General features: G+C 46.9%; 42 protein-coding genes, 3 tRNA genes, 2 rRNA genes and 1 pseudogene (2 of these 48 only partly in view). 9 read left to right on the forward strand and 39 right to left on the reverse strand.

Annotated elements, in window-relative coordinates; genetic code table 11:
- The 5 genes from K0036_RS14895 to K0036_RS14915 all read left to right on the forward strand — a co-directional run.
- Nucleotides 1-194 carry the end of a helix-turn-helix domain-containing protein gene (locus K0036_RS14895; RefSeq protein ID WP_220430090.1) on the forward strand. 1,885 nt of this gene lie to the left of the window's left edge, so 194 of the gene's 2,079 nt are visible here — the last part of the coding sequence; the start codon falls outside the window, past its left edge; it ends in the stop codon at nucleotides 192-194.
- A gap of 285 nt (nucleotides 195-479) precedes the next feature.
- Nucleotides 480-1,763 (forward strand): ABC transporter substrate-binding protein, encoded by a 1,284-nt coding sequence (locus tag K0036_RS14900; protein ID WP_025642459.1) that lies wholly within the window; start codon nucleotides 480-482, stop codon nucleotides 1,761-1,763.
- A 19-nt stretch (nucleotides 1,764-1,782) separates the two neighbouring features.
- Nucleotides 1,783-2,685: a carbohydrate ABC transporter permease gene (locus K0036_RS14905; RefSeq protein ID WP_025642457.1), complete on the forward strand. Its 903-nt coding sequence runs from the start codon at nucleotides 1,783-1,785 to the stop codon at nucleotides 2,683-2,685.
- Nucleotides 2,685-3,503: a carbohydrate ABC transporter permease gene (locus K0036_RS14910; protein ID WP_044955244.1), complete on the forward strand. Its 819-nt coding sequence runs from the start codon at nucleotides 2,685-2,687 to the stop codon at nucleotides 3,501-3,503. The genes K0036_RS14905 and K0036_RS14910 overlap by 1 nt, the downstream gene beginning before the upstream one ends.
- A 17-nt stretch (nucleotides 3,504-3,520) precedes the next feature.
- Entirely contained in the window at nucleotides 3,521-5,218 is a 1,698-nt protein-coding gene (locus K0036_RS14915; RefSeq protein WP_220430091.1) for a DUF4091 domain-containing protein, read from the forward strand.
- A gap of 113 nt (nucleotides 5,219-5,331) precedes the next feature.
- On the opposite strand, the gene K0036_RS14920 is transcribed toward K0036_RS14915, so the two are convergent.
- The 11 genes from K0036_RS14920 to K0036_RS14970 all read right to left on the reverse strand — a co-directional run bounded on the left by K0036_RS14920 (nucleotide 5,332) and on the right by K0036_RS14970 (nucleotide 15,272).
- On the reverse strand, nucleotides 5,332-5,541 hold the full coding sequence (locus K0036_RS14920; RefSeq protein WP_173694057.1) for a hypothetical protein: 210 nt from the start codon (nucleotides 5,539-5,541) through the stop codon (nucleotides 5,332-5,334).
- A 146-nt stretch (nucleotides 5,542-5,687) separates the two neighbouring features.
- Entirely contained in the window at nucleotides 5,688-6,299 is a 612-nt protein-coding gene (locus K0036_RS14925; RefSeq protein WP_259283318.1) for a YesL family protein, read from the reverse strand.
- Nucleotides 6,300-6,354: 55 nt separating this feature from the next.
- Nucleotides 6,355-7,335 (reverse strand): sugar isomerase, encoded by a 981-nt coding sequence (locus tag K0036_RS14930; protein ID WP_025642446.1) that lies wholly within the window; start codon nucleotides 7,333-7,335, stop codon nucleotides 6,355-6,357.
- A gap of 3 nt (nucleotides 7,336-7,338) precedes the next feature.
- Nucleotides 7,339-8,181 carry a sugar phosphate isomerase/epimerase family protein gene (locus K0036_RS14935; RefSeq protein ID WP_025642444.1) on the reverse strand — a complete coding sequence of 281 codons (843 nt, stop codon included), beginning with the start codon at nucleotides 8,179-8,181 and terminating at the stop codon, nucleotides 7,339-7,341.
- Nucleotides 8,182-8,190: 9 nt separating this feature from the next.
- Nucleotides 8,191-9,012, reverse strand: a complete 822-nt coding sequence (locus K0036_RS14940; protein WP_029466970.1) for a carbohydrate ABC transporter permease — start codon at nucleotides 9,010-9,012, stop codon at nucleotides 8,191-8,193.
- A 10-nt stretch (nucleotides 9,013-9,022) separates the two neighbouring features.
- Nucleotides 9,023-9,904, reverse strand: coding sequence for a carbohydrate ABC transporter permease (locus K0036_RS14945; protein WP_029466971.1), 882 nt, complete (start codon nucleotides 9,902-9,904; stop codon nucleotides 9,023-9,025).
- An 83-nt stretch (nucleotides 9,905-9,987) separates the two neighbouring features.
- A complete protein-coding gene (locus K0036_RS14950) occupies nucleotides 9,988-11,283 on the reverse strand; it encodes an ABC transporter substrate-binding protein (protein ID WP_025642442.1) in 1,296 nt (431 codons plus the stop codon).
- A 32-nt stretch (nucleotides 11,284-11,315) separates the two neighbouring features.
- Nucleotides 11,316-12,203: a PfkB family carbohydrate kinase gene (locus tag K0036_RS14955; RefSeq protein ID WP_220430093.1), complete on the reverse strand. Its 888-nt coding sequence runs from the start codon at nucleotides 12,201-12,203 to the stop codon at nucleotides 11,316-11,318.
- A 194-nt stretch (nucleotides 12,204-12,397) separates the two neighbouring features.
- Nucleotides 12,398-13,126: a GntR family transcriptional regulator gene (locus K0036_RS14960; protein WP_162148333.1), complete on the reverse strand. Its 729-nt coding sequence runs from the start codon at nucleotides 13,124-13,126 to the stop codon at nucleotides 12,398-12,400.
- 143 nt (nucleotides 13,127-13,269) lie between these two features.
- Nucleotides 13,270-14,271, reverse strand: a complete 1,002-nt coding sequence (locus tag K0036_RS14965) for a sugar isomerase (protein ID WP_259283319.1) — start codon at nucleotides 14,269-14,271, stop codon at nucleotides 13,270-13,272.
- A gap of 257 nt (nucleotides 14,272-14,528) precedes the next feature.
- Nucleotides 14,529-15,272, reverse strand: a complete 744-nt coding sequence (locus K0036_RS14970; RefSeq protein WP_081702143.1) for a GntR family transcriptional regulator — start codon at nucleotides 15,270-15,272, stop codon at nucleotides 14,529-14,531.
- Between the two features lie 152 nt (nucleotides 15,273-15,424).
- Here K0036_RS14970 and K0036_RS19685 point away from each other — a divergent pair.
- Both K0036_RS19685 and K0036_RS14980 read left to right on the forward strand, forming a co-directional pair.
- Nucleotides 15,425-16,216 (forward strand): annotated as a pseudogene (locus K0036_RS19685) (MFS transporter); the annotation flags it as partial.
- 52 nt (nucleotides 16,217-16,268) lie between these two features.
- Nucleotides 16,269-16,613: an MFS transporter gene (locus K0036_RS14980; RefSeq protein ID WP_259283320.1), complete on the forward strand. Its 345-nt coding sequence runs from the start codon at nucleotides 16,269-16,271 to the stop codon at nucleotides 16,611-16,613.
- Between the two features lie 7 nt (nucleotides 16,614-16,620).
- On the opposite strand, the gene K0036_RS14985 is transcribed toward K0036_RS14980, so the two are convergent.
- The 10 genes from K0036_RS14985 to K0036_RS15030 form a co-directional block, all read right to left on the reverse strand.
- Complete coding sequence (locus tag K0036_RS14985) at nucleotides 16,621-17,598, reverse strand: glycyl-radical enzyme activating protein (RefSeq protein WP_220430095.1); 978 nt, start codon at nucleotides 17,596-17,598, stop codon at nucleotides 16,621-16,623.
- 4 nt (nucleotides 17,599-17,602) lie between these two features.
- Complete coding sequence (locus tag K0036_RS14990) at nucleotides 17,603-19,867, reverse strand: pyruvate formate lyase family protein (RefSeq protein WP_220430096.1); 2,265 nt, start codon at nucleotides 19,865-19,867, stop codon at nucleotides 17,603-17,605.
- Nucleotides 19,868-19,879: 12 nt separating this feature from the next.
- The gene (locus K0036_RS14995; RefSeq protein ID WP_025642429.1) at nucleotides 19,880-20,893 is read right to left on the reverse strand and encodes a zinc-dependent alcohol dehydrogenase family protein; all 1,014 of its coding nucleotides are present in this window, start codon (nucleotides 20,891-20,893) and stop codon (nucleotides 19,880-19,882) included.
- A 39-nt stretch (nucleotides 20,894-20,932) separates the two neighbouring features.
- Entirely contained in the window at nucleotides 20,933-21,670 is a 738-nt protein-coding gene (locus tag K0036_RS15000) for a helix-turn-helix domain-containing protein (protein WP_220430097.1), read from the reverse strand.
- Between the two features lie 193 nt (nucleotides 21,671-21,863).
- Entirely contained in the window at nucleotides 21,864-23,546 is a 1,683-nt protein-coding gene (locus tag K0036_RS15005; RefSeq protein ID WP_025642427.1) for a [FeFe] hydrogenase, group A, read from the reverse strand.
- A gap of 12 nt (nucleotides 23,547-23,558) precedes the next feature.
- Nucleotides 23,559-25,439 (reverse strand): NADH-quinone oxidoreductase subunit NuoF, encoded by a 1,881-nt coding sequence (gene nuoF / locus K0036_RS15010; RefSeq protein WP_173694069.1) that lies wholly within the window; start codon nucleotides 25,437-25,439, stop codon nucleotides 23,559-23,561.
- Between the two features lie 2 nt (nucleotides 25,440-25,441).
- Complete coding sequence (locus K0036_RS15015; RefSeq protein ID WP_025642425.1) at nucleotides 25,442-25,915, reverse strand: complex I 24 kDa subunit family protein; 474 nt, start codon at nucleotides 25,913-25,915, stop codon at nucleotides 25,442-25,444.
- Between the two features lie 173 nt (nucleotides 25,916-26,088).
- Nucleotides 26,089-27,075, reverse strand: coding sequence for an ornithine cyclodeaminase family protein (locus K0036_RS15020; protein ID WP_220430098.1), 987 nt, complete (start codon nucleotides 27,073-27,075; stop codon nucleotides 26,089-26,091).
- A 17-nt stretch (nucleotides 27,076-27,092) separates the two neighbouring features.
- Nucleotides 27,093-27,506: an aconitase X swivel domain-containing protein gene (locus K0036_RS15025; protein ID WP_025642423.1), complete on the reverse strand. Its 414-nt coding sequence runs from the start codon at nucleotides 27,504-27,506 to the stop codon at nucleotides 27,093-27,095.
- A gap of 3 nt (nucleotides 27,507-27,509) precedes the next feature.
- A complete protein-coding gene (locus K0036_RS15030) occupies nucleotides 27,510-28,763 on the reverse strand; it encodes an aconitase X (RefSeq protein ID WP_220430099.1) in 1,254 nt (417 codons plus the stop codon).
- A gap of 117 nt (nucleotides 28,764-28,880) precedes the next feature.
- Between K0036_RS15030 and K0036_RS15035 the strand changes: the two genes are divergently transcribed.
- Nucleotides 28,881-29,759, forward strand: coding sequence for a LysR family transcriptional regulator (locus K0036_RS15035; RefSeq protein ID WP_025642421.1), 879 nt, complete (start codon nucleotides 28,881-28,883; stop codon nucleotides 29,757-29,759).
- A 54-nt stretch (nucleotides 29,760-29,813) separates the two neighbouring features.
- Here the strand turns inward: K0036_RS15035 and K0036_RS15040 are convergent, their stop codons facing one another.
- From K0036_RS15040 to K0036_RS15070, 7 genes are read right to left on the reverse strand one after another with little or no spacing between them, the layout of a single operon-like run.
- Complete coding sequence (locus K0036_RS15040) at nucleotides 29,814-30,800, reverse strand: ornithine cyclodeaminase family protein (protein WP_310593060.1); 987 nt, start codon at nucleotides 30,798-30,800, stop codon at nucleotides 29,814-29,816.
- A gap of 11 nt (nucleotides 30,801-30,811) precedes the next feature.
- Complete coding sequence (locus K0036_RS15045) at nucleotides 30,812-31,849, reverse strand: proline racemase family protein (RefSeq protein WP_155857617.1); 1,038 nt, start codon at nucleotides 31,847-31,849, stop codon at nucleotides 30,812-30,814.
- 18 nt (nucleotides 31,850-31,867) lie between these two features.
- On the reverse strand, nucleotides 31,868-33,562 hold the full coding sequence (ilvD, locus tag K0036_RS15050) for a dihydroxy-acid dehydratase (RefSeq protein WP_173694073.1): 1,695 nt from the start codon (nucleotides 33,560-33,562) through the stop codon (nucleotides 31,868-31,870).
- Between the two features lie 35 nt (nucleotides 33,563-33,597).
- The gene (locus K0036_RS15055; RefSeq protein ID WP_173694074.1) at nucleotides 33,598-34,485 is read right to left on the reverse strand and encodes a sulfite exporter TauE/SafE family protein; all 888 of its coding nucleotides are present in this window, start codon (nucleotides 34,483-34,485) and stop codon (nucleotides 33,598-33,600) included.
- 21 nt (nucleotides 34,486-34,506) lie between these two features.
- Nucleotides 34,507-35,238: a D-proline reductase (dithiol) protein PrdB gene (prdB, locus tag K0036_RS15060; RefSeq protein ID WP_081724518.1), complete on the reverse strand. Its 732-nt coding sequence runs from the start codon at nucleotides 35,236-35,238 to the stop codon at nucleotides 34,507-34,509.
- Entirely contained in the window at nucleotides 35,235-35,474 is a 240-nt protein-coding gene (locus K0036_RS15065; protein ID WP_025642408.1) for a CBO2463/CBO2479 domain-containing protein, read from the reverse strand. Before K0036_RS15065 ends, prdB begins: the two co-directional genes overlap by 4 nt.
- Nucleotides 35,471-36,916, reverse strand: coding sequence for a glycine/sarcosine/betaine reductase component B subunit (locus K0036_RS15070; protein WP_220430100.1), 1,446 nt, complete (start codon nucleotides 36,914-36,916; stop codon nucleotides 35,471-35,473). Before K0036_RS15070 ends, K0036_RS15065 begins: the two co-directional genes overlap by 4 nt.
- A 292-nt stretch (nucleotides 36,917-37,208) precedes the next feature.
- On the opposite strand from K0036_RS15070, the gene K0036_RS15075 reads away from it, so the two are divergent.
- Nucleotides 37,209-38,120, forward strand: a complete 912-nt coding sequence (locus K0036_RS15075) for a LysR family transcriptional regulator (RefSeq protein WP_025642404.1) — start codon at nucleotides 37,209-37,211, stop codon at nucleotides 38,118-38,120.
- Between the two features lie 9 nt (nucleotides 38,121-38,129).
- Here the strand turns inward: K0036_RS15075 and K0036_RS15080 are convergent, their stop codons facing one another.
- From K0036_RS15080 to rrf, 11 genes are all read right to left on the reverse strand, one after another.
- Nucleotides 38,130-38,930 carry a transglycosylase domain-containing protein gene (locus K0036_RS15080; RefSeq protein ID WP_220430101.1) on the reverse strand — a complete coding sequence of 267 codons (801 nt, stop codon included), beginning with the start codon at nucleotides 38,928-38,930 and terminating at the stop codon, nucleotides 38,130-38,132.
- Between the two features lie 55 nt (nucleotides 38,931-38,985).
- On the reverse strand, nucleotides 38,986-41,565 hold the full coding sequence (locus K0036_RS15085) for an ABC transporter permease (protein ID WP_220430102.1): 2,580 nt from the start codon (nucleotides 41,563-41,565) through the stop codon (nucleotides 38,986-38,988).
- Nucleotides 41,565-42,251, reverse strand: a complete 687-nt coding sequence (locus K0036_RS15090) for an ABC transporter ATP-binding protein (protein ID WP_025642382.1) — start codon at nucleotides 42,249-42,251, stop codon at nucleotides 41,565-41,567. Before K0036_RS15090 ends, K0036_RS15085 begins: the two co-directional genes overlap by 1 nt.
- A gap of 191 nt (nucleotides 42,252-42,442) precedes the next feature.
- Nucleotides 42,443-44,998, reverse strand: coding sequence for an ATP-binding protein (locus tag K0036_RS15095; protein ID WP_220430103.1), 2,556 nt, complete (start codon nucleotides 44,996-44,998; stop codon nucleotides 42,443-42,445).
- 15 nt (nucleotides 44,999-45,013) lie between these two features.
- Nucleotides 45,014-46,306: an ABC transporter substrate-binding protein gene (locus tag K0036_RS15100; protein ID WP_173694080.1), complete on the reverse strand. Its 1,293-nt coding sequence runs from the start codon at nucleotides 46,304-46,306 to the stop codon at nucleotides 45,014-45,016.
- A 157-nt stretch (nucleotides 46,307-46,463) separates the two neighbouring features.
- Nucleotides 46,464-47,831 carry an ABC transporter permease gene (locus K0036_RS15105; RefSeq protein ID WP_220430104.1) on the reverse strand — a complete coding sequence of 456 codons (1,368 nt, stop codon included), beginning with the start codon at nucleotides 47,829-47,831 and terminating at the stop codon, nucleotides 46,464-46,466.
- A gap of 282 nt (nucleotides 47,832-48,113) precedes the next feature.
- Nucleotides 48,114-48,185: transfer RNA gene (locus K0036_RS15110), tRNA-Asn, on the reverse strand.
- Between the two features lie 145 nt (nucleotides 48,186-48,330).
- Nucleotides 48,331-51,228, reverse strand: a 23S ribosomal RNA gene (locus K0036_RS15115).
- A gap of 228 nt (nucleotides 51,229-51,456) precedes the next feature.
- Nucleotides 51,457-51,529: transfer RNA gene (locus K0036_RS15120), tRNA-Ala, on the reverse strand.
- Between the two features lie 130 nt (nucleotides 51,530-51,659).
- Nucleotides 51,660-51,733, reverse strand: a tRNA-Ile gene (locus tag K0036_RS15125).
- Between the two features lie 40 nt (nucleotides 51,734-51,773).
- Nucleotides 51,774-51,840 (reverse strand): 5S ribosomal RNA (gene rrf / locus K0036_RS15130); it runs 51 nt beyond the window's last position.

The raw sequence follows: 51,840 nt of genomic DNA on the forward strand, positions 1-51,840 counted from the left end.
AATATGGCATGGGGGTCGTGGAATACATGAACCGACTCCGCATAGACGAGGCGAAGGAAATCATGAAAAGGGATGGCCTTACCGTGAAGGAAATCGCCGAAAAGGTTGGCTTCACAAGCGACATACATTTCATCCGGATCTTCAAGAAATATGAAAACACGACTCCAGGAGTTTATCAAAGGCAAAACAAATAACCAAATATGTTAACTTGGCAGATAATTATATTATTGTTAATTCACAAAAAACGTTAATTTTGAGCAAGTCTTTCCATCATATTATCTAAAATTTGCACAGAGGTTCTTTCAATAGAGTACCCTGTGCAATTTTTGTATATTTAAAAAGATTCCTTGTTTTTTTATAATAAATACAAGTTCAGACTTCGAAATTTCTGAATATTGCAAAAGGGCAGAATAATAGACGCGTCAAACACCGCCCCTTAAAAAGAAACGTAAAAAAGGAAAAGAAAGGTGAGTAAAGTTATGAAAAGAACACTTAAAAAAGCAGTATCCGCGCTCCTGTGCGTAACCATGGTCTCAGCGCTTGCCGTCGGTTGCGGCAGCAGCGGCAAGAAGTCCTCCGGCGGGGATGATAAAGAATCCCTGGAAGTATGGATGCCGCCTTTGAGCGAAAACCAGGATGATAAAGAAATATGGAATAAGATCTTAGAGCCTTTTGAGAAAGAGCACAATGTCAAGGTAAACGTAGAGATCATACCATGGGGCAATTATGAAGAGAAATATCTGACAGGCGTTACTTCCGGCGAAGGCCCGGACGTTGGATATATGTATATGGAAATGCTGGGCGACTTCATCGACATGGGTGCCGTAGAGAGCCTGGACGACTATCTGACAGATGAGGAAAAGGATAATTATCTCTATCTGGACAACGGAAAGATCGACGGAAAGCAGTATTGCCTGCCTATGATCGTCGGTAATGCCATCGTCATGTGCTATAACAAGGACATCCTGGCAGCAAACGGAATTACGGAAGTTCCTGACAATTGTTCCTGGGACCAGTTCATCGATATCTGCAAGCAGGTCAAAGTAGGCGCAGATGGCAGCAGCGAGGTATATCCTCTTGTACAGCGCTGGGGCAATCCGTCCATGAGCACGCTGAATGCCTCCTTCTATCCTTATCTGTGGCAAAGCGGCGGATCTATCTTTAATGAAGAAGGAACCGCGCTCGCTATTGACAGCGAGGCTGGAAAGAAAGCCGTACAGTTCCTTTATGACTTGCGTTTTACCCATAACATTCTTCCAGACGTGGTTACCAGCCTTACCAATGACGACTGCATCAGCTACTTCTGCGAAGGCAAGACCGCCTTTGTAGAAATGGAAAGTTCCAGCACGGTACAGTTTGATGAGGCCAACGTTAACTGGGGATTTATCACCAGCCTTACCAATCAGGAAAAAGGTACCTTCGTGGCATCAGATTCCCTGGTTCTTATGTCAAACGCTAAAAATAAAGATCTGGCATACAGCCTTATCCAGTACATGCTGGACGGCGAATCCATGACAGAATACCACCAGTCCGCACGATTTGCACCAGTTGCAAAAGATGAGGAATACCATGACAACCCGGCATTTAAATCTGTATATGAAGAGGACGGGGAGCAGCTTCACACCTTGTCTCCAGCCAAAGGCGCTTCTAAGATCGGAGATACGCTGTATAAGAACCTTCAGCTGATGATCATGGGCGAGATGAAGCCGGAAGAAGTCATCAGCGAATCCGTTTCCTATGCAGATACCATTCTGAATGAATAACAAGCGAAGGAGTATATAGATGAAACGTTCAAAATTGAAATGGAGTTCAGCCAGCGGCTATCTGTTCATACTACCAAGCCTTCTGCTCCTCATCCTGTTTCATGTGATTCCGATCTTCATGACCGCCGGATATAGTTTTACCCAATATAATGTTTTGCAGGCTCCTGAATTCATCGGTCTTGAAAATTACAGTAATATACTAAAAGACCCGTATATTACGTCATCGCTCTTTAATACAGCTATTTATACGGTGATCGTCGTACCAATCCAGACTATACTTTCCATGTTGATCGCCTATCTGCTGGCCCGGAAGTTCCAGACCCGTTTCGGCGGCTTTGTACGAAGCGCTTTATTCGTACCGGTCATTACCTCTATGGTTCTGACCGCCGCCGTATGGCGGCTGCTCCTTTCGGGAAATCCGGAAGGGGTAATGAATTCCATCATCGGATTATTCGGAATCGCGCCTATCAACTGGCTTGGAAGCCGATGGCCTGCCTTGATCGCCGTGTGCCTGATTGCCATCTGGAAGAACGTAGGATATTTTATGGTCATCTTTTACGCCGGCATGATGGATATTCCCACCTCGCTTTATGAGGCGGCAACCGTAGACGGGGCGGGGGAGATCCGACAGTTCTTCTCTGTCACCCTGCCGCTTCTTAAGCCGATCACTTACCTTGTGGTAACCTTGGGCACCATATGGTCCTTCCAGGTATTTGATCTTGTCTATACGCTGACAGGAGGAGGGCCTGGACGGGCGACCATGACGCTGGTCCTGACAATCTATAATTCTGCGTTTAAGGATTACAAGATGGGATATGCAAGCGCGGTATCGATGCTGCTGCTGGTAATCGCACTATTTATTTCCTTCCTGCAGAAGGTTGTATTCCGGGAAAAAGACGGGACGAAGAGGAGGAAGAGATAATGCATATTTTTAAAGGAAAGATAAGCAAATGGGTGATCGGCCTTATCCTGCTTATGCTGGTGGCAATCAGCCTGTACCCGTTTATATTCATGATATTGACATCATTTACGCAGAAAAGGATCATGTCGGCTTCCTTTGATTTCTCATCCATGGATTTGAGGAATTTTAAGAACCTGCTGTCCAACTTCCCTGTTCTGACGTATGTAAAAAACAGCTTAATCGTAGTATTTTGCGCCTGCTTCTTTAATGTAGTCACCGCTACAATGGCAGGATACGCATTTGCCAAGAAGAAATTCCCCATGAAAGAGGGTATCTTCTGGCTATATCTGGCAACTTTGATGCTGCCGGGACAGGTCATCCTGATTCCGGTATTTACAATTATGAAGCAGATGAACCTGCTTAATACATATCCGGCCCTGTTCCTGGTCATCCTGGATGCCTTCGGAGTCTTCCTGATGCGCCAGTTTATGGAAGGTATACCGGACGAATTGATTGAATCGGCCAAGATTGACGGCTGCGGAGAACTGCGGATCTTTCTTCAAATAATCGTACCGCTCTCCAAGCCGGTCATCGTTTCCCTGGTAGTGTTCACCTTCATTACCTCCTGGAATGATTTTATCTGGCCGCTGGTAATGGTCACCAAGGACGAAATGAAGACATTGACGCTGGGATTATCCATGCTGCAGAATAATTATGTGAGCAACTACGGACTCGTAATGGCCGGGGCCACAGTAGCATTTATATTCCCATTCATCTTATATTGCATTTTACAGAGAAAATTTGTTGAGGGCATTGCCCTTAGCGGAATAAAAGGTTAACAGGAGGAACATAGATTATGGATTATGACGTAAGAATTATCAGCACCCTGGAAAAGGTCCTTCCCAAAAGCGGGATGCTGGATTCAAGACCAATCCGAAAGCTTACAGGCTTCCGGAAGCAAAGAGTATCTTTCCAGATTGCCTATTGCTATCATGGGGATTATTATTTGAACCAGACGAAGGCACAGGCCTTCCGCAATCCTTACGCTACCGTGCGTGTAGAAGGGGATTTCAAAGAGAAAGTCAATATCAGAAAGGTAGAAAACGTACCGGTCCTGTTCCCGCATGAGAAACAGGTGAAAAAATATGATTCCGAATATCTGGGGGATGAGCCGGGACTCTATCCGGACATCCTGGCTCCCTTTGAAGGCGGCGTCCAGATGATTCTCGAGCAATGGCGCGCGCTGTGGGTGGACTGCGAGATTCCGGAAGATGCCGAAGGCGGCGATCATGACATAACCATCGTATTTGCCGGAACCGACGGCACCGAATATGTCCGCACGAGATTGACGCTCCACGTGGTTCCTGCCGTGCTGCCCAAACAAAAGGTTCTCCATACAGAATGGTTCTATCCGGACTGCCTGGCTGACTATTATGGCTGCGACGTATTTTCAGAGGAGCATTGGAAGATTATCGGAAACTTTATGCGAACCGCTGCGTCGCGGGGAGTCAATATGATCTTTACGCCGCTCTTTACGCCGGCTCTGGACACTTTAATCGGAGGTGAGCGCACCACCGTGCAGCTCGTCAAAGTATATAAGAGAAGCGATGGATATTCCTTTGACTATTCTCTCTTCCACCGCTGGATTGAATTATGCAAAGAGGTCGGTTTTGAATACTTTGAGATGTCCCATCTATTCGCCCAGTGGGGAGCAAAATTCCCTCCAAAGGTTGTGGCAGAGGTAGATGGCAGCACAGAAAAAATATTCGGATGGAACACTCCGGTAAGTGACGGAGGCTATGAAGAATTCTTAAAAGCATTCCTTCCTACGCTTATGGAAGAACTGAAAAAAGAAGGCATCCTTGAATACACTTACTTCCACATATCCGATGAGCCTACCATAGACAACGCGGATACCTATCAGAAAGCGCTTCACATGGTGCGCCCATATATCGGCGACGTGCCGGTAATCGACGCATTAAGCCATGTGCAGCTGTACGAAGAAGGAATTGTGAAGAAGCCGGTTCCTTCCAGCGAATATATCCATGACTTCCTGGATCAGGGACTTGAAAACGCCTGGGTATACTATTGCTGCGGACAGGGCTACCGGGTAAGCAATCGATTCATTGCTATGCCTGCATGGAGAACCAGGATTCTGGGCGTGCAGTTATATAAATATAACATGGAAGGCTTCTTACATTGGGGCTTCAACTTCTATAACAGCCAGTACTCCCTGCACAGGATCGATCCGTTCCGCGTGAATGATTCCGAAGACGCATTCCCGGCCGGCGACCCATTCATCGTGTATCCGGGCAAGGATGGCGAACCTATAGAATCCATGCGGCTTCCCGTAATGGCAGATGCAATGCTGGATACCCAGCTGCTGGAATATCTGGAATCCCTCACCAGCCGGGAACATGTGCTGGAACTGCTGGAAGGGGCAGACAATGTGGATATCCGCTTTGACCAGTATCCCCTCGGACCGGATTATCTTCTGGATCTCTGGGAAAAGGCAGCGCTGGAAATCGAAAAATGCCTTGTCAGTTTAAAATAACAGCCTATCAAATCATACATTAAATCATACATATTAAAACTCCGGCCATTTAGTTTTGGCCGGAGTTTTAATATTCTACTTATTCTCGTCTAATGCTTCGATTAGCCTTTTCTTTAGTTCTTCGATTTGTGCGTCTTTTTAATTACTTTATTCTTCTCCTCAAGTTCCTTTTCCTGCTCTTCAATCATATACTTCACCGTGTTCCTGTCAATCTCCAGCAATTCCTTCGAGAACATATTCATCACTCCTTCAATATTCGAACAAATCTGATAAATCTCCTCATACATAGCCCTAAACTGCGGATACTCCTCTATCAGTTCCATGATCCGCTCCGGCTCATCAAAACTTAAGAAAGCCAGACATGCATCCAGTTCATCTTTGATATCTTCATTTTGCTTGTTTCCTTTATATTTCTCGTCATAAGCACTGCTCCTTCCATTCTACCATCCGCCTAGCAGGGAGCATACCATTAACGTGCCTCCATATAAGGTTCCAGCACCTTGCGTATAAAGAACGAGTTTGCATATGTAAGAACCGATACTCCTATCACGCTCCAGATAGCAGCCCCTGCCAAAATCGACGTCTGATTGAGGAAAGTAAGGATCAGGCACATCCCCGTCAAAAGCAGGACGGGTAATGCATAAGGCAGTCTGGAGACTGGAATCAGTATCGCGTTCTTTATCATATTGCCCGTACTGTTCCTGAATACGGCAATTAATGGAAAGACGAAGAGCACTTCTACAAAGCAGAAGAAGCCGGTTATGCAGAATATAACGATGGCCGCTGACGCCACGATTCCTGACGTCCTGCTTACTATAGCCATATCTGCTCCGATCAGGAACCCCAGGAGTGCCAATATCATCCATACTATCGTACCCTGTCTGAAGTTCTCACGAAATGCCTTGAAGTAATCCTTTATAATATATCCTTCCTGATTCTTCGTAATCTTAAGCATAACCGAATACAGAGCCGCCGTTGATGCGCCCATCGTTACAATCGGTATGGAACAGACTACCCATAAGATATTCAATAGAATAAAATCAAAGATTCGCGTAAGCACTCGTATGATCATATTGTCCATTGGCATTTTTCTCCCAGCATATCCTGTCTCATTAGCATCTGTCATTCAATCGGAACTAGTATTCTACCTTCCACATGTAGCGCCGTGTCATGTAGTCAATCTTCGTAGCATCCGAAAGTTCCTTCATATATGTATTGTTCAGTATCGGCGAGAACAGCATATGGTTAAAGTATTCTGATACGGAATCCTTGAATCTGTTAATTCCAAGTTCCTTGGCGTCCAGAATATATACCTTGTCTCCGCCATACTCCTTCAAGAACTTTACAGCCCTTTCGTCTGCCTTCCTTGTCCTTCCTTCTGATACCAGGAGGAAGAAGGATTCATTCTTGTCCAGAACCTCGAACGGACCGTGGAAGAATTCGCAGCAATTGATGGTAGGCGACTGGATCTGAAGCATTTCCATAATATTGCAGATGGAAAAGATATATCCCGCCGCATACGCCGGGCCGCTTGCCATGACAGAGATTACATGCTCGTCTTTATTCTGCATTGCCCACTTCTTAGCCAGAGGCATGCAGTATTCCTTTGCGTCATTATATACCTTGTCAAGTATATCATATGCGGCCATGGCATCCGCATAGTGTTCATAGCCTTCCGCCACATCTACGATATCCATGGCTATCCGCATTCCCAGCGCAGCATTCGTCTTGCTCTGGTCGGATTCGTCAAACATGATGCTGTCATATTTAATATTATATTCACAGGTTTCCGTAAGAAGGGACTCCTGCACATACAGGCCAATGGTAACTGCCCCCAGATCCTTTGCAACCTGTGCTGCCACGCAGGTCTCCGGCGTCCCTCGCATGGAAGTTATGACTGCAATGGTATTCTCCCCTACGAATTTGGGCGGAGCGTATACGAATTCGTTGCTTGTAAACATCTGGGAGCGTATGGACTTGGCTTCTCTGTCCATAAAATACTGCGCCGGATAGTTTCCTCCGTTGGAGCCGCCTGCCGCCACCCATACAACATTCTGAATTCCGCCTTTTCCTTCCTTCTCTTTTGCAATCTTCTCAATAATATTTCTGATTTCCATAATCTATATCTCCTTGCCTAATATAATTTCTTTTAACCTTAGAAACGATGTCTCCATCGCATAGTGAGGATCCCGCATGTATTTGTCATTCAGGATCTCCAGGCTCAATGGCCCCTGGTAATGAACGGCATCCAGTTTTCCCAGCATGCCCGCGATATCAAGATGTCCCTCCCCCAGGATGAGGTGCCCATTCGGAACACCGTCCGCCACATGTACATGGCGCAGGTTTCCTTCCAAATCCTTGATTGCCTGTTCCATGGTTTCCCCAGAATATCCCAGGGTTGCCGTATCGATCATTCCCTTTACCGCAGATGAGCCCACTTCCCGGATCATACGTACCACATCTTTGGAATTATGGGTGGTGGTATACTCTCTTGGGGAGGTTTCTAATACCAGCTTCACGCCATAGGCCTCCGCCATATCTCCCAGGATTCCCAGGGATTCCACGGATCTTTTCCATGCCGCTGATTCCTCTTCATCCAGGGTACCATATCCGGCCAGCGTTACTACGTATTCGGTTCCCATCTCTGCCCCGAACTGGATAGATTTTTTGAATACATCCATGCTTCTTTTTCTCGCAGCCGGATCAAGAGCGGCTATATTGACCGGATACAGGCATTGTTCCGGCGTAAAGCAGACTATATTCAGTTTATGCTCTATCAGTTTCCTGGTAATCCTCTTCACATCCCAGTAATCCACGTCATCCAGATGGAAATGTGGATAGCAGGCATAGAACTCGATGGGCCCTGCCTCCAGCCTTTGTAGCGAGTCCAGAGCATAGTCCAGCGAGTACCTGCCATAGGGATAATTGGAAGTCAATATCTGCGTTTCTTTCAAATTCTTCACTGCATCTACCTATCCTTTCACGCTTCCTGCTGTAAGCCCCCGCACGAACTGCTTCTGCAAAAGCAGGAACGCAATCACCAGCGGAAGCGAGGCAATTACCATGCTCGCGACAACCAGCGTCCAGTTGGTCGTAGTCATTCCCTGGAAATTCATCAGGCCCACGGGCACCGTCTTCTTATCCGTGCTTTGCAGCATGATGTTAGCAAACATCAGCTCATTCCACACGGCCCGGAAACTTACGATCGCACAGGATGCAATGATGGGCTTGCTAAGCGGCACAATGATCTTACGGAATATCTGCCAGGTACTGGCCCCATCGATATATGCCGACTCGTCCAGGCTATAGCTGATGCTTTTATAGAATGTCATGATCAGAAATGTCGCAAATGGGATTCGAAAAGCCGCGTTAATCAGTATCAGGCTTGTCCTGGTATCATAAAGCCCTGCTATCCTGACCATCTTAAAAAGGGAGATGACCGAAGACTGGGGCGCCAGCATCAGGCCGCCAAGAATCAGATAGATCCACAACTTCTTCGACTTGAACTGAAGGCGTGCCAGCGGATAAGCCGCCAGACAGCTGACAAATGTGGACAATGCCGTGGCCGCCACCGTAATGATCACGCTGTTGGACAGATAGACGCCAATTCCCATGCTCCATGCATCCGTATAATTTTCCCAGTGCCACTGCTTGGGCAGCGCAAACGGCGACAGGAACAATTCCTGATTCGTCTTGAATCCTGTGATAATCATCCATACAAGAGGAAGGATAATTATGATCGCAAATGCTATGAACAGGATATATGCAATCACTCGCAAAACTGTTTTTCTCATACTTGCCCTCCTACTGCTGGTCATCCAGGCGATAGCCCTTCATCTGCGCCAGCCCGATGATAAATGTTACAATAAATATAAAGAAAGCCAGGGCAGATGCATAACCCATCTGGTCATTCTTAAATCCTACTTTGTACAAATATGTAGCCAAAGTCTCTGTCGCATTTCCCGGCCCGCCCTTCGTAGTTACAAATACTTCGTCATACTCCCTGATAGAGCCCGTCACCGTAATAATCGTATTAATCAGTATCGTGTCCTTGATCTCCGGCAGCGTGATAAAGAAAAATTTCTTGATTGCATTCGCACCGTCAATATCCGCCGCTTCGTACAGATCCTCCGGTATGTTCTGTATCGCCACTATGAAGAGAATCACCGTATATCCAATGTATTGCCACTGCGACATGGCTGCGATCGCGTAAGTCGCGCTGCCTGCATTTCCCAGCAGATCAATATTGGACGTATCGATTCCAGCCAGTTCCAGGAGCGGGTTGATCAATCCTATAGATGGGCTGTAAATCATCTTGAATGTAATTCCCACAACCGTCACCATCAAAAGCGATGGGATGAAGTATACAGACCGAAAAAAGTTCTGCGCCTTTCTCATAAACTTTGCTTCTAAAACGCTGGCGATGACCAATGAGATCCCGATCTGGCATATCACCGACATTACGGTAAAGATCAGGTTGTTCTTCAAAGCCACATAAAATACCTTATCTTCAAACATTTTAAGATAATTAGCGATTCCGACAAATTCATGCTTGGAACTCATAGCCCCCCAGTTGAAGAAACTTTCGAACAGATTGATAAATATTGGAAAGTACAATATTACGATTACCATGAGGAGTGCCGGCAATAGATATAGCCCTATCGTCTTTTGATTTTTCTTTCTCACGATATCTGCCTCCTTTGTTTTTATGCAGGCATCAGGCTAAGGCCGGCTTTATCCTGCCTTGCCTGGTACCCGCTTGCCTGATCCTACTTATTGGATTCGGCGACTTCTTTTGCTGCTTTTTGCACATCCGCCACGATATCTTCCGCGGATTTGCCGTCTAAGCCTTCCTGCAGGCTTGCCATATAAGTATTCGCTACATTGCCGTCCACACACTGATCCAGCCATTCTGCAATCGCTGTATAGTCCTCAGCAGTCTTGTATGCGGCCGCAATCACTGGATCTGAATTTTCCTTAGTGATGCCTCCGATCAATGCATTTGGAAGGCCTGTCTCCTCTGTCTGCTTAAGCGCCTGCTCCTTGGATGTCATGAACTTCAGGAATTCTACTGCCTCATCAGGGTGCTTGCAGTCTGCGGAAATCGCATAGTTCTCGGAGCCTCCTGTTACACATGTCGCCGCCTCGTCGCCCGTGGCGTCTCCCGGAACCGGAATCTTGAAGTATCCATATCCATCTTCGCCCATAGCCTCTGTATAAAAGGAGAACTGGCTGGTAGCATCAAGAATCATGCCCTGCTGTCCTGCGCAGAATTCTTCCCGCACCTGGTAATAATCCTTAGAGTTTACATTTTTTCCAAAGTATCCGCTGTCATTGAGGTCAAGGAATGTCTGGACAGAATTGACATATCCCGGATCCGTGAATTCGCCTGAAGTCGGATTATAATCTGCGGTACGCGTATCAGCATTTACATAACTTGCGTTAAACTGTCCCACATACCACATGGTGTACCAGTTCTGGGAGTTTCCGAATGCGATCGGCGTAATATCATTTCCTTTTAATGTATCGCAGACGCTGATGAATTCATCCCAAGTGGTGGGCACTTCCAGGTTGTTGTCTTTAAATACCTGCTTGTTATACAGCATGTAGAGTACAGAACTTCTATATGGGACAGCATAATTCTTATCTTCATATACGCTGCTGCTTAAGAATGAAGGCAGGAAGCTGTCTCTCCATTCCTGATCCTTCTCCATATAAGGCGTCAGGTCTAAGATTCTTCCGGCACGCGAAAAACGGTTCAGGCATTCTCCGCCCCAGGCAAAAAAGATATCCGGCAAGTCGCCGCCTGCTGCCAGCACGCTTAACTTCTCCTTGATCGCCTGGTCACTGATATTCTCGTATTCAATGTCTATATCCGTATGAGCCTTTTCAAAATCTGCAATCGCCTGTTCAAAATAGCCTTTGTACTCATCCTCCGGATGCTTGTCCAGGAACGTCAGCTTAATCTTATCGCCATCCGATCCACTTTCTTTTTTCCCGCAGCCTGCAAAGAGGGATGCTGCCATAACCAGCACCAGCGTCGCTGCTAAAATTCTTCTTTTCATAACACTTTTTCCTTCCTTTCTCTGATTGATCTTTACAGATTGATTATGTCAGACAGCCTGTCCGGGTCGACGTCATACCCCACTCCTAAAGCGCCGTCTTTTACTACCACTGTGGCCGCAAATTCTGCCGCCTTTTTCAGTGAAGCAGTTATCTTATTCTCAGTAGTCAAAGACTCGTCAGCCTCTACTGATAAATAATTCGTTAGAAACGAACTGATATAGGAGTCTCCGGCTCCCATGGTATCAGTTGCCTTCACCTTGCACACATCCTGCGTGTAAAACTCCCTGCCATCATACGCTATCGCTGGATTGGCGCCTCTGGTTCCGATGGCGATCCGGCATCCAAGTCCTACGCACTTTTCCAGGATTTCTTTTGTCTTCTCTTCGCCGATATGGCTGCAAGAGAAGAATCCATATTTGATATAGGGAGAAATTTCTTGTATATCCGCTTTTGTAAAGTTGTCATAAAAATCATAGCAGATGATAACTCCGCCTTTTGCAAGCCTTTCGATCATCTCTTTGCTTACCCTGGCTCCCCAGCTGATGCAGGCCACATCAAATGTCCTGATATATTCGATCTCCGCGTCGGTAAACTGAAATGGATACAGGTCTGTAACCCCCTTTTTATTCCAGTCCAGGAATACGCGCTCGCCGTCTTGCAGGTTGACCAGCGCATAGCCGCTTGATCCTGTCTCATGATGGGACCGGCTGGTATCAATCCCTGCGTCCGTCAGCGTCTTCTCTAAGATGCCCCCTACCGTGTCATCGGCAAATATCCCCATAAACCCTGCATCCGCTCCTTCTAGTTTCGCGTCGTAAGCGATATTAAATTCATTTCCGCCTGGATACATCCTTTTCTGGTGACAGTAGATATCCATGGTCGCTATCCCGATTCCTATAATTCTTGGTCTTTTTTTCATACTCTTTTCTCCGTTTAATAATATGTATTAATACGTCTTGAATATATATTAATTTTATACTCCATTTTTGTCAATACAATTCATACAAGAAAACTATTTTTATGCAATTCTTATAATTTTCCCCCTTATTTTTTGGTCAAAAAAAGGCTTTCTATTTAGAAGCCCTTTAAATTCGTCTTGACTCGTATCTTTTATTATACATACCATTTTAAAAATCGATCATTGTCCCCTCGTACAATATCTTTTACCGTATGAATGGGCACTCCATTAATATCGTAAACGCACATCTCCGATTCAATAACAGGCGTACCTGTATTAATGCTCAGATAATCCGCAATTTCTGGGGAAGCATAACTAATTTTTACGCTCCTTCTGCCTTTATTGGATGGTATCATCCTATACTTACTCATCAAAATATCATAAAGAGAGCCTGTCAAATCTTCCTTTTCCAATCCCTTCATACTGGCGGAAAAATGATTTTCCTCCAGCGCTATCGGTACTCCATCCGCAATTCTCACCCTTCTGACCATCATTATCTTTCCATCATCATCCAGTTCAAAAAATGCTTTGTCTATTTCCGTTTCCACTTTCCTCAACCCTGCTTCCAGCACCTTCGTTGTAAGCCTGACTCCCTGCATTCTAGCATTTCCAGTAAAACTTGTCACTCGGCTTGGCAGCTGGAGCATGTCTGACTGTGCTACAAAACTGCCTTTTCCCTGTACTTTTATAATACAGCCTTCAACTTCCAGTTCTGCCATCGCGTTCCTCACTGTCACACGGCTCATTTTATAGGCCTTCTGCATCTGTGTCTCTGATGGCAGCCGATCACCCGGTTTTAACTTCCCCGTCTGAATCTCTCCTATAATGATATTCTTAAGCTGGCGGTATAAAGGCATGGTATTCCCTTTCTGTATGTCACCCATATGATCACCTTTTCCAATACGTCTTATAACATATATTATATCTAAGATATCATACAATATATTTTGCTGAAAAGCAACCATTGAAAATACTATTTATCAAGGCCTGAAGATCAAATCTCCAGGCCCCATTGTACCACTCCTTGCTAATATTCCACTTTCCACATATACCGACGTGTCAAATAATCCATTTTTGTGTGTGCTGACAATTTTTTCATATATGCGTTATTTAAAATAGGAGCAAACAGCATATGGTTGAAATATTCACATACACTGTCTTTAAACCTATTTATGCCAAGTTCTTTCGCATCCAAAATGTATACTTTATCACCTCCGTATTCCTTCAAGAACTTAATAGCACGCTCATCTGCCTTTCGTGTCCTTCCCTCTGATACAAGGAGGAAGAAGGAGCCGTCCTTATCAACAACTTCAAATGGCCCATGAAAAAATTCACAACTGTTGATCGTAGGAGACTGAATCTGGAGCATCTCCATGATATTGCAAATGGAAAAGATATAGCCCGCAGCATATGCCGGTCCACTGGCAAGTACAGAAATTATATGCTCATTTTTATTAGTTTCTGCCCATTTTTCCGCCAACGGCAAGCAGTATTCTTTTGCATCATTGTATACTTCATCCAGAATATCAAATGCTGCCATCGCATCGTCATAATTTTCATATCCTTCCATTACATCAACTATATCCATGGCTATGCGGACGCCTAATGCTGCATTCGTCTGGCTCTGATCTGATTCATCAAACATGATACTGTCATAGTGTACTTTATAATCACAGATTTCAGTTAGATCTGATTCTTCTACGTACAGGCCTATTGTAGAGGCGCCGTGATCTTTTGCAACTTGCGCCGCTACACAAGTTTCCGGGGTTCCTCTCATAGATACGATTATGGCAACTGAATTCTCATTCACGAATTTTGGCGTTGCATATACGAATTCATTACTTGTAAACATTTGGGAACGAATCTTCTTTGCCTCGCGATCCATAAAGTACTGCGCCGGATAGTTGCCTCCATTAGATCCTCCTGCTGCCAGCCAGACAACACTCTTAATTCCCCCTGCATTCTTTTTCTCTTCTGCGATCTTTTCAATAATTTCTCTAATCTCTATATTTACTTCTCCTTGAATCATTCATGTTGGAATAGTGTCTTAATGCTTGGCTCGTCAGCCACGGTATAGAGTACTCCATTTGACTCGTAATCTTGCATTAACTCGTCTTAATGCAATAATATAATTAAGTGTCTTATTTGTCAATGTATTTTTAAAATTTATGTATTTTTATACTTTAACTATAGAATTCTCTAAATTTAAATCAAAAAAATAACCATATTGCACAATTTGCAAATGGTTATTTTAAATATTAATACGTATCAATACCTTTTCTTCCACTACACGTACCACTTTATGAAACGGTCATTGTCACCCCTTACCCAATCCTTTACAGTATGAATCGGATCCCCATTCATATCAAATACGCACATCTCACATTCTATGACAGGCGTTCCTATCGACAAGTCCAGACACGTTGCGATCTCCTCGTCCGCAAATACGATTTTCACGCTTCGCCGGCCTTTATTAGATGGTATCATATGATATTTATTAATCAGGATGTCATAAAATGAACCTGTCAAATCTTCATTGGCCATATCAATCAAATCTGGCGATAAATGGTTCTCTTCGATTGTAACCGGTACGCCATCCGCGCTTCTTACTCGTTTGAAGACCAATACTTTGCCATTTGTCCTATCTCCAAAAAATTCCCGGTCAAGTTCAGACTGAATATCCTGAATCTCAAACTTTACCACTCTGGATGTCAGGTTAACCCCCTGCATTTTGGCATCTTCCGTAAAACTGGTTACCCCTACCGGCAGACGCAGCATGTCCGAATGAGCTACAAAACTTCCCTTTCCCTGTACCTTGATAATATATCCTTCTACGGTAAGTTCCTCCATCGCATTGCGAACTGTTACCCTGCTCATATTATATTCCTTCTGCAGCTGGGTCTCAGATGGCAACTTATCTCCAGGCTTCAACATTCCTGTCCTGATTTCTTTCTTTATCTTATTCTTCAGCTGTAAGTATAGTGGTGTTGCATTTGTTTTTTCAATAGCGCCCATATAAATCCTCTCCATATAACTCGTATTAAGACTTGTATTACTATAATTCCATCATATACCAATACTTATTTAAATGCAACCTTATTTTGTTGACTTTTTACCAAATACGTTATAATATGACTTATAAATGAGTATGATTTTATTCACGCCTTTAAGGAGATTCATCTATGCAAAAGTTTCTGTTTATCAAATTCACCATCATTCTTTCTCTCTATTATGCCTCCTATGCTATCATAATAGGTTATGCGGCTCTTTTTATGCAGCACAAAGGCTTTAATAATATGGAGGTCGGAGTCTTCTTTGCATGCTCTGCTGTTTCCTGTATAGTTATGCAGTTTGTTTCTGGTTCCCTGTTAGACCAGTTTCTGCAGTTTTCGTCAAAAATTCTGATACAGGTTGCAAGCATTATAGTCTTGATTTTTGGTCTGATTCTTTTTCTTTCAGAGAACCGTTTCACCATCTTCTTATGCTATATCGTTATCGGTTCTTTCATGCTGGTAAATTCTTCGCTGTTTAACTCTTTGGGAATGGAATATATCAATGCAGATATCCATCTAAACTATTCCCTGGCCCGGGGCTTTGGCTCTCTTTCTTATGCTTTAACTTCCCTGGCCATAGGTATCATTATAAAAAGATACTCCGTTATGAGTATCTTTCCGGCATTTTTCCTCGCACAAGGCCTTATGTTCTTAGGACTGTTTATTCTGATTCCGGCAAAGCGCAATCTGCTGTTTCAGAAGAGCAGGGACACGGACGGATCTTCCTGCGGATTTGTACATCTTTTTACAAAGCGTCCCTGCTTCCTCTTCCTTCTTGTCAGCATACTGCTGGTATATATCAGTTACACAGCCATCAATAATTTTCATATTAACATTATCGAATCCGTTGGCGGCGGAAGTCCCGAACTTGGAGTCTCCACGTCTCTTGCGGCAATGCTGGAACTCCCAGCCATGGCCTTGTTTGTCCCGGTTTCCAAAAAGGTTTCCTATCGGCATCTCCTTTCTATCTCCTGTGTATTCTTCTTTCTCAAGGCTTTTTTTAATGCTTTTTTCCAAAAACATCTCAGGCATATATCTTTCCCAATGCCTGCAGTTTTTCTCCTATGGCCTATTCGTCCCCGCCTCCGCCTATTTTATCAATTCCGTCCTGCCCATTCAGGATAAGACAAAAGGACAGGCCGCACTGGGCATCTTCACCTTTGGATTAAGCGGGCTGGTCTCCAGCGTTCTCAGCGGAGTACTCTTGGATCACTTCACCGTAAGAACTATGCTAGCATTAGAAAGCGGCCTGGCGTTCATCGGCATGTTTGGCGTCATCGTCGCATGCCATCTGCTTGCCAGCGGCAAAGACATTTAACTTTTGTCTATTCTGCCGTTAGTCCTGCTATCTTTATCTTCCCGGATGATGTCTTAAGGTCCTGGCACAGCCGTTCGATCCGCGCTGCTTCTTCCTGCTTTATTAGCCGGACATCCGCCAGTTCCCAGTTTCGGCCCAATTCCTGGTATTTGGTTCTGCACATGTTATGGAAATACAGCATCTCCCACTGCACGATGTCATCCTCCAAATACTGATGGATGAATCCGTCAATAGCCCGAATGTTTTCTGCGTCCATCGTGTAGCCTGGAATCAGCGGCGTCCGTATGATAATCTCCAGTTCTTTGCGGCTTCTGCGATATTCCGCCAGAAGTTTGAGATTTTCAAGGATCCGCGCGCTTGACTGTCCTGTCGCTTCCTTATGCCTCCTGCCCTCCAGAATCTTCATGTCAGCCAGAACCAGATCAACATGCGCAAGTACTTGCCGCAGGTGATCCCACGGCGCATAAAGGCAGGTATCAAGCGCCACATGGATTCCATCTTTTTTCAGAATGCTTGCGGTCTGCGCAGCAAACTCCGGCTGACAGAGAGGCTCGCCCCCAGACAGGGTGACGCCCCCTCCGGTTGCCCGAAAGAAGTCCTGATCTTTTTCCAGTTCTAACGCCAGATCTGCTGCGGATATGCTTCTTCCATAGCGGACCATGGCTTTCGCCGGACAGAAATCGGCGCATTTCCCACAATTCGTACATCGATGCAAGTTCTTTTTAATAGTCCCATCCTCCAAAAGGGCGAGCGCGCCATATGGGCAGGCTTTTAGACATTCCAGGCAGCCAATGCATTTTCCTTGGTTCCATCCAGTCTCCAGAGAGGCATTCTGCGTCTCTGGATTATGGCACCATACGCACCTTAACGGGCAGCCCTTGAAAAAGACGGTGGTCCTGCTGCCTGGTCCGTCGTGCGTACACAGCCGCTGGATGTTCGTTATGATTCCTCTGCTGCCATGCTTCTGATCTTCAACTCTTTCCATATGCCTATCCTTCTACATAGTTGACTCTGCTGACAAACTCTTCCTGCAGCTTGCGGTCCATTGCCACGAAATGAGCGGAGTAGCCGGTTACCTTCACCACGATATCCTGATACTTGGGATTTTCCGGATCATCCATTGCTTTTTTAAGTTCTTTTAAATCCACGATGTTTAAATTAATCTGAACTCCATGCTTCTGAAAGAATACCCTGGAAAAGTGATTGATAAATCTTGCCGTGTCTCCCAGTGTCTGGGTAACGATGGGGGTCAACTCGATCTGCAGGGATCCTCCCTGGAAATGCCTCAAGTCGATCTTGCAGAGGGAATTGGCGGTGGCGCTGATTCCATTCTGATTCCGACCTGGCATCGGATTCATGCCGTGCGCCAGGAATTCATCTTTATGCCGTCCGTCAGGCGTGGCTCCCATAAATGGCCCTGCGTATGTATGTCCCATAAACTGGAATAGAGAGGGACGGAAGAAGAATCCTTTTATGTTTCTCTTGGATTCCAGCACCTCCCGGATATGCTCGCTTACCTTTACTGCCATACGGTCCACATCATCCAGATCATTTCCGAATTTATCCACATTCAGGAACCGCTGGCGCATAACCTCCTGTCCTTCCCAATCCCGTTCCAGCGCGTCAAGAAGTTCCTCCATCGTGTACATCCGCTCCTCGAAGATCAATTTCTTCATAGCATAGATCGAATCAATGACGTTTGGCACGCCCAGGATATTGACAGAAGTATAATTATTATTGACTGCCCCGATATCCGTAACGTCCTTGCCCTTTTCAATCGGTCCATGCATGCAGGTGGATGTGATCATCTCCGGCCACACTTTATGCTGCCACAGATATTGGGAATTTTTTAAAGCAACCAGGGCATCCGCGCTTACATGGACTTCCTTGTCATACTCTTCCCAGAATTCCTCGAATGTCGTAAGATTCTTTTGGATGCAGTTCTTCATGGCTCGCTGCATGGGCTGGATCAGCACGATGCAGTTCACATCCTGATCCTGATATTCCTTTCCTACGGAGCAATACCACTGGCATCCGCTGTAGCATACATTCCATGCGTCCTCCTCGCTGAATCCCGAATACAGCTCGCTCGCCCTTAATACATCATAGTTCACCAGCGTAGGCGTTCCCGCGCCATGCCTTGCGACTACTTCGCAGGCATACTGGAAATATGCCGGATCCATATCCTCATGCCACATTACGCCAAGATGATTATAGCCGCCCAGCATATCATAGGCCTCCAAGGCGACCCAGCTTAACTCGTTGGTGGCGTCTTCGAGTTTCTCGTTCCTGCCCCCGAAGGAAAAGTAGCTGGCACCATACTTCAGATACTGCTCGGCGATCAGTTCACGCGCCGTCTCTCTGGTCAGGGAGCCGTCCATAATTCCCTTCTCGTACAAGGCATACATGAACTGGTCAAACCGTCCGTATCCGTTGCCATGCCCATTCATTCTCTCTACCACGAAAAAGAAATTAATCCACTGGATTCCCTGTTCAAACGTCTGGGGCGGCCCCACCGCCAGGGCTTTGCAGTTATCGGCGATTCGCTCGTACAGAAGTTTCTGCTCCCGGTCTACTTCCGCCTTGCCGCGCTTTTTGGCCTCCTTAGCATAGCGGTCGATATACCGGATGATCGCGGAGACTACCAGATCGCTTGCTGCCAGATATTCCGCGCTCTTCTGATTCCCGTATGATTCAAACTTCGCGCGATTCTTCCTTATCTTCTCTAATATCCCGCTCCAGCCAAGCGTAATGCCGATTCCAAGATCCGGGCATGTGTGTGCCAGGCTGAATCCGCCAGCCCCTACCTTCCTGGCTTCAAATCCAAGTCTCTGGCATTCCTCCGGGTACTTATACAGTCTCGCCTCTTCTAACTGCCAGTTCATCTCTCCAACGATCAGTTCATCTGGATGGATGACCACTGGGCTGTGATCCAGGAAGTATGCATAGTCTACCGCCCAATTATACTCTGAATACTCGAACTTCCCTGTTTTGGAAGGCATCTGATCCGCATAAGGATAGGGCTTCCCAGTCTCCACCCGGCAATTATGATCCCCGAAGGATATCACCTGCTCCTTGGGCGGCGCCAGTTCTCCGGAGGCTGGGGCAAATGCCTCGCATTCCCCCGACCAGTGATAGATCAGGAATTCCGGGTTCGGCGCCAGCAATTCTCTCTTTTTCCCCAAAGCCAGCTCGCGGTTGCGGGCAATCAAGTTCTTCATCCTCTGATTTACTGCAAAGTTCTGTGCGCTCATCTTCGTTACCTCCTATGGGATAATGATACATTTTCCATTTCTTTGTTTCTGAGAAAATGCCTTGCCTATGTCTTTTAGTTCATAGCGATCGGATATCAGTTCCTTCAGCCGGATTTTCTTCTTTGCAATGAGATCGGCCGCCTTTCCGTGGGAATATGGATTTACATAAGATGCCCTTATGGTAAGTTCTTTAGAGAAAAGTTCAAAGGGCTTAACCGGAATCTCACAGTCCGGCTCCGTCAGGCCGAACAGGAGCACCATCCCTCCCTGGCCTGCCAGGCGGATCGCATCCAGCATCGTCTCCGGCCTGCCTACACACTCGATCGCCACATGGATCTTGCCTACATTAAGTTCCTTTAAGGCATCTTCCGGCGCCCCATCCAGAGGATTCACTACATAATCCGCCCCTAATTGAAGCGCCATCTTCCGCTTGCTTTCCATCGGTTCTGAGACGATGACCGTGCCTGCCCCGGCAAGCCTTGCCAGCTGGAGCATAATGCAGCCGATAGGGCCAGCGCCGATCACAAGCACCGTATCTCCCATCTTAATATCTGCCAGCCGGATTCCATGGACGCAGCAGCCAACCGGCTCGCACATTGCCGCTTCCTCATAAGAGGTATCCTCCGGCAGGCAATATACCTGCTTTTCCAGTACCGTGCAATATTCCGCAAAGCCGCCGTCGTAATTCACTCCCGTAGCCTCATAATGCTCGCAGAAATGCGGCGTTCCATTCCTGCAGGGATCGCAGGCCTCGCACATCAGGCTTGGATCAACGGTTACCATATCCCCTGGCTTTACTCTGGTAACCCCTTCGCCCACCTTGCAGACCTCTCCTGCAAATTCGTGCCCCAGAACCACCGGCGGCTGGCATTCTGTGGCACCTTTGGCACCCTCATAGATATGCATATCGGTCCCGCAGATTCCTGCTGCCTTCACATGGATCATGACTTCCTTGAAGCCTGGTTCCTTTACCTCTCTCTCCTCGTAACGGATATCGCCTTTTCCATAAAATACCGCTGCTTTCATACATTTTCCTCCTGACCTGTTCTAATTCATATTCCGTGCTTATGCATTTCCCCACATCCGCTGTCTTTTGAACTCCGATGGCGGATAGCCGCAGATTCTTGAGAAATCCCTGCTGAATACATTAGCGTCGCTGAATCTCAGTATTTCTGCTGTCTCGCTTACCCGCTTTCCTTCTGAGAGCAATTTCTTCGCCTTATTAATCCGCAGATGGATCGCATATTGCTGTGGCGTAATTCCCATATACCTTCGGAACAGCCGTATCATATAGCTGGTCGTATAGGAAACGCTTTTTGCCAATTCCTCATTGGATATAAAGGTGTCCTGGTTTATCATAGCCAGCAGTCTATTGATACGTTCATCCGCCGCAGCGGACTCAGGCAGGCTATCCTCCAGCGCGTCCAGCAATGCCTCTGAAAGAGGTGACAGCAATTTCCCGCGTTCTTCCATGGCTGCCGACAGGACGCACAGAATCTTCTCTTCTATGGATCCGGCCGCGATCGGTACGTCTACTACCTTGAAGGTGATCGGATGATAACAGTCCAGATGCATCCAAAGCACCTGGAACGGATCTTGCGGATTGTGGGTAATGTGATACTTTCGATACATGGGAAATATGTACAGATGATTCTTCATAAGCCTGATCTCGCCGTCTGCGTCATGGTATACCACATCCCCGCCCCTGACATAATATACCTTATGAAAAGTTCCTCCGTCATCATAGGAACACCAGTCCCCGGGACAGGTGTAGTCACCATAAGCCAATACAGATGCCTTCATCTGCCAGCGCCTCCTTCCATAACCTGCAAATATTGATGTATCATTTATCTAAACTATACCACAACTCCTGCGATTGAACATATCATAAGGATACTATTATCTTGCAAAAAGTGACATAACTATAAAATCACAAAAGGCTTCCATCCTCCTTTCTGAAGATGAAAGCCTCTATAACTCTTAACTTTCTGCTTAACTATTTTTCATTGTGCAGCAGTTTGTGTTCTTTGCCCTTAAGAAGCCCGCCATAAAGTGTCTGTATGATCGGATTCTGGTTAGACAGCTTGATCTGGGCCACTGTATCAATCTTGTACAATCCTTCAAGCCTTGCCTTCTTGGTGCGCGGCCCAATCGGCACTGGCTGCCCGCCGCCGATGATGCAGCCTCTCTTGCATGCCATGACTTCCACAAAATCATAGTACAGTTCTCCCGACTGGATCTTGCGCATCACCTCATCGGCACATCTCAGCCCGTTCACCACTGCGATCTTTACTTCCCGGTCGCCCAGTGTCACCGTTGCTTCCTTGATTCCGTCCACTCCCCGCACTCCGGTAAAACTGATATTCTCCAAGTCTTCCTGCCGGCTGCTGCCCACGAGGCGGCGCAGTACCGCTTCCGTCACGCCTCCGGTTACGCCAAAAATGGCTCCGGCTCCTGAGGATAGTCCGAAAGGCATATCCAGCGCCTCCGATGGCATCTCGTTAAGGTCAATCCCCGCTTCCTTTATCATCCGGGTGATCTCCGTAGTGGTCAGCACATAATCTACATCCTGCTCTCCATCGGTGAAATGCTCAGGCCTACGGATCTCCGCCTTCTTCGCCGTGCAGGGCATGATGGATACGACCATTGTCCTGCGGTGTTCCTCTGTATTCATGCGAGCTTCTTCTTTGAGCACCGCTCCGAACATCTGCTGCGGTGAACGGCAGGTAGATATATGCCTGCAAAGATCCGGATACTTATTCTCGCAGAACTTGACCCAGCCTGGGCAGCAGGAGGTAAACAGCGGAAGATTCTCCCCGGATTCCAAACGTTCCAGAAGTTCCTTGGATTCCTCCATAACGGTCAGGTCTGCCCCGAAGTTCGTATCATAGATCTCGTCAAACCCGATACGGCGCAGGGCTGCCGCCAGTTTTCCGATCGTATTCTCTCCCTTTGGTATGCCAAACTTATCTCCCACTGCCACACGGACTGCAGGAGCGATCTGTACTACCACGCGGATATTGGGATCTGCAATGGCTTCCCATACCGGATGGATGTTGTGCTTGATCGTGATCGCGCCGGTAGGACAGACGGCACGGCATTGCCCGCAGCCCACGCAGTCTGTCTGCGCCAGATCCTTATTGAATGCCGGCATGACCTGCATTCTGGAACCTCTGAAGGCAAAGTCCAGGATGCCAAGTCCCTGGATCTCGTCGCAGGTACGCACGCAGTCTCCACATAGAATACATTTATTCGGGTCGCGCACCACGCAGTCGGAACTTTCATCCAACGGCATCCTCGGCCTGTTATTTTCGAATCTTACATAGTTAACGCCCAGCTGCTGCGCCAGTTTCTGCAGGACGCAGGCTCCATTCACCCGACAGGTGGTACAATCCCTGCAATGGGACGCCAGCAGAAGTTCCAGGATCATTTTGCGGTGATGCTGAAGCCTAGGCGTATTGGTATAGATCACCATGCCATCCCTGGGCGTCTCGGAGCAGGAGGCAAATACCTTTCCTCTGTCATCTTCTACCACGCACATTCTGCATGCGCCATACGTAGACAGTTCTGAATGGTAGCAGAACGTAGGCAGATCAATCCCCGACTTGCGGATCACAGAAAGCACGTTCTTCTCATCTTCAAACGCGACTCTCCGATTGTTGATTGTCATATATTTCATGTCTCTTTCCTCCTATGCTTCTATATGGATCGCGCCGAACGCGCAGGCGCTCTCGCAGGCACCGCACTTGATGCATCTTGAATCGTCGATCACAAACGGCTCTTTGATCTTCCCGCTGATGGCGCCGGCCGGGCAGTTCCTTGCGCATTTGGAACAGCCTTTGCACCGCTCCGGGCTGATAACGAATCTTCGAAGGGCCGTACATACGTGGGCCGCGCATTTCTTATCCACCACATGCTCCAGATACTCGTCCCGGAACAGCTTAAGCGTACTCATAACCGGAAGGGCCGCGCTCTTTCCAAGTCCGCACAGCGCCGTATCGGTAATGGTTCTCGCCAGTTCATCCAGCGTATCCAGATCCTTTACTTCCCCATTCCCTTGTACGATCCGTTCCAGAATCTCCAGCATCCGCTTGGTTCCCTCCCGGCATGGTACACATTTTCCACAACTTTCATTCTGAGTAAAGTTCATGAAGAAACGGGCCACTTCTACCATGCAGGTATGATTGTCCATGACAACCAGCCCGCCGGAGCCAATCATGGCGCCCATTTTCTTAAGCGAGTCGAAGTCCAGCTGCACATCCAGGTGCTGGGTGATCAGACAGCCGCCGGAAGGGCCGCCGATCTGTACCGCCTTGAACTCGCCGTCTCCCTTGATACCTCCGCCAATATCATAGATAACCTCCCGAAGTGTCGTCCCCATCGGGACCTCGATAAGTCCGGTGTTCTTCACGCTTCCGGTAAGGGCAAATGCCTTGGTGCCAGGACTGTTCTCAGGCCCCAGCGTCTTGAACCAGTCCGCGCCTCTTGTGATGATCATCGGAACATTGGCAAACGTCTCCACGTTATTGAGTACCGTTGGCTTGCCAAACAATCCCTGCTCTACAGTACGGGGCGGCTTTACTCTTGGCATCCCCCGGTTTCCTTCTATGGACGCCGTAAGCGCGCTTCCCTCTCCACAGACGAACGCGCCTGCCCCACGGTTAATATGAAGCCGGAAAGAAAAGCCCGATCCGAGGATATTTTCTCCCAGAAGCCCTCTTTCTTCCGCCTGCTCGATGGCAAGCCTCAACCGGCTGATAGCCAGCGGATACTCGGCGCGGACATAGATATATCCTTCCTGCGCGCCCACCGCATAGGCCGCAATCATCATGCCTTCTATCATCTTATGAGGATCGCCTTCCATGATGCTTCGATCCATAAATGCGCCCGGATCCCCCTCATCGCCATTGCAGACCACGTACCTGGTCTTTTCCTTCTGCCTGGCTACCTGGCTCCACTTATATCCGGTCTGGAATCCGCCGCCTCCCCGGCCTCTTAGGTTGGAATCCAGCACCTCTTTCACGACCTCTTCCGGCTTCATCTCAAACAGCGCTTTGCTGATTGCTTCGTATCCGCCGTGGGCTATGTATTCTTCAATATGTTCCGCGTCTATGTGGCCACAGTTTTCCAGCACATGTCTGGTCTGCTTCTTATAAAAGGGAATCTCTTCCTGCCTCTGGTACTCAAGCCCGTCTTGCTTATACAGCAGATGCCTGATAATGTCTCCCCGTTTAATAGTCCGCTCATAGATTGCCTCGCAGTCTTCTACGGAAACCTTTGTATACAGGATCCCCATAGGCTCGATCCGCATCAGCGGACCCATTTCGCAGAAGCCATGGCAGCCGCTCTTTTTTACGTCCACCGTGCCATGGGCGATCTCCGCTCCAAATTCTATCTCCACGTCCTGGCTGTCTCCCGCCAGCTCGCACATCTTCTCATAGATCTGTCCTGATCCTCCGGCCAGACAGCCTGTACCCGCGCAAATCAAAATCCTGCATTTGCTTTTTTGGATGGTCTCTTTGGCATTCTCCCTGACCTGTCTCAGATTTTCTACGTTCTCTATCCTCTGCATGTCTACGCTCCTCTCAGTTCACGAATCAATTCGGCTGCCGCGTCCGGCGTCATGGCCGGGTATACTTTGTCATTCACCGTCAGGACCGGCGCCAGCCCGCAGGCTCCCAGACAGGAGACCGTCTCCAAAGTAAACAGCATATCGTCTGTCGTCACCTTTTCCTTGGAAAGCCCCAGCTCGCTGTAAAGACGCTCCAGGATTGGTATGGACTTCCTTACATGGCAGGCCGTCCCGTCACACACCTTGATCACATATTTCCCCTTGGGCTCAAACGAGAAGTTTTCATAGAATGTAGCCACACTGTACGCTTTTGCTTCCGTAATGCCAAGTTTTTTTGCCACATAGCCTAATAATTCCGGCGGCAGATACCGGTATTCGCTCTGGATATCCTGGATGATAGGGATTAAGGATGCCTGATCCAGGCCATGGGAAGCAATAACTTCGTCTGCCTTATCATAATAACTTTGTTCTAACATGTCCTCCTCCTTGTTAGTTAACTTTTTATCAATCTGCCCTTATTATATTGAAACTTTGTACAAAACGCAATAGATTTTTGTTATAGTTTTAACAATATTTGTTAACAATTTATGAACACGAAAAAAAATAGACCGGACTTTCCGGTCTATTTCACAAAAGTGTTGTTATTTCTCTAGTTCCACTCAATTCCTACTCCGGCTTCCACCGCCTTATCATAAATCGTCCTTGCGGCAACCAGATCCTGCGTAGCAACGCCAACCGTCTCAAACACGATGATTTCTTCCTCGTTTTCACGGCCGACCAGGTCTCCTTTGATTACGTTTCCAAGGTCTCCCGTGAAGTCCTCCTCCGTAATTGTTCCCTGCTCCAATGGGATCAGGATATCCCCTGACTCAGACAGTACCGCTTCTTTGGAGTCAAAGTAAATCTTGGATGCGCGGGTCAGGATTGCGGGATCCATCTCCTGCATATGCGGCTGGTATGCGCCGACACAGCTGATGGTAGCCCCTTCTTTTACCTTCGACGCGTCGAATACTGGTTTTGAAGACGGCGTAACCGTAATCAGCAGATCCGCGCCTTCCACGGCTTCATCGGATGTCTTTGCCGCGACAATCTTCGCTCCATAGGAGGCCAGTTCTTCCTGCATCCGATCTGCGAATTCCTTTGTCCTGTCGTAGTTCAGGTCGAATACCCTGACTTCCTTGATATCCCTGGCTGCAAGCATTGCCTCCAGCTGGGTGGCTGCCTGGCCGCCGGTTCCGATGAGCGCGCCGATTCTGGCATCTTTCCTTGCCAGCACATCGAATGCCGCTCCGGAAGCTGCTCCGGTCCGAAGCTGTGTTACATAGGTTCCGTCCAGCACTGCGATCACGATTCCGGTCTTTCCGTCAATCAGTAGTACCTGAGCCGGTGAAGACGGAATCCCGTTGTCTATATTATGTGGAAATATGTTGATGATCTTTAAGGAAGCCGTGTCCATTTCTTCTACATATGCAGGCATGAACAAGAAGCATCCCTCATGCTTTGGCGCCTGGATATTGGTGCGAAGCGGCGCATCGCATTTGCCTTCCACCACCAGCTGGAACGCCTTTTTATCTGCCTCGATGGCATCCTTCATTGTAAATACCTTCTTAATATCTTCTCTGCTAAGCAATAACATGGTTCATTTCCTCCTTCTTATTCAATACAGATAGCGTCATCTGTAAACGTTATCTTTGCGCCTGTCTTAAGTAATGCATAGTCCTCCTTGGATACGGTCCTAAGCGCAATGCTGCGGCCATACATCATCTGGCCGATCAGCGGCCCAAGGGCCAGCACCGGTTCTGCCTCGATACAGACCAAGGCAGCCGGGGCAGTCCCCACTTTCACCATCTCGATGAGCACCCCTGAGCCAGAGCAGGATCCCCTGTCATAAGGCAGGCAGAGCACTTTTCCGGTTACGTTCTCTCCACATAGGTCGTGATGAATATCCAGCACGGCTCCGCTGGCCACATCAACGCCTCCCCAGAAACTTAGCGGCTCCTGGGATACCAGCGCCTCAGCACTTGGATTTCCTTCTAATAATACTTTGAATTCTTTAATCTCCTTCATATCCTACACCTCCTCTGGAACCTTGCCGGTCACAGCTGCTTTCACACAGCCTTTCAAATCTGCCATCGTGATCTTCACGCTATTAATTGCAGGCGCATACTGCGCTGCTTTTCCAGAATTCGTTACAAAATGCTTTCCGGTCCACATTCCGTTGTATTCCATCTCCATTAGGCAGGAATCCCTTACCAGTACTGCGCCGGCAGCCTCCAGCACATCTACATATCCCGCTATTTTTGCAAGTTCGTATATCGGATGGCTGGTCTGGATCCAGAAGTCTGTGCCTTCGCAGACTTTCTTGCCCTCGATCTCCTTTGCAATCTGGCCAATCTCGTCTACGGATAGATGCGGGCAGCCGGTCAGAACCATATCTACCTGTTCTTTATCTCCGGTATTCAGTCGTCTTCTCATCTCGCGCATGCGATCCGGAGTTATCTTGATCGTCTCATAGTCCGTTGTTCCCTGAAATGCCGCCTCAAGCGTCGGCGCCTCCGGCGTAATGCCTACCACATGGAACAGCGACACTGCCCCGCCGGATGCTGCCGCTGCGGAAAAGGACTTCAGGTTATCCTGCGTGGTTCGCTGCGGAAGCCCTTTGATAACCGGCACGCGGTTGATCGCGATCTCCCCGGCCAGATATCCCAGCACGGCATAATCCACATTGTCCTGGAACCAGGCATCATCAAATCCTTCCAATTCAAAGAGCAATTCCCCTTTTCTGTTTTCATCCAGATATCTTCCATATTTTGGTACGCGTCCGGCAACTGCGCAGCAGACGTCCACCAGATCAGGAAGTCTCTCTGTCCTGGCGCCTACCACGGAGTTTACATAGTCGACTGCATTAGATTCCGACCAGGCCACGCTTTCTCCAAACATCGGCACATTAGTGCATTGGTACGGCGCGCAGGTCCAAGTCGGATTGACGCCCAGTTTCATATATGCGTTTTCCAGCCTGTCGCATTTTGCGGCAAATTCCTCTGAGGTTCCAAGGTTCCTCCAGTTTCGGCGGTCTACGGACATTGGGTTGATGGTTGTAGGCACTGCCACCCTGGCACCGTTTTCCACCAGGAACTCCACGAATTCCGTTCCGGCATCCCAGATCGTAGTATATGCCGCTGCGTCGATATGGGCGTTCTTGACTTCTATAAATTCCTCTGCTCCATAGAGTTCTCCCATCTTCACCAGGACTTCCATGGCACACTGGACGCCGCGGCCCATATCGCCTTTTAGCATGCGCTCTTCTTTTTCCGTCAGTTTCATTCTTAATCCCTCCTAGCAGGTATCATTATTACCCTTGTTTTTTCTTTAACGAAATAGTATCATATCTATAGAAATGTTAAAAGCGCATAATTATCATATGGAGGATGACAAAAAGTAATGGATACCAATATTCAAAAATACATGGCCTTTATTAAGACAATCGAATATGGAAGTTTTACCAAAGCTGCGGAAATGCTGAATTATTCCCAGTCTGGAATTAGCCGGATGATTGCTACTTTAGAAAAAGAATGGAACGTATCCTTGCTGGATAGAAGCCACTCGGGCGTACGCCTGACCTCGGATGGAATGATGCTTTATCAGACCGTACAGAGAATCTGCTCAGACTATGAGAATCTCCAGATGCAGATTGATGATTTGAACGGCCTTCATTCCGGCCTGATCCGTATCGGAACCTTTTCCAGCGTAGCTACATTCTGGCTTCCGAATATCATTGACGAATTTCAGAAAGATTATCCAAATATTGATTATGAAGTGAGTCTTGGAAGTTATGTGGAAATACAGGAATGGATATTTGAAGGGAAGATTGACTGCGGCTTTCTCCTGCTGCCTACGCATCCGGATCTGGAAGCCACATTTCTAGAAACAGACCAGCTGTTGCTGGTACTGCCGGAAGGGCATCCTCTGACCAGGTATGAGAAGGTTCCCATTGAGTTGATCAAAGAATATCCTTTCATGCTGTCTAAAGTAGGGGTCGACTCTGAAGTCGTTGAATTATTGCAAGAGTATAATCTGGAGCCGGATGTTCATCTGACTACCTGGGATGACTATGCGATCATGGCTATGGTGGAAAAAGGCCTGGGCATCGGAATTCTGTCCGGGCTAATCCTAAAGCGCTGCCCATTCCGCGTCGTATTAAAAGAATTTGAAGTACCGGCGTACCGCAGGATTGGCGTTGCTTACCGCAGCAAGAAAACCATGTCCCTTGCAACCAAGCACTTTTTACAATATCTGGAATTCAGAAAAGACAACTTGTAATCTAGCAAAAAGCCATCTTGCTGGTTTTAATAATCCAGCAAGATGGCTTCGCCATTATTCCCAGACCGTACCAATATTATTGGTTATGGCCTTATCATATATGCGTTTGGATGTCACCAGATCCTGTGCTCCAATGCCTACCGTTTTGTAAACAATAATCTCTTCGTCGTTTTCCCGGCCTGTCACATTTCCAAGAATCACATCGCCCAAATCCCCGGTAAAATCACTCTCCGTAATTATCCCATCTTTTAATGGAATCAATATATCTCCTGCCTCTGAAAGAACAGCCTCTTTGGAATCGAAATATATTTTAGCGGCTCTGCTAAGCACCTCCGGAGACATCTCCTGCATATTCGGAGCAAAGGAGCCCACGCAGCTTACCGTAGCTCCTGGCTTGACCATTTTGCCATCGAATACCGGCTTTAGCGACGGGGTGACCGTAATGAGCAGATCCGCATCTTTTACCGCCTCATCCGAAGATGCGGCCGGCACTAGTTTTACGTTATAAGATGCCAGTTTCTGGCTCATTGCCTCCACAAACGTTCTACATCGGTTCAAATCCATATCATAGATCCAGACTTCCTCTAATTGTCTTGCCACCAGCATAGCTTCCAATTGTGCAGCCGCCTGTCCTCCAGTCCCTATCATTGCACCTTTATAGCATTCCTTCTTCGCAAGCACGTCAAAAGCAGCACCTGAGGAAGCTCCTGTCCGAAGCTGCGTAACGCACAATCCATCCAGCATTGCTACAAACATCCCTGTATTTGCATCTGCCAGCAATACTTGCGTCGGCAAGGTCGGAATATTCTTGCCAATATTCATTGGAAAGTGATTGATGCATTTTACGCATTCACATTCCAATTCTGGCGCATAAGACGGCATCGTTAAAAACGTACCGCCACACTGGCTTTTAATCGCTGTTCTTAATGGAACTTCTATTTTATTTTGCGAGAACATTGTAAATGCGTCTTTTACAGCTTGGACAGTTTCTTTCATTGTAAACACTGATTCAATATCTTTCCTTGATAATAGCAGCATCATCTATCCTCCTTCTATTTCCCGATGTGGAATCCGTATTTTAAGCGATCTTCGGGGTCTATGAGGAATGTAGCAACACCTACAACATTCGCCGTACCGGTGATTACCGGAAGGACGGCCTCAAACTCGCCTACTTTTGTCTCTCCAACAAGCTCGCCTTTGAATATGCTTCCTATAAAACTTTCATTTATAAGGGATTCGCCAATCTCAAATTCTCCTCGTTTATGAAGTACAGCCATTTTTGCGCTTGTTCCTGTACCGCATGGCGATCTGTCTGCCTGATAATCGCCGAAGATGACGATATTCTTCATATCTGAATGATCTGTTTTTGTAGAATCATAGAATTCGCAAACAATGCTCCCTTCAATATCAGCAGTCGGATGCTTGATCTCAACTTCTCTATTTACTGCTTCCAGCATCTTGACTCCCAAATCAGCATATGTGCTATAATTCGATACATTAATCTCCAGCCCTACCTGCCTGGCATCTACCATCGTAAAGAAATCTCCTCCAAACGCAAGGTCGTACTGATATTCTTTTCCGTCAACCACTGTAGTCAGATTTTCCTTAAATACAAACGCAGGAACATTGTTTAACCGTACCTCCGCTGCACGGCCATTCACAATTTTAACCTTTGCAGTGACAATCCCTGCCCCTGTGTCAAAACGTATGTCCGTATATGGTTCTACTTTTTTCACCAATCCTGTCTCAACCAGATCTGTAGCAGCCGCAATTGTCCCATGACCGCACATATCGATGTATCCGTCTGGCGTCAGAAAGAAAATGCCATAGTCGGCTTCTTCATGCACAGGCTCTGTTAATATTGCGCCAAACATATCCCTATGACCTCGTGGTTCATCCATCAGCGCTGTTCTGATAAAATCATAATGATCCTGAAAATACTTTCTTTTCTCTATCATATCTTTGCCTGACAGATGAGGAATTCCATTGACCGCCAGCCGCAGCGCTTCCCCTTGCGTATGTGAATCAATGCATGTGATCTGATATTCAAAGTGTTCCTTTGCAATAACAGGCTCTAATTGAATTGCCATTTCTAACCCTCCTTAAAACTATGTTCTTTTACATCTTGTGCCACTGGCGCCACGTTCCCATGTCTGCATGGCGCCGCCTTCTTCCGGCGGACGGCACGTATGCGCGTAAATGTTAAGCATTCCCTTTTCTTCTTTCATAGGAGGGCGTTTCCAAACTGAAAGTCTTTGGTTAATCTCTTCTTCAGACAGTTTTAATTCAACCACCCCTTTTTCGATATCTACAAATATCTCGTCCCCGTCTTTTACAATTGCAATCGGTCCTCCCAAATATGCCTCCGGTGAGACGTGGCCAATAATCCCGCCATAATTGAAGCCAGAAAATCGTGCATCTGTAACCAGGCCGATACTCTTATGCAGACCTTTTCCCACCAGAATATCTGTAGTCAGCATGACTTCTTTCATCCCAGGAGCACCCACGCAGCCTTCATAACGAATCACAATGACATCTCCAGGTACCACCTCGTTACGTTCCACTGCCGCACAGGCATCCTGATCGCATTCATATACTTTCGCTTTTCCGGAAAAGACCATCATTTCTTCTGGAACGCCGGTAGGCCGCACAATTGCTCCGTTCGGCGAGAGATTACCATATAATACCTGAAGTCCAGGAATCGTTGAACATGGGTTGTCTAATGAGTGGATTATATCGTTAGGCTCTTCTTCCAGCCTGTCCAGGAATTCTCCCCAGGTGATTCCCGTAAGCATCTTTCCGGAAGTATATAGCCTGCTTTGCAGCATCTTCATTATTGCAGGAACGCCGCCGGCATAATGGCATTCATATACCGTATACGGGCCGCTTGGAATTACATTAAGCAAAAGCGGTATTTCCTTCGCATATTTTGCGAAATCGTCCAATGTTATAGTAACGCCTAGTTCATATGCATAGGTAAGAATATGTAAAATGGCATTTGTAGAGCCTGCAACAGCCGTGTCAAATATGATCGCGTTTAAAAGAGTTTCTTTCGTTATTAATTGCGAAGGCCTGATATCCTTTTTAACCAGTTCTACGATGTATGCGCCCGCTTCGGTAGATTTTCTTAATTTCATATTGTCGTCTGCGGGAATAATGGAAGTTCCCGGCATTACCAGATTCAGTACTTCGCCCAGCATCTGCATCGTACAGGCAGTCCCCATAGTAGGGCATGCGCCAAATGTCGGGCATACGTAGCCTTCCAGCGCAGACAGTTCGTCTTCCGGCGCCCCTGCCCTGACTGCACAGTCTAATGCAGACGCAGTCAGACGGCTTTGGTCTTTATAGCTTCCAGCACGCATTGAGCCGCCGGTGACCACAATCGTTGGGATATCCAGCCGCATCGCGGCAAGATAGGCGCCAGAAATAATCAAATCACATGTTGCAAGAATGATAAGTCCATCAAACTGATGCACATTTGTAACAAATTCAATTGACATGCATACAACATCTCTACCTGCCTGCTCATATTTTAATGTCTCATTTCCATTTGAATATTCGCCGCAGGTAGACGGAATTCCAAATTCAACCGGAATTCCGCCAGCTGCCCAAATTCCTTGTTTCACCTGTTCCGCCAGCTGTCTTAAATGTGCATGTCCCGGAGCAGCCGAGTTGTAAGCATTTGCCACTCCGATATGGGGTTTCTTCTTAATATCCTTATCGCAGTAGCCGCAAGTTTTCAGCATCATCCGCATATGGGTGGCGTTTACGCCATTCCAATAGGGTCTATTCTCATCATACATAAAATTCTTAATCTCCAATCTTTGTTCTACCAATATTAACCTACGTTGGCTTTTGCCACATTCTCCCTGGCAAAAGCCTGTTTGAGCATGGTTATGCCAGTATAAAAAGCAACCAGGATAACCAGCCATTGCAGCACGGATAACGGCAGCGAGGTTACCAGATATACCGCAATCAAAACTCCGACAACGCCTGCGGCAGTAAATGCAAACGCCGCATGATGGTGATACCTGTTAGACGCAAAGTATGGAAATGAGCCATTGCATACTCCCAGTGCTCCTAGTCCCATCATGATCGGGAACGCAACAGCTGGATTCATTCCAAGCATATATACCATGACCATTGTAGGCGCATAGTTTCCAATCCCAACCGTCAACAGCGCGGCTAATATGAATGAGCCAATGCATGCGATCACAAGTTTTATTCCATGAAGCCCGATTGCGTTGCCTCCAAGAGGCATCAAGCCGAATTTGCTCATCATCATCAACGCTCCAGCGCTCAAAAGTCCTACTCCCATTGTAATCCGCAGAGCCTTAACAGGCAATTTTGTGGCGACCTTTCCACCAATCAGCGCGCCTATAATTCCACAGCCATACATGCCGACCAGAGTCAGTATCTCGACTTCAACTTTTGTAAGAAACAAGAGCGCCTCTAGTATAACGGGAATTGCACAGCCGATAACCAGCGTTCCCGGAATCAGATCATCATCTACGGTTTTCGTCAATTTGTAGGTAGCAAGCGTCGGCGCCAGACTGCCAATTCCCAAGACGTCAAAAAAGTTTGCTATAAATCCCACCAGATAATATACTGCATATTGAAACGGCGTAACGCCTTTTTCCCGGTGCTTAATCATGCCATGAACAAGTCCGACCGCCTCGGTGCCGCCATATACTAAAAAAATACCTTTGATAACTGTTACTATCATAGTTTTCTCCTCTCATCCGCTCTATATTTTTGCGTGATAGACTTGTGGCAAAGGCTTGATGATTCCCGGCATGTCAGCTTCTACAATATGCTTTAACGCCTCTTTTACAATCTCTGTCTGCATTTTTGCATTATGCGGCTCTCCTGCATTTGCTCCCATAGGAACCTTCGGGGCTACTGCCCTAGGCGTCCCCTGCTGCCTGCATACCGGAGGAAGCGCGGCAATGATACAGGTAGGAATTCCAACAGCTTCAATCGCTCTCTGCACCAATACTGCAGAGCGGTGGCAGGTACCTCAGCCAGCCGTCATAAGAACGATATCGACTCCTTCCTCTTTAAACATCGCGGCGACCTCTGGTCCTATGGTATCCCGAAAAGTATCCTGGTCTCCCCCGCCTCCCATAAATCCAGCGTTTACTTCAGAAAATTCGCCGATATAGCCTTCTTCTGCCAATTCCATCATCCTCTGGTACGGCCACATAGCGTTGATATCCCTATTAACATCGGTGTGGTCATAGCCTCCGTGGGTAATCATAAGTTCCTCTGGCTTTACATCTCTTGGAATTCTTCTCCAAGTGCGGTCTCCAGCCAGCTTATATGGCTTCTGTGTCTTTAAGTGCACGCCACAGGCGCTTGCAAATCCAACCTTGCATTCATTGAGAGGCTTGGTCATCGGCGCCCAAACCGGCGGCGGTGTAATTGGTGTATAAATTTCCGAATACATATTTTCAACAGTAGTCAGTTTATATTTCATAATCTATCCGTCTCCTCCTTTTCGTACTGATCCTTTTTCATTTCAACAAAACTCATAAGCAATTTTACTTCATCCCCGATTTGGGGTTCTTTTTCGCAAATCAATGATTTGCGCGGCAATTTCAGAATTCCCATCCGGGCAGACAGCTGAACGATGAATTCCCCGTCATTCAATCCTGAAATCGTTCCTGTATAAGGCACCGCTTCATTTTTCACCCGTATTCCTCGAATAATCATCTGCAAACCTCCTGTGCAAGAGAAAGATTCTCTTCTATAAGCGATCCATTGTACTTCTTTGGAGCGGCATTAATCTTTACGCCTGCAATTTTATTCTTCATCATCGTAACCGCGCGCAATGCAGCCTCCGGCGTCATGGAATTCTTAGCAAGGATGTCTTCCACATTGCCATCTTCGGATACGCATAGATCAACCATAGAGTCCATATATTTATTTCCGACAACAAGCGCGCCCTGGACGCCACAATAAGATACACCCACAACCGGAATCCCAAGGGAGCCTATTTGCTCAATATGAGACGCAAAATCAATATGATTATTGCCGAATCCTTCCGTTGTCACGATACATCCATCAATATTCATCGCCTCTATGGTGGCTCCCACTCGTTTTGAAACGTAGAACTTTTCTTCATTTGCCTGCGGGCTTCCTACAAATAGAACGCCTAAGAAATTAACCTCTTCATCCTCCGCCAGTCTTTTCACGATAGGCTCTCTCCAATACAGCAGCGAAGCCTCCTTCGTATCCGGAGTAATGCATGTAAGGGCATGAATGCCTCCGTCACGGACTTCATTTGTTCTCAAGAATACCGGAACATTCCCCAGGTCAACATTTGGACGCCCGCCAAGGAAGCCGCAGGGCTCGTCTGGAAGTATCAGATTATCATGCATAGCTCCCTGCCCCATGATCTCCTTTACCAGAAGCACCCGTGGCTTATTGGGACGGTCGATTTCTTCGTAAAGCCGCTCTTTGTCTGCATCCTCAATCTCTTTTTCCTTAAGAACCTTCCTGATTTCCTGGGTCACGATATCCATCGCCTGATGACTGGCCAGTGGCCCTGGGCGTTCCATTCCCGTCCCCTTCTTAATCGTTACATCAACATGAACAATAAATGCATCCTTATCCGGCGCTCCCGGTCTTCCCCACCATACATTATCCTCGTAAATTCCATTGCTCACATTCGCTTCCGCAGTCTGTAGTCCATCCTCGTCCGTACCGGTAAGCAGCATATATACGCCTGTCATTTCAAACGTAGAGCCTTCTCCTAGTTCCCCCTCTTTTTTAACTGCAATCGGCTGCACATCCATCATGGTATTCACATATACATCCTGGTGATCAGGCGTAATGACATCCATATTGACATCTGCAATCAATTCATTACAGGCCAATGCCTCCTGAATGAGACTTTTGCGTACAACAAGCACTCCATTATCAAAGGATGTTTTGTCCCCTATTTTTACATCCTTTACCGGAAACGCATAATTTTTAAGAGTCCTGCGGACTCTATCCTGTGAATATTCTTCTGACTGTTCGCCTGCCGTATCGCCGTTTGATACATCTGCCCGGCCCAAAGCCGCAGAAGCAGTATTTTCTGCCGGTATCCCATACGTTGGCATTTCAATGTGAATATTCCTTCCCTCTTTGATATCAAGAATAATAGACATCGTTTATACCTCCTTTTTCATTTACCAGAAGCATAGCATCGAATTCCGGTTAAATAAATTAACAGACATTAATGGCAGTATTGAAATCTTTTATACATTCCTGAAACCCTGATTTTTCCGTCTTTATTTCCGAATGATATAATAATATCGAATGGGGATATAAATAATATTGATATATAAATAACAATATTATATTTAAATTTTCTATAGAATTGTTTAAAATGGAATTACCAGACAAGAATTGGATTCGAAACATAAATTTAAGAACAGGATAAAGAGAGGAGAATCCGAAGTGAGTAAATACGATATTATATTAGATGTCTTTCGAACAGGAAGTATATCAAAAACTGCACAAAGCAAAAATTATTCACAGCCTGCTGTAAGCCAGATCATATCATCCTTTGAAAAGGAAATAGGCTTTTCTGTTTTCAAAAGAGAGAAAAACGGACTATTTCCAACAAGGCAAGGAGCATTGCTATTCGACTCAATATTAAAGATTACACAAGAGGAAAATAAGATTCAAAAAATCGTACAGTCTTGCGCTTCCACAGATAGAGGCACCATTAAGATCGGTACTTTTGAGAGTATCAGTACGAATTGGCTTCCCACGATTCTGGAAATGTTTTCTATCGATCATCCCTCCGTCAATTATGAATTAGTTCACGGCACGTATGATACGATTCAAAAGGATATTGCCCTTGACCGAATAGACTGTGGCTTTACCACTTCGTTGCTTTCTGAAAAGAATCTTACATTCTGCCCTCTTTTGGATGATGAGTTTATGGTTGTTCTTCCCAGAGGACACGAATTATCCAAAAAAGCCGCAATACTGGCACAGGATCTTGCAGACTATCCCATGGTTATTTCTGCCGAAGGCTTAAACTACGACATTGGCAATATTTTAGATAATAGCCATATACGGCCTAACATCCGTATATTAAGTGGCGAAGATATGAGTTCTGTCCTGTTTGTAGAAAAGGGACTTGGCATCGGCATATTTCCACAGTTAATACTAAATGGCCTGAAGAAGGATATCAGCTGCCGTCCATTTGTAGAACATTATTCCAGAATAATTGGCATCGCTACACAGGATTCTCCTTACATCTCTCCTCTGACAAGAGACTTTATTAAAACAGTTCATAAATATATTCAAGAACGATATGGTAAAACTTACGTATTAGAAGATGATAGACAGTCTTTTTAAATCACCCTCTTAAAAAGAGAGTCCCTCGCACTTACGAGGAACTCTCTTTTTCAAATTCAGCATACGTTTATCAACGTCCTTTATCGATCCGTATTCACTTGTCTTTAACATCAACGTTTTAATCCTGTCCGCCTCTTCCCTGGTAATTGCCCCGCACTGCGCCATGCTGTATAGCACCTGGTCCGTGCGCCGTGACGCCATTTCTTTACTGGCATCCGGCGAGTAGATGGAAGGAGCCTTTGGAATGCCCGCAAGCATGGCTGACTCATATTCATTCAGTTTCCGCGGTTCTTTTCCAAAATACCCCAAGGATGCCTGATAGATTCCATAGTATCCACTGCCGAAGTATACTGTATTGGCATATAGTTCGAATATCTCATCCTTTGTATATCTTGATTCTATCTCTATGGCCGCAAAGACCTCCGCCACCTTTCGCTCGAACTTCTTATCCCTGGTAAACAGCAGATTCTTGGCAAACTGCTGGGTAATAGTGCTTCCGCCTTCTGCTAAGGACAGCGACCGGATATCCCTCCATGCAGCGCGTCCGATCGCAATCAGATCAATTCCTCCGTGATCTTCAAATCTGCGGTCCTCAATGGATATCGTCGCTTTTACATAGAATTGTGGAAGACTGTCGTAGTCAACATAATTCTCCTGACTGCGTATCTTTTCAATACGCTGGTCGATCGGCTCATCTGTTATGGCTTCCCGATACATTTCGTATCCTTTTATCCCAAAGAAGGCGCCGCTTCCCAGCAGCATGTAAATAAGGAACAACAGACAGCAGAAGATTTTCTTCTTTTTCTTCATAGCCACCCATTCCTTTCCATTTCATCAACCTAGAATCCATCATCAAAATGTTCATTTAAGTCATATCATCACGGAGCGTGTCAATAATATTCTCTTTCCTTATCTTGCTGACTGCATAAAGCATGGTAATAAATATTACTAAAAATACGCTGATTATACTGATTCCAATGCTTGCCCACGGCAGTACGAAACGGTGACTGTCTACCATCATTGTCTTACAGATCATCCAAGATGAAATGATCGCCACCGGAAGCCCGAAAAGCAGTGACCTAACGCCATAAAAGGCACACTCAAACCGCATCATTTTATTGAAATCCCGGTCGGACATTCCTACGGAGCGCAGCATGGCAAGTTCCCTCCGACGCAGCTTGATATTCGTCGAGATCGTATTGAACACATTGGCAATTGCGATCAGCGATATCATAATGATAAATGTATAGGAAAATACATTGGCAACAAAGATATAATTCCTGCCCTCCTCAAGAGCATCTGATGTGTTCATGAACGTATATGCAGAGGTCAGGGACGCCTCTTGAATTATGGTCTTCATCTCCTTCTCTGATTTGGGTGGATTCTCTGACTGGAAGGTCAATCCTTTCACTTTCAAGTCTGCCGGATTATCTGCAGGATACAGATACGCCTTCATAGACCAGGGCGCCAACACCTGGAAAGAGTAAGGCCTCTGCTCCGCGGCTCCCGCTATCGGAGGCGAATCCGGCGGTACGGTCTCGACGAATGTAACGCTTATGTTCTGGTTTTGTGCCTCCCCTGCTTCTGCGCTTGCCTTTGGCATGACGGCCAGATCCATAGAAGGACTTATAAACATATCCTTAAGATCCTTCACTCCTTCTGCCTTCTCATCATTCACCTTGCCAACAGCAATTATTTTCCCGCTCTCCCCGGCATATTCCTCTGTCGGCAAGCCCAGATCCTTTACAATCTTCAGATAAGCATTGTCGTCAAGAAACTGAATATCCATGGGCAGTTTCACCGTTTCATCCGAAGAGTGTCCTCCTGCGGCTTTCCAGTAATCTTCTGTAAGTTCGCCGGGACTGACTGTACACATATATTCTACGACGTCCTGATAGGAACTTTCGGTAACTCCTTCCGCAAGTTTCAGTTTATCATATAGGTTAAGCATGTCAGCATCATCCATGGCCTGGGTTCCAAATCCTAGGTCATAGCTGGTTACCACCTTTGCCTGTTTCGTCTCATGATTCATGCTTGTTACAAGGGCGCTGGTAGAGACAAACAGGACGATGCTCAATGCGAGAGACAAGACAATGCTCCTGTACCGTTTTTTATTCCTTTTAAAGTTCTTAAGCGCAAGCGTTCCTTCCAGGCCGCATATGCGCCTTGTCATTCTGGATATTCTTACAGCCTTTGCCTCTACTTTGATCTCGTTTGTCTGGCGGATACAATCCATCACCGGTGTTTTAGCTGCCTTTCTTGCCGGTATATAGGCCGAAATCAGAATCGTGATCATGCTGATTGCCGCTGCCCCTATGATTGCCAGAGCTGATATATCCATGGTTAGTGAAACGCCCGTATAAAAAATGCTGCTAAGTTTCTTAGTGATTCCTGAGATTATAAGCCCGATACTTGCCAGACCCAGACAGACGCCAGCAGGAATTCCCACCACGCCAATGCAAAGTCCTTCAAAAAGTACGGAATTGCGCAATTGTTTTGATGTGGCTCCCACGGAAGAGAGAATTCCAATCTGCCGCATGCGCTCATTCAAAGAGATGCTGAACGAGTTATATATCAGGAAGATGGAGCCCACCATGATAATCGCAATTACAATAACCCCAGCCGAATACAGCAGTGCATTGAATACCCGGTCGGATGGATCGTCCGATAGCCCCATAATGCGAAGTACATTATGGTTCAGGATGTATGCATGGCCATCTCCCGCGCTCTTTGCGAATGAGTGAATCTGCCGCGGATTCCAAAGTGACACAAACACGCTGAATTCTGCCCCTTGCATGCTTTCCTCATTTCTTGTGATCAGAGTATATCCCGGCGAAGAATCCTCTTCAAAGACGGGTGTCCTGCAGATTCCTACAACCGTATACTCTTTCTCCTCCTGAGGCGCGAATATCTCTGTCCCGGCTTTGTATGGATCACTCTGGCTCAGTTTTTTATCTCCTTCCAGACGGCTGCCCACGGCGAGAGATATCGTATCTCCCAATGCGTAAGAAGCGCCCCCTTCTGTTGTCGCTTTCCCGGACAGAAGAATCTCCCTGTCATTATCCGGCAGTCTGCCTGACACCAGCGTGACAGGCAGGGCATCGAAAGTCTTCTGACTGAATCCCGCAATAAAAAAATATGGCTTATTTGGATTCTCTCCGGCTTCACTCCTGGCATAGCCGATATTTTCAAAGGATACGGCCTTTTCCACTTTCTTGTCGCTGCTTATCTCTTTTTTAAAAGAGGAGTCCGCATCTAGATATGCGACCTGCCAGTCGCCATATTTACTGGCTGCTACTTCTGCCATATAGTTCATCAGCGAGACTCCAAAGGTAGTCACTGCCGTAATCATAGCAGCGGACAGAATTACACCGATAATCGTCACGATCGTACGTGTACGGTTCTTTTTTAGTCCTTGCATGGCAACCTTATTAAATATGTTCATTATCGTGCCACCTGCCTCTCATCCCGCACCACTTTGCCATCCGATATCCCGATGATGCGGTCTGCCTGTAAGGCGATATTCTCGTCATGCGTGACGAGTAGCAATGTCTGCCCATATTTTTTATTGCTTTCCTTCAGCAGCTTGATTATCTCATGTCCGTTCCGGCTGTCCAAGCTACCGGTCGGCTCATCGGCAAGCATAACCTGAGGCGCATTCATCAGGGCCCGCCCGATGGCGACCCGCTGCTGCTGGCCTCCTGAGAGCTGGTTAGGCAGATGATTCTTGCGTTCCTCCAGACCCAGCAGATTTAGCAGGTCTTTCAGCCGTTCCTTATTTACCTTCCTCTTATCCATAAGGATCGGCAGAGTCATGTTTTCCACCACATTCAGAGTCGGAATCAAATTGTGGAACTGATAGATCAGCCCAACCTGACGCCTGCGGAAAATTGCAAGTTTTTCATTATTCTGGGCGTACACGTCCTGCCCATTCAGATAGACTTTTCCGCTTGTGGGCACATCCACTCCCGCGATGATGTGAAGCAGCGTGGACTTGCCAGATCCGGAAGAGCCGATGATCGCGGTAAATTCTCCCTTCTCGATGGTAAGAGAGACTCCATCAAGCGCAGTGACTTGATTCTCCCCCTTCCCATAGACCTTATATAGATTTTCAACTTTTAAAAACTCCATTATGTGAGCCCCCTTTTTCATAAATGTTAATTTGAATTTACCCATATAATAGAACTCTCAACTTACTTTTCTGTGACTTTTAAGTGAGACATCCGTCACTTTCCGTTAAGAGATGCGTCATTTTATATAGAGATTAAAACAAAAAGCCCGTAAATACAAGGATTTACGAGCCTCTTTTGAATAAGTATAATCTACTGTAATACGGCACACGTTTCTTTTAGCGTCTCATAAAGTTCTTCTACCAGCACAGGTTTTCCGATATATCCATTCATTCCGGCCTTTCTTGCTGCTTCCACATCCTCCGCAAACACATTGGCAGTCATCGCAATGATTGGGATCTCATCTCCTTTGCACTTCTTCATACGCCGGATCTCACTGGACGCCTCATATCCATTCATGACTGGCATCTGGATATCCATCAGGATAGCACTATAATGCCCTCTTCCGGCTTCTTCGAATTTCTGGCAGGCCTCCTGCCCATTTACGGCAATCTCTACATCCGCGCCCAAGGCAAACAGCATTTCCTTTCCAATCTCCCTGTTGATCTCATTATCTTCCACAAGCAGGAAGCGTTTTCCGATGAGCGCGTCTTCCATATTTTCCGACTCGAAAGTCTTTTCTTTTGCCTCCTTCCGGGTTCTGTCCGGCGCTGTCTGCACTGTCTGGAATGCAATATCCAGGAAGAAAACGGTTCCCTTTCCAGGGGTACTTTCCACCCGGATTTCTCCTCCCATCGTGACAACAATACTTTTTGCGATCGCAAGCCCTAATCCGCTTCCTTCGACTCGGTTTACCGTAGAATCAATTTCCCGCTCAAACTCTCCGAAAATCTTCTCCAGATTTTCTTCTTCAATCCCGATTCCTGTATCTCTGACTTCCAGATGAAAAGCCGCTATGCCTTCCTCTTTCTGTGGGACTTCTTCTATTATAAAACGGATTGTCCCGCCATCTGGCGTGAATTTGTTAGCATTATTCAACAGATTAATGAGAACCTGGTTAAACCGCAGCATATCCCCCCGCACCAAGGAATGGGCGAGGCCTTTGTTTTCCACTTCGAATATCTGCTTTTTCGCCTTGCATAAAGGACGGATTATCTCATCGATCCGCTCAAGCGCCTCCTCGATCGAGAAATCATCTTCCACCAGCACCAGTCTTCCGCTCTCGATTTTAGACATATCCAGCACATCATTGATCAGGCTGAGCAGATGCTTTGCCGCCCCGGTAATGGTGCTCATATATTGACGCAGTTTTTCCGGCTTTTCCAGGCTTCTCTCAGCTAGCTGGGCCGTCCCGATTATAGCATTTAAAGGCGTGCGTATGTCATGGGACATATTTGCGAGGAATCTCCCCTTCGCCTGATTCGCTTCCTCCAATTTTCTTTGTATTCGCACTTTCTGCGTGACATCTTTGTTCATAATATACGCATATCTCTTATCCCCTGTCACGCTGTAAAAAATAATACATTCATACCAGTACATCTGGCTGTCCTCTGCCAGGCGATAGTCAAAGGATGGCAGCGTCTCTTCGTCCGACATCCTGGCCAGGTTATCCGGCGCGAGATATTCTGTCACCCGGCCTCGGTCATTTTTTTCCACCTTCCGGCAGAATTCCTGGAAACCTTCCATGTAACTTCCGCATTCAAATTCGTGGATATCTCCCGCCTCTTTCCTATAAATTTCCTGACGGCATTCCATCGTATCCAGATTCACGATGATTTGGAAACTATATTCTCTTACCGTAATTTCTGACAGGCGCTGTTCCTTTTCACGAACCTTTTTTTCCAATTTTTCCCGCATCTCTGCCATATGCTTTTTGTCTTTCTCCTTAATATAGAAAAACAAAGCGGCAAGGATCATTCCGCTCCCTAACAGATAAATGATGCGGAGCATCCATAAAAGTGTATTGGCTGCACCGTTCTGTTCAGCAAGTTTTTCGGAAGAGATCACCGTCATCATTTCCCAGGAATTGTTATATTCGCAGGGCATGATACAGATATAAACTGGACTGTTTCCTCCTTCCAGGAGAAAAATCTTGGTTTTCCCAGTCTCAACCGTTTGCTTGAAATCATCTGTCACCTGCGAGGAATTTCCTGCCTCCAGCAAAGAATGGTAGACGGAATCGTCTTCCAGAGAAATAAGTTCGGAAACAGGCCCCTTTATCACCCAGTTCCCATCGGTTCTGTTAAACAGGTAAGCCCGTCCATTTCCAGATTGAAATGCAAATAGTTCATCCGTATAATACTTCTGCATCTCTACTTCTACATAGACTGCCCCTATCTGCAGTTCTTCATCCAATACCGGCATTTCAAACATTGCCGTTTCGTATCCGTACTCATTGGAATATCCTTCTGATATCCACCTTTCTCCATTCGCCAATACGTGCTCCTGTACCGGAAGCATAGACGTCTCAAATGGATTGCCGTTTTCATCGATACCTATTCCATCTTTCCCCACAATGTACATATGGTTAAAGTCATTATAGTCGCAAAAAGAGGCCATTTTTCCTTCCATGCTCTGCCGGTCTTCACCTGCCAGCCCATCTGCGAAACGCTCAATCCTCCGTTCATCTTCCCTGACCCCATTATCTATCTGCCGTCGTATAATCTCTGTAGATCCGTACAGATAGTCATAAGAACTTTCTTCTAGATTTTCACTTATCTGTCCCGAAAGTACAAAAAACAAAATAAACACGAACGCAAGAACTGTGACCGCTCCCGCAAATAACAGCGCCCGTCTCCTCTTTCCCATTTATATCTCCTTCTCTTACTTCCATTGTAAGATCTCTTCATTCTGCATACGGTCATATTCCTGCGCAGCCCATTGGGCGCTCTTGCCATTTACGATCTCCCTGCACAGATCTCTGATATTAACCCAGGTATTGAATCCCAGAGTGAAATCCTGTACCGGAATCTGGCCTCCTGAGGTGGCAAGCTGTATAAAATCCTTTTTCTCTTCCCCTATGTAACTATAATCTATATTTTTGTCTTCCACCGCACAGAGTGTCCCAAGTTCTTTCGCTACTTTTTGCAAATGAGCCGGATCTGCGACATATTCCAGCGCTTCGCGGGCATACTCCAGATTCTCTGACTTCGGATTGATAGCAACTCTTCGATCCGGCGTCACAATCGTCACTGCCCCGTCTTCCAGAACCGGCACTCCTGTCATTACAATATCAAAATCCGCTTTTTCAGTCTTTGCGCCTAAATACCCGCATACACAGGCGCCTTTTCCTTCAGTAAAATCCTGTACGGAATCATCGGGGACTTTTTCTTGCGCTTCTTCTATATCAAAGATCCCTTCGTCCCGCATCCTTTCCACCAGTTCAAAGCCTTTTTTCATATAAGCGCTGACCGGAGTCGTCCCGTCCGCCAGTTTCGCGATCTGTTCTTCTTTATCTTCGGATGCATACAGCTCTGCAAAGCCAGCGGCCATCGCCGGAACTGTCATCGCATAGCCTTTATTCCCCAGGTAAGGTGTATAGCCCTGTTCTTTCAGCGTCCGGCACACGGAAAAGAACTCTTCTAGATTGGAAGGCGCTTCCAAACCACAACTATCCAGTATATCCTTATTCCAGTAAAATCCGTATCCCGTATAGATCAGCGGAATACCAAACACTTTCCCGTCATAACTGCATCCTCTGAGCGCATCTTCCGAAAGATTTTCGACTCCTTTTAAGTCGCTTAGATCCAGATATCTTCCTTCCTCTGTGAACCGGAATACATCCTCAGCAAAAATACTATACCAGTCGATCTCCTTCCCTTTATCCAGCCTTTCCAACAGATAATTACGGTATGCCTCATCCCCGCCTGTTTTCGTATAATACTCGGCAGTCGTCTCCAGAATCTTAATCTGTGTTCCGTCCTCTACCTGGATCTGCTCATTCCATACTTTGCTGTTCAAGATCTCAGTGCCAAAAAATGTAAGAGTCACTGCTTTTACATCCTCATACTCTTTGACTTCTCCTTCTTTTGTTTCGCAGCCGCCTGCTAAAGCTGAAATTGTAAACAACAGAACCAATAAAAGCCACCCTGAATTTATTTTCGCTTTTTTCCCCATTTTTTCTTATCCTTTTCCGTAATTTTACTATTATTTTATCAGACTGGCCTCCCTTAAACAATAATTTTCTAAAAACTTTTTTATTTTTACAATTATTGTTTAAATCTTCTTAAAATTCACAAAAACTTTCTTCAATATACGCTTCAAAGTATAAAAACTAAAACCCTTGTATTCTTATCTTTCCTCGCCCACGCCCTTCAATCCTCATGAATGAAATCAATACGGACAAAATAATCACCGCCAGCATGACCGCCAATACCTTCACTGCCATCACGAGAGTCAGATTGTATTCTAGCATAACCGGCTCGTTCGAAGTCCTGTATATTTCCACCTCTCCATTTACATTCCTGCTGGTTTCATATGGCTGATCGCTCTGGACAGAACTTACCGATTTTTCCAACGCCTTCCCTGTTGCAACTGTGATCGGGCCTGCAGCCGCTCCTGCTAATATAAATGCGCATATTGATACCAGAGTGCATTCCAGGACAATCTGTGCCAATATGGACCTCTTCTTTATGCCAATCAATGATAGAATGTGTATTTCTTTCTTCCTGCCTTGTATCCACATGCTTAAAATGAAAGAAAGAATTACAAGCGCGCCCACGGCCATGATAATCATTAATGCAGTTGACAGTTTGACCATCAATAGCAATGGCTTGGCAATCGCTTTATAATCTTTATCATAATACTCAAAATTATAATATTCCCAGTCTATCTTATCATCAATTCCGCGTATTTCATCTTCCACTTCTTTTAACATACCCGGATCATCTACATACAAGGTTACATAAGTAACAACCGGGTCTTCCAGCGGCACGATGGGGTCTTCATTATAGTACTCATTCCATTCCCCGGTCCACCAATTCGTAAATTCTTCCTCATCTGTAAAAATAAGATTTGATACGATATCAGATTCCGTTGTATACTTGCTAACCTGTTCTTCAAAATTCATTTGGAAAATACCCACAATTTCCAGTTCCAGCGTATTCCCGTATCGTTCTCCGGTAATATAATTAAAGGAGGAAATCGTCAGCTTATCTCCAATCTTTAACTTATTGCGGTCCGCAAGTTCTTCGGATATCACCGCCTTCTTTCGGTCAGAGGATTTTATGTTCCTTCCTTCACTTATCTCAAGAGCTCCGTTTAAAAAGAACGGCTGCCACCGGGCCTCCTGCACAGGATAAAAGCCGCAAGCATATATCTGTGATGCCTCCAATCCCTTTATGGTTTCTTTTTCCTCGTCTGTAAGGGTATCTGGATCCTTTGCCTTCAGTTCTTCTAATAAATCCCGTGAGCCTCCCGGGTGAACATCCAGCCCCGTATAGAAAGCAAAAATGTTAGACTCTTCAAAGTAGCCAGATACTCCCTTGATTTTTAATATTTTTTGAAGTTTTGACTGGGTAAGGATTGGTATCTTTAATGTACGTTCAATCTCTCCATCAGCATTTTTATGAAAATCAAACGTTTCCTCCGCATCTGCGACATCCAGTCTCAACGAGATTCCTGTCTGAACAGATTTTTTCACATTTTCTGCCGCATTCAATGCACTGGAATGAATAGATATTCCTATGAGCATAAATATTGCCATTACAAAAACAATCGTAAAAAGTATAAGACTTCTCGCCTTTTTTCTTGTTATGTATAGGAACGCCCGTTTAAAAATAGTCATACGCTACCCCCTCTCATAAAACTCCATACTGCAAATATCGTTTTATTTTAATAGTAACGTTTTATTTAGCATTTGTAAATCAATTTAATTTATATAGCAAAAAGTCCGTAAACACAAGTTTTACGGACTTCTTCAGAACTCCCCGAGTTGGGCTCGAACCAACGACCCTTCGGTTAACAGCCGAATGCTCTACCACTGAGCTATCGAGGACTATGCTATCTTTAATTGAAGAAAAACACCGGCCTCCATACATGCTAGTATGGCCTCCTGGTGCCCTATATATACCTTCAAAACCGCATACGGGAAATACTTCCATCCAACGCCCCAGATTGGGCCTCCTCGCCTTCCGGCCTCTCTGGTCATGCCCTCGACCGATTAGTAATAGTCAGCTCCATGCATTGCTGCACTTCCACCTCTATCCTATCCACCTCGTCGTCTTCAAGGGGTCTTACTGGCTTGTCGCCAGGGATATCTCATCTCGAGGGGGGCTTCACGCTTAGATGCCTTCAGCGTTTATCCCGTCCCGGCTTGGCTACTCTGCCATGCGCCTGGAGGCGCAACAGATCCACCAGCGGCCAGTCCATCCCGGTCCTCTCGTACTAAGGACAGCTCCTCTCAAATATCCTGCGCCCGCGCCGGATAGGGACCGAACTGTCTCACGACGTTCTGAACCCAGCTCGCGTACCGCTTTAATGGGCGAACAGCCCAACCCTTGGGACCTACTTCAGCCCCAGGATGCGATGAGCCGACATCGAGGTGCCAAACCACTCCGTCGATGTGAACTCTTGGGAGTGATAAGCCTGTTATCCCCAGGGTAGCTTTTATCCGTTGAGCGATGGCAATCCCACTTTATACCACCGGATCACTAAGTCCTACTTTCGTACCTGCTCCACCCGTCGGTGTCGCAGTCAAGCCCTCTTCTGCCTTTGCGCTCTGCGAATGGTTTCCGACCATTCTGAGAGGACCTTTGAGCGCCTCCGATACCCTTTCGGAGGCGACCGCCCCAGTCAAACTCCCCGCCTGACATTGTCCCCCAGCCGGTTCACGGCTGCTGGTTAGAAACCCAGCACTGCAAGGGTGGTATCCCAACAGCGGCTCCGCGACGACTGGCGTCATCGCTTCCTAGCCTCCCACCTATCCTGTACATGCAATACCGGATCCCAGTATCAAGCTGGAGTAAAGCTCCATGGGGTCTTTCCGTCCTGGCGCGGGTAACCAGCATCTTCACTGGTACTTCAATTTCACCGGGTGCATTGTCGAGACAGTGCCCAAATCATTACGCCTTTCGTGCGGGTCGGAACTTACCCGACAAGGAATTTCGCTACCTTAGGACCGTTATAGTTACGGCCGCCGTTTACTGGGGCTTAAGTTCAAGGCTTCGGATCGCTCCTAACCTCTCCCCTTAACCTTCCAGCACCGGGCAGGCGTCAGCCCATATACCTCGCCTTGCGGCTTCGCATAGACCTGTGTTTTTGCTAAACAGTTGCTTGGGCCAATTCTCTGCGGCCATATCTCTATGGCACTCCTTCTCCCGAAGTTACGGAGTCATTTTGCCGAGTTCCTTGACAATGCTTCTCCCGTCGGCCTTAGGATTCTCTCCTCATCTACCTGTGTCGGTTTGCGGTACGGGCGCGATATGAGCGATAGCGGCTTTTCTTGACGCATGGCTCGCATACTTCCCTACTCGTAGTTCGGTTCGCGTCGCGGCTTCGGGTTGCGCTGCACGGATTTGCCTATGCAGCCCCTACCCCGCTTGCGCCGGTCTTTCCATTCCCGGCTTATGCTTTCCACGCGTGTCCCCACAGTTCTGTCATATCGCGGTACAGGAATCTCAACCTGTTGTCCATCGGCTACGGCTCCCGCCCTCGCCTTAGGCCCCGACTTACCCAGAGCAGATCAGCTTTACTCTGGAAACCTTGGATATTCGGCCGGAAGGATTCCCACCTTCCTCTCGCTACTCATTCCGGCATTCTCTCTTCGATGCGGTCCACGGCTCCTTCCGGTGCCGCTTCCTCCCGCATCCAATGCTCCTCTACCGATGTACCTCGTACATCCCTGGGCTTCGGCAGTGTGTTTCAGCCCCGGACATTTTCGGCGCGGGACCTCTCGACTAGTGAGCTATTACGCACTCTTTGAATGCATGGCTGCTTCTGAGCCAACATCCTAGTTGTCTTCGAAATCCCACATCCTTTTCCACTTAACACACATTTTGGGGCCTTAGCCGCAGGTCTGGGCTCTTTCCCTTTCGACTGCCCAACTTATCTCGTGCAGTCTGACTCCCATACATCATCTACGCGGCATTCGGAGTTTGATATTCTTCGGTAAGCTTTGACGCCCCCTAGGAAATTCAGTGCTCTACCTCCGCAAGACTCGTATGAGGCTAGCCCTAAAGCTATTTCGAGGAGAACCAGCTATCTCCGGGTTCGATTGGAATTTCTCCCCTATCCACACCTCATCCCCACCCTTTTCAACGGATGTGGGTTCGGTCCTCCATTGCCTTTTACGGCAACTTCAACCTGGACATGGATAGATCACCCGGTTTCGGGTCTACTCCGGCTGACTCGCTCGCCCTATTCAGACTCGGTTTCCCTTCGGCTCCGGGCCTAAGGCCCTTAACCTTGCCAGCCGGCGTAACTCGCCGGACCGTTCTACAAAAAGTACGCGGTTGGGCACGTAAGGCCCTTCCACAGCTTGTAAACATATGGTTTCAGGTTCTCTTTCACTCCCCTCCCGGGGTTCTTTTCACCGTTCCTTCACAGTACTATGCGCTATCGGTCACTAAGGAGTATTTAGCCTTGCGGGGTGGTCCCCGCGTCTTCCCACAAGGTTTCTCGTGTCTCGTGGTACTCTGGATCCCGCCTTGCCGCTCCCGGTTTCGCTTACGGGGCTTTCACCCTCTCTGGCCGGCTTTCCCAAAGCCGTTCTGCTACCTCTCGCGGATCAATTATGCGGTCCGAACCCCGGGGCGCACGCGCCCCGGTTTGGGCTCTTCCGTGTTCGCTCGCCGCTACTTACGGAATCACTTGTTGTTTTCTCTTCCTCCGGCTACTTAGATGTTTCAGTTCGCCGGGTTCCCCTCCCTGCGTTATGGATTGGCGCAGGGATGCATGAGGGCTTCTCATGCGGGTTTCCCCATTCAGACACCTCCGGATCAAAGGGTATTTGCCCCTCCCCGAAGCTTTTCGCAGCTTATCGCGTCTTTCGTCGGCTCTTAGTGCCAAGGCATCCACCATATGCTCTTTCTAGCATGACCAAGCGGACAGCGGCGCACGGGCGGCGCCTTGCGTCCTACGTCGGCATAGCGTTGCCGGCGTTGGCCAGTCGGCATTTTTTCTATTCGTTGCCTCGAATCTGGTTTGTTATGAATAATCGCTTCCGCGATTACCTCGGATGTCTTGATCTAGATATTCTTCTTGATCATTCTTGTATTTCCATGTATGCGGTTTTCAAGGTACATATGCGATGCGCGGCGCGCATCGAGTGGAGAATACGAGATTCGAACTCGTGACCTCCTGCTTGCAAGGCAGGCGCTCTCCCAACTGAGCTAATCCCCCGTCTGGTGCCTGTTCCCATATGCTTCTGCATAAGAAAGGTTCCGTGCGCCTAGGCTCGATAGGACCTCGCCAAGGCTTGGGAACTGTCTTCTCGCCAGGATCGGAAATACCTCTCCAGGCGTTCAGTACATGGGCTTAAGTGGACTCGAACCACCGACCTCACGCTTATCAGGCGTGCGCTCTAACCGGCTGAGCTATAAGCCCGTCTATGTCAAAAAGGCTTCCGCCTTCTTTTTCCTTTTGATTCTGGCAGCCACCTGCTCTCCCGTACCGTCTCCAGTAAAGTACCATCGGCCGCCCGGGCCTTAACC

It is taken from the genome of [Clostridium] scindens, assembly GCF_019597925.1.
Classification (GTDB): domain Bacteria; phylum Bacillota; class Clostridia; order Lachnospirales; family Lachnospiraceae; genus Clostridium_AP.

Coding starts and splice junctions, on each gene's coding strand:
- K0036_RS15020 (WP_220430098.1), bottom strand. CDS start 27,075: ATGTTATTGCTTAGCAGAGAAGATATTAAGAAGGTATTTACAATGAAG.
- K0036_RS15100 (WP_173694080.1), bottom strand. CDS start 46,306: ATGGGGAAAAAAGCGAAAATAAATTCAGGGTGGCTTTTATTGGTTCTG.
- K0036_RS14925 (WP_259283318.1), bottom strand. CDS start 6,299: ATGGACAATATGATCATACGAGTGCTTACGCGAATCTTTGATTTTATT.
- K0036_RS14990 (WP_220430096.1), bottom strand. CDS start 19,867: ATGAGCGCACAGAACTTTGCAGTAAATCAGAGGATGAAGAACTTGATT.
- K0036_RS14920 (WP_173694057.1), bottom strand. CDS start 5,541: ATGGAACTGATAGAGGAGTATCCGCAGTTTAGGGCTATGTATGAGGAG.
- K0036_RS14940 (WP_029466970.1), bottom strand. CDS start 9,012: ATGAGAAAAACAGTTTTGCGAGTGATTGCATATATCCTGTTCATAGCA.
- K0036_RS15070 (WP_220430100.1), bottom strand. CDS start 36,916: ATGTCTATTATTCTTGATATCAAAGAGGGAAGGAATATTCACATTGAA.
- K0036_RS14995 (WP_025642429.1), bottom strand. CDS start 20,893: ATGAAAGCAGCGGTATTTTATGGAAAAGGCGATATCCGTTACGAGGAG.
- K0036_RS15015 (WP_025642425.1), bottom strand. CDS start 25,915: ATGTTAGAACAAAGTTATTATGATAAGGCAGACGAAGTTATTGCTTCC.
- K0036_RS14970 (WP_081702143.1), bottom strand. CDS start 15,272: ATGGAGAGGATTTATATGGGCGCTATTGAAAAAACAAATGCAACACCA.
- K0036_RS15035 (WP_025642421.1), top strand. CDS start 28,881: ATGGATACCAATATTCAAAAATACATGGCCTTTATTAAGACAATCGAA.
- K0036_RS15055 (WP_173694074.1), bottom strand. CDS start 34,485: ATGATAGTAACAGTTATCAAAGGTATTTTTTTAGTATATGGCGGCACC.
- K0036_RS14985 (WP_220430095.1), bottom strand. CDS start 17,598: ATGGAAAGAGTTGAAGATCAGAAGCATGGCAGCAGAGGAATCATAACG.
- K0036_RS15025 (WP_025642423.1), bottom strand. CDS start 27,506: ATGAAGGAGATTAAAGAATTCAAAGTATTATTAGAAGGAAATCCAAGT.
- K0036_RS14910 (WP_044955244.1), top strand. CDS start 2,685: ATGCATATTTTTAAAGGAAAGATAAGCAAATGGGTGATCGGCCTTATC.
- K0036_RS14930 (WP_025642446.1), bottom strand. CDS start 7,335: ATGGAAATCAGAAATATTATTGAGAAGATTGCAAAAGAGAAGGAAGGA.
- K0036_RS15095 (WP_220430103.1), bottom strand. CDS start 44,998: ATGGGAAAGAGGAGACGGGCGCTGTTATTTGCGGGAGCGGTCACAGTT.
- K0036_RS15085 (WP_220430102.1), bottom strand. CDS start 41,565: ATGAACATATTTAATAAGGTTGCCATGCAAGGACTAAAAAAGAACCGT.
- K0036_RS14955 (WP_220430093.1), bottom strand. CDS start 12,203: ATGAAAAAAAGACCAAGAATTATAGGAATCGGGATAGCGACCATGGAT.
- K0036_RS14965 (WP_259283319.1), bottom strand. CDS start 14,271: ATGATTCAAGGAGAAGTAAATATAGAGATTAGAGAAATTATTGAAAAG.
- K0036_RS15065 (WP_025642408.1), bottom strand. CDS start 35,474: ATGATTATTCGAGGAATACGGGTGAAAAATGAAGCGGTGCCTTATACA.
- nuoF (WP_173694069.1), bottom strand. CDS start 25,439: ATGCAGAGGATAGAGAACGTAGAAAATCTGAGACAGGTCAGGGAGAAT.
- K0036_RS15045 (WP_155857617.1), bottom strand. CDS start 31,849: ATGGCAATTCAATTAGAGCCTGTTATTGCAAAGGAACACTTTGAATAT.
- K0036_RS15005 (WP_025642427.1), bottom strand. CDS start 23,546: ATGAAATATATGACAATCAACAATCGGAGAGTCGCGTTTGAAGATGAG.
- K0036_RS15080 (WP_220430101.1), bottom strand. CDS start 38,930: ATGAAGAAAAAGAAGAAAATCTTCTGCTGTCTGTTGTTCCTTATTTAC.
- ilvD (WP_173694073.1), bottom strand. CDS start 33,562: ATGTATGATGAGAATAGACCCTATTGGAATGGCGTAAACGCCACCCAT.
- K0036_RS14905 (WP_025642457.1), top strand. CDS start 1,783: ATGAAACGTTCAAAATTGAAATGGAGTTCAGCCAGCGGCTATCTGTTC.
- K0036_RS15040 (WP_310593060.1), bottom strand. CDS start 30,800: ATGATGCTGCTATTATCAAGGAAAGATATTGAATCAGTGTTTACAATG.
- K0036_RS15030 (WP_220430099.1), bottom strand. CDS start 28,763: ATGAAACTGACGGAAAAAGAAGAGCGCATGCTAAAAGGCGATATGGGC.
- K0036_RS15090 (WP_025642382.1), bottom strand. CDS start 42,251: ATGGAGTTTTTAAAAGTTGAAAATCTATATAAGGTCTATGGGAAGGGG.
- K0036_RS14950 (WP_025642442.1), bottom strand. CDS start 11,283: ATGAAAAGAAGAATTTTAGCAGCGACGCTGGTGCTGGTTATGGCAGCA.
- K0036_RS14900 (WP_025642459.1), top strand. CDS start 480: ATGAAAAGAACACTTAAAAAAGCAGTATCCGCGCTCCTGTGCGTAACC.
- K0036_RS14960 (WP_162148333.1), bottom strand. CDS start 13,126: ATGGGTGACATACAGAAAGGGAATACCATGCCTTTATACCGCCAGCTT.
- K0036_RS15000 (WP_220430097.1), bottom strand. CDS start 21,670: ATGAAGGCATCTGTATTGGCTTATGGTGACTACACCTGTCCCGGGGAC.
- K0036_RS14915 (WP_220430091.1), top strand. CDS start 3,521: ATGGATTATGACGTAAGAATTATCAGCACCCTGGAAAAGGTCCTTCCC.